Source organism: Carboxylicivirga caseinilyticus (assembly GCF_050589785.1).
Taxonomy (GTDB): domain Bacteria; phylum Bacteroidota; class Bacteroidia; order Bacteroidales; family Marinilabiliaceae; genus Carboxylicivirga; species Carboxylicivirga caseinilyticus.
In genome coordinates, this window is sequence record NZ_JBNGOX010000001.1 from 57,672 (window position 1) to 115,342 (window position 57,671).

The following is a 57,671-nucleotide window of genomic DNA, read 5'->3' on the forward strand; positions in this document are numbered from 1 at the left end:
TCTAACCCTAAGTTTATGAAGTATATACTATTCATCCTTCTTACTATAAGCTGCTCTATTACAGCCCAGAAACAAAGTTTAAAAACTGTACTCGACAGTCTGTCACACAAAAATCATTTTGAAATATGTTACAGCAATGATCTTGTCAATCTGGATCAGAAAGTTACCCTACCTTCCGATTCAATGAATTTGAATGATTTGCTTAAAGAATTAACTCTACAGTCGAAAATCAACATTGAAAAACACGATTCAACATTAGTTATTACCCCACTCGAAAAGAAAAATATATTAATAAGTGGTAAACTAATTGATTCTGAAAATGGTGAAGAAGTACCATTTGCTCACATTTTACAAAAGGATTGGGGAACTGGTACCATTACAAATGATATAGGCAGGTTTGAGATAAATATTCCTGAAATATTAACAGGCAAGGAACTACGATTCTCCAGCATGGGATACGCTGATACAACCATACTAATTCCTGCATCTGATTCCATCAATTTAACAATCAGGATCAGGCCCAAACCCTATAGTTTAACAGAAGTAATGGTGTTGCCCAATGGTAATTCTGCAGAAGATCTGGTTAGACTGGCTGTTAAAAATATCAAACGAAATTATCATAGAAAAACCGTTCAAATGGATGCCTTTTATCGTCAGGTTGCCATGCGTGATGATGACTATGTAAATTTGATTGAAGCAGCTCTACTGATAGAAGACAAGGGAATAAATTCGGAAAACAATACCACAAAAATTAAGATAGAAGAAATGCGTAAAAGCACCAATTATCTAATACAACACGACGCTAAACACAAGCTGGCATATAAGGTGCTTGATAAGATTTTCGGTCATCGTAATATCTTTTACAAATGCTATGGACAAAACACCGTTCGCCATTATCGGGCTGAATGGTGGTACCGACCCTTAATGGACTACGACCATTTTGAATATGAATATGAAGGAGCCGTTTGGATGGATACTCTTAAAGTGTATAAAGTAAAATACACCTATGTCCATATACCAGAAATAATGGGTGGAGGCAAACGAAAATCTATACATTCATGGGATGGCGGATACATCTATATCAACTCAAATGATATGGCTATTGTACAACTAGATAGATTCTGGAAGTTTTTTGAATCTCATTTTGCATATAAAACATTTAAAGATGGAATATTTTGGCAATCCTCACGCTCATATCAAAAAATAGGTGATAAATATTACCTCAAATACATTAAAGGTTTAACCTATCCTGATGCACCTATGTACTCAATAAAAGAAACGAATAATGATACCATTATAGAGAACAGGCAGTGGGCTGAAGAGATCCTCTTAATTACCGATGTTATTACCGATAAACGACTTCAGGACAGAATTAAATACAAGGATAAATTAGCCAGAGATGAAAAAACATTAGAAAAGAAATACCCATACCGTCCTGAATTCTGGGAGCATTATAACATTGTTCAGCTAAAACCACTACCCGGAAAAGCAATCAAGGATCTGGAATGGGAAAAATCACTGGATTTACAATTTGAAGAAAACGGAAGTAATGATACTACAAATAAGTAATCTGAGTCATCAGTTTCAAAAGTTAACCGTATTGAAAAATATTAATCTGGAAATAACTAAACCGGGTTTGTATGTTTTTGCCGGGGCAAATGGATCAGGTAAATCTACTCTATTTAACTGCATTACCGGAATGCTGCAAGCAAATAAAGGAACAATATCCCTTAACTCTCAAGATATCGGAATTGTTTATGAACCTGTAAGTACCGAACCCAATCTAACAGTGCTGCAGATAATAAAGATGGTAATTTCCATACGTAATGCTAAAATGGATGAACTTGATTATCAAATCAAATATTGGGATCTGGATGAAAATAGAAATAAAACATTTAAAGCACTCTCACTAGGTATGCGCAAACGACTATTGATAGCTTGTTCATTAATAGGTAATCCGAAAATACAAATATGGGATGAACCTTTCAACGGTTTAGATCCATTAGGGATGAATAAACTAAGAGAAGTTATTAATAATCAAATCAAACAGGGTAATACCATTCTTTTATCAACCCATATATTAGGAGAATTAGATACGCTGGCTGCCGAAATCTATGTTTTAAAAGAAGGAGGGTTAGTTTATGGCTTTAAACCCGATAAATCAGATAATAACTTAAAACAACAAATTATTGAAGTCCTATAGCTATGATAAAAATGCTCCGCTTTGAATTCAATTTTCTTAAAGGAAAACGATTAATACTGCCACTTACGAGTCTTGTGCTAATCATTGGATTGATGGCACTCATTTCTTTTCTAACTGCAGATACCTACGATAAAGATCAATTGGCAATTAAAGTATCAACAGCCATGTTAAGTTCTGGACTTATTGCTCTATTTTACACCATCTGGATACTGCAACACTACATCCATCTATATCGATCAGGCTATTATAAAATGCTCTTAGCTTTTGGCTTAAGTCGACATCAATTATACATTTATCAGTTTATACAGAATCTGATTTTTGTAAATCAATTTTTGTTTGTGATGTTTTTTGCATCATCCATTTCAGCAATAACAAGAGGTATTCTGCCATGGGAGTTATTAGCCTCAACCCCATTAACATCGGTTATTTCATACTTTTTGTTGTTACTTGCCTTAGGTCAGATAGCAGCTTTACTGTCAACGATTCGCTGGAATCACATGCTATTGCTTCCTGTACTTTTTTATTGGTTTTTCGAAAGCTGGGTGGTATACCTGATAACAAAACACAATCCGGATTGGATTCATTTCCTTCCAATCGATAGTCTAAAACAAATTGTTGGAAATCAAATTTTAACCATTAATCAAGGTCTTATTATAGCCTTTTACTTGGCATTTGTTTTCCATTTGCTGTACCATAATTTACAAAGAAGAAATCTGTGTTAAGATGAAAAAAATACTACCTCTTATATTGACCATTTCATTTATCACCATTCTAATTGCTAATACGCAACTAACGAATTGGAATAACAGTCGCATTTTTCGAACCTATAAATCCATTGATGAACCTATCCGTGATGCACTGTCAAATAATGACTTTCTATCAGACGAAAGAGATACAGAAATATTGGTCATTAATTTATGGGCTACCTGGTGTCAACCATGTCAAAAAGAGATACCACAACTAAATAAATTATTAGAAAAATATGAACAGGACAATGTTTTATTTTTGGCCTTAACAACTGAGCAGCAACAAGATGTCAATAATTGGATGGAATTACAGAAATACCCTTTTCTGTATTATCAACTTTTTGAACAGCATGATTTGATGAATTACTTATTTGAATTAAATCCGGATCTATCCTTTAAAAATGGGCAAAAACCTCAAGGCCTACCAACGAATATTATTATAAAAAACAAGGAACTAATATATTTCCATACAGGATATTCAGAAGAAACAATTGAAGCAATAGAAAAGACCTTAAAGAAAATATTGTGATTATAATCTTATCGATTAAAGATAGGGTTAGGTTAGATAGATTTTTATGACAATGCAATTAAACTGCATTATCTTAATACTTTAAAGAGCGAAGGGGCCTGATGAATTGCAAAGTAGCCCCTTCATTCACCTTCCCAATTATTGCTATATTGTTTGCTCAAGAATCAATCTTTCAGCCTTTTCAATTTGATTTGGAAATAAATCCATTGGCACCATGCTTCCTCCAAGACTTTTAAGTACCATATATCTGGCACATTTTTCATTATTTCCCAAACAAAATTTTCTCTTATAACCGGCTGCAGTAGCTGGCATATTGGCCATCTTTTCATTAAAGAATGGACAATTCTCTACTTTCTCACAAACTGCCATTGTAATTTATCTTTTAAATTAGGTTGAAAAAGAAGCAAGTAGATAGATCCAACTATATATTCACTTCATCATTTCAAAATTAGAAAACAGATGTTTAATAACAGAAGACTCATTACCTAATTAAATTAAGCAATTTACCTAATTAAATGTGAAAAATTAAACACTATATAATAAAGTAAAATACACTATTTAATACCTCGTTAGAATGAATTTTCCAACTCTTCCACTTTTAATACACCTTGTTTAATTCCGGTAACAACCAAATGAACAAGATTTTTGCAGCCTGTCTTTTTAAAAATATTTTCCTTGTGCTTATCAACAGTCTTTTCAGAAATGAATAAAATACTTGCGATTTCTCCCCTGCTTAAACCATTGCATAGATGTCTGAATACTTCCAATTCTCTTTGAGAAAGTACAGAAACAACTGATGGCTCAACTTTTTGTTGAAAACGCATCTTAGTGTTTTCTGATAATGCAACTATAATTTTAGAAGAGAAATAGTTATTGTTTGATAAAACAGCATCCATTGCTTGAGTTAGTTCATTAACGTTACATTCTTTTAACACATAACCATCAACTCCGGCATCCACCATTTTCTCAACATAATCTACCCTATCTATTGACGATAGAGCCAAGACTTTTACACCAGGATAATATTGTTTTATAAACTGAGTTGTGTATAAACCATCACGAACCGGCATAATAATGTCCATAAAAAGAACATCAGCCTTCCCCCCTCCTTTCAAAAAACGTATAACGTCATCTCCATCGCAAAAGGTTAGAACTTCTGCTACTTTTTCATTATTCAATATGATGGCCTTAATTCCTTCACGAAACAAAGGATGGTCATCAACAATCCCTATTGTATACCCCATACTTCAACGATTAATTTTCAAATTCCCCAATTTGAAAACGGTTGTAATCTTGTAGTGCTAAACCGATTTAAACATAATAATTAATTTATCCTAATCCTTGAATTATATAAATAATAAACTGACTTTCTGATGCAAATGTACGAATCTTCTCTTAGTGTGTTAATAATACACATTGATAGATTTCAGTCATCTAATCCTTGTTGCTGGCATCTAAATAAAAACTAACTATTGTACCATTATCTTTGCTACTCTCAAAGGTCAATGAACTATTATGATATGACAAAAATTCCTTACAAACAGACAGCCCTAGGCCAGTACCCAACTCATTATTTGTGCCCAAAACAGATTTAATATCATTTGATGAAAGAATCAGCTTTTTAACCTCATCACTCATTCCCACTCCTTTATCAATAATACTTATTTTAAAAGCATTACCAATTTCATCAACCTTCATATAAATCTTCTCACCAGTATATGAATATTTTATTGCATTAGATAGCAAATTTTGTACAATTATCTTTAACATGTCAAAGTCGACATTTACAATGCAATTTTCACGAGGCAATGTAACTTCCAAAGAAAGTTTTTTGGTCCTAAGGCTACCTTCAAAATATTGCTTAATATCATTGAAAAGTTCGCAAAGACAGATCTTTTTGGGTCTTGGAGTAATACTATTTAACTGAGTCCGTGCCCAGCTTAATAAGTTACTAACCATTTCTAAACTTTGCTTGGCTGATATATTTAATGCTAAAAGTAAATTTTCATTTCGATATGGTTCATTAGGTTTACAACCATTCTGAATAATCAAATCGCTTAGATTGACCATAGCATGCAGCGGAGTTTTCAAGTCGTGTGCTATTATCGAAAAAAGTTTATTACTTGCTTTATTTGAGAGGTTCAGACTCTCATCAATATCTTTTTGGGCAGACCATTCTATATTTGGTACCTGTAACCTATTATTTGATTGATTCTGTAAATATTTTTGTTCTCCCAAACAGTCTAATAAACCTATATTTCGTCCAATAGTTATAACAGCATATTCAGATGAATCACATTTTAATAGTGAAATATTAAAATTAAATGATTCTTGGAGATTGAGCTCAGTCAGACTATCATCATTTATTCCTGAAGTGAAAATAACAGGAGCTTTATCATGAAAAAACGTTTTTAACTTATCAAGGTATTCATCAGTTTTAAAAACTGGTATAATATGATGAAGTTTTTTACCTATTAAGTGGTCTGTTTTTATTGAAAAACTATTCTGAAATGTATTATTAACATATACAATTTGATACTGTCGGTCAATTATACAAATGCTTACTGGTATATAATCATATAAACAAAATTTATCGTCCATATTTACTTCTTTCACGCCTTATTCATCATATCCTCCAATATACTCTGTTATAGTCCAAACAATTTAAATTAACTTATGCAGTTTGGATATTGAGGAGTATACATTTCCATTACAAAAAGGTTATTTGTGGAATAAATCGTTGTTTACAAAACGTTTACTAAATACACTAATTCCCCAAATAATGTATTAAAGTTTCCCGTACAAAGATAAATGGCAGGTTGCCAATAGCACTATTATCAAACACTATAAGCACATGTGCTTTTACCTATTTTTCTATAAGCATTTTGCGTATAATAATAAATTGACCAATAAAAAAGCAGCGAAAATTTCGCTGCTTTAACTTTACTTTACGTACTTATATCTCTTGATACTTTTCTTTGGTGTTTTCTCAAATTCTTCAGGAAAGAGCGTGACGAGTTGAATATTCATGTAAGCTGGAAGCTGAGCATTTGCCTGTTTTTTTATCTCCTGAAGCTTCTGCTCTATTTGAGCCTTATTTAAACCTTCTGAATCGGTTACTTCATAATCCGGATAAATTAATGCTTCGAGTTTTCCGTCATGATCGCGAACCAAACATTCCTGAACATATTCCATTGAATTGATTACAGCTTCAATCTCTTCAGGATAAATATTCTGACCTGAGGGGCCCAATAACATATTTTTGCTACGTCCTTTAATGTATATAAAGTTATCCTCATCAATAACACCTAAATCTCCGGTATGCAACCATCCTTTAGAATCAAAAATTTCATCTGTTGCCTCCTGATTTTTATAATAACCCAGTAAAGTATTTTCACCTTTTACCAAGATCTCTCCAACTGTATTGTAAGGATCTTCAGAATCAATTTTCACTTCCATTCGATCAACCAGCTGTCCAGCTGAAAACTTTCTCGATTCAGTCCATGGAGCATAACTAATTAACGGACCACATTCTGTCATACCATAACCAATGGTAAATGGAAAACCAATCTTACGCAGAAACATTTCTACATCTTTATTGAGAGCTGCTCCTCCAATAATCATTTCGCGGAATTCACCACCAAAAGTCTCAACCAGTTTATTTCTGATTTTAGAATAAACAACTTTATTTAATACAGGAATTTTGGTAAGTGTTTTTATCTTGGTTTCTTCCAATTGAGGTTGAACTCTTTTCTTGAAAATTTTCTCCAGAATAAGAGGAACAGATAAAATAATATGTGGTTTTACCTCTCGAAATGCCTGTGTAATAATTTGAGGAGAAGGTGTACGAGTAAGAAATGTAATGTGACAACCTACGGTAAATGGCCATAAAAACTCGAACAAACAACCATATGCATGTGCCAATGGAAGAAATGAAACTATTCTTTCTTCAGGTTGCAGAATGAGGTGCTCACGCGCATAAACTATGTTTGACCAAATGCTTCGGTGCGGAAGCAAAACACCTTTTGAAAATCCGGAAGTACCAGAGGTGTATGAAAGCACCATCAATTCATCAGCTCCGATAGCAGGAAAGTCTAAAGATTCAAAATCAAACAATGACCCGTCACCTTTTAAATATTTATTGGCCTTTTCAACGGCTTTTGTAAAAAATCCACCTGAATTATCTACCAGAGAAACACATCGGTTAATAGACATTATTCCAATTAACTTCTGCATTTTGGTTTCATCAAGCTTATCAAATAGTAAATCGGTTGAAAATAAAACTTTAGACTCTGAGTGATTTACGATATGATGAATATCTGCCGAATTAAAATCTGGTAATATGGGTACAATAACAGCCCCATAGGTAATTGTAGCAAGATAAACTACGCCCCAACTTGTCATGTTTCGACCAATTAAAGCGACCTTATCGCCTTTTTTTATGCCAATCTCTTTAAATAATTGATGTATTCCCTGAATGCGCTCACCTACTTGTCCATAGGTAATTGTTTCTCCTTGAAAATCACTAAATGCTTTACGAGCAGTATTGTCTTTAAGTGTGGTTTGTACCAAACTTAAGTATCCATTCTCAATCATAAAATCGAATTTTATTAGCCAAAACAATCGACCAAAATAAACTAAAAATCCATATCAGGGGCTCATTTAAACAAAAAAACCTCCCAACATAAAACATAATTAGTTTACGCCGACCTGTTAAGTTAATGAATTATCAGAGTATTTCAATAACTTGTAGTTATTATTAAAGCTGTTGATTCCAAAGCATTTTTATATTTTTGTTGAAAATACATCCAGATGAAATTTATTATCACTGTCTTAATGATTGGTCTATTGATATCGTGTACCAAACCCAAACGTACACCATACCTTACATATACCGCTGATTCATTCAATGTGAATAATGTAGAACTCTACAGACTGGATAACAATTATACTCTTTTTGATCAGGCAGAACGTGAACCGGAATCAATGATCTGGTCATTCAGATCAGACTCCGTACCAGGAGGTATTTACCAGCTACGAATCAATAATAATAATAAAATAACCCTCATACTTGAAGGAAAAATGCCTGTTGGTATTGAACTACAAAATGGTGTTTTAACCATAACAGGCAATGAACCTACAAAACAATTATGGGAAGCTCAAACCATTGCTGACCAATTAAATCAATCCATTCTGTCTTTGGGAGAATCCTTTCCGGATTCATTGGAAAGTACTGCTTTTGTTCATCATAAAGACTCAATATTTAAATTAGTTGAATTACAAAAAGAAAAAGCACAAAAGAAGATTTTGCAAATTATTGATCACAATAAGCATACTCTTCTTCCCTTGCTATTGGTTCAGCTAAAAGCAGGAAATCATCATTTATTCGATTATGGTAATGATGCCAATATGTACTTTACAGTCGATGAATATCTTCAATCCTATAATCCGGATTATGACCCGGTCAAAGACTTTAGCAGTAAAGTTGACTCATTGCGTAGCTGGATATATTATACTTCGGTTAGCTTGCCCGGCAAGGTATTACCCGACCTGAATGTACCCAATGCATGGAATGATCCTATCCCATTATCGCGCTTCAGAGGAAAAAATACGCTTTACATTATCTGGAATTCAGAATCAAAAGAAAGCAGAAAAATAACCCAAAACTTAATGTCCTGGTCACGTAACTATCGATATAAAGGTCTTGATCTGTGTCTTATTTCAACCGATGTTAACAAAGAAAAATGGCAAGAAGCAATAAATGAAGATAATTTACCTTTTTGGCACTTGTGTGATTTAAAAGGTAAAAATTCACCTGTTTTGGCAGGCTTGGGTATAACCAAAATACCAACATTTATTTTGGTTGATAAAGAAGGAATTATTCTTGAACGAAGTTCTGAACAAGCTGATATCACAAAACATCTGGATCAGTTAATACAAAAATAAATTCTATATTTGAACACATAAAAATCTGTATAAACAGAGTTAAGATATAAACCTTAAAATAATGATGAAGCAAAGTCTTTTAACTTTACTTATAGTGCTGTTGATGAGTGCCTGTTCCACAGGAAACAAATTTAAAATCAGTGGAACCATTGAAGACGGAGCAGGAAAGATGTTGTACATCCAAAAAATGGATTTGAATCAGACCACAACATTGGATTCTGTTAAACTCAAAAAAAACGGTGAGTTTTCTTTTACCGGTGAGCGCTTAAATGAACCAACCTTTTTATTACTTAAAATTACAGATCAGAACTACATTACTTTACTGGCTGATACAACTGAACATATTGAGGTAATGGCGAATGCAACCAACCTTGAAGAAAGCTATCGTCTTACCAATTCAATAGGTTCGGCATACATTCAAATCTTTAACAAACGTATTAGAGTTCTTAACTCTGAATTAGACCGGGTTATTAAAGAGTTTCAGGCACTGGACGCTAATGATAAAGCAGGTAAAAAACGATTGGAAGATGAATACCGCCAATTGATCCTTGATCATAAAACCTTTGTTGGTGAATTTATCATGGAAAACTTTACCTCTTTTGCTGGTTACTACGCCCTGTTTCAACGTTTAAATGACAATTCGCAGGTAATGAATGTTATGGATAAAAGTGACCAGGTTTACTTTTCAACATTGGCAACCAGTTTAGAAAATCATTATCCCGACTCGGAAAGAGCTAAACATTTATACAATTATGTATTAGGAGTAAAGGCACAACAACAAAAAGAAGCTCTTACTCAAAAACTGTTGCAAGAAGCTAAAAGTGGTTTCCCTGATATAGAAGAAGCTAATACACTGGGTGAAAAGATTAAATTATCATCACTGAAAGGCAAAACGGTTCTTCTATCGTTCTGGGCTTCTTGGGATCAATCGTCACGTAAAGAAAATAATAACCTGAAAAGTCTCTACAAAAAATATCACAACAAAGGTTTTGAGATTTATCAGGTATCACTTGACAGAAGTAAGATACTATGGCAAAATGCAATTGAGACAGATGAACTACCCTGGATTAATGTGAGTGACTTACGTTATACCGATTCATATCCTGCCAGATTGTACAATATTCAAAAAATACCTTCTAATTATTTAATCAGTGCCGAAGGTGAAATTGTTGGTAAAGATTTATTTGGCAACAGACTTTCTGAAAGATTAGAGGAGATTTACTAAGACTGAATCAAAGTAAAATATCAATAAAAACCACCTTTTATAAGAGGTGGTTTTTTTATGCGATTTAATACATTCTAATGAATAGTTTATCAACTATTTGAATATTATTTTCCAGTATTCAAAAATAGAAGAATGTCAAATTGAAGCTAAACCAGAAGAGAGTCAAAAATACATTTGGTTACATCAGGTATTTTCTGATATATTTGTCCGTTAATTGGCCCAATCGGTTAGTAAAACAAGTAAACTTTTGAATTCGAAGAAAATATATTTTGCCTCAGATGTACACCTGGGTGCACCAGGAATTAAAAATCACCGGGAACACGAAATCCGGTTTGTTAATTGGCTCGATTCTATTAAAAGAGATGCAGCTGAGATATATTTAATGGGAGACATCTTCGATTTTTGGTTTGAATACAAAAAAGCTGTACCCAGAGGTTTTACCCGTTTTCTGGGTAAATTAAGCGAGATTACCGATAGCGGAATTCCTGTTCATTTTTTTACCGGCAACCATGATATTTGGGTATTCGATTACTTAAGCTCAGAGTGTGGAGTAGTAGTACATCGTGAACCTGTAATTAAACAACTAGAAGGAAAAACTTTCTTTCTGGCTCATGGAGATGGATTAGGTAACTACGACAGACATTATAATTTTTTGAAATCTGTTTTCACAAACCGATTTGCTCAATGGCTATTTAGTTGGATACATCCTAACTTAGGCATTGGACTGGCCGATTTTTGGTCGGGTAAAAGTAGAGATAAGAATAATAAGATATACGGAAGCCATTATCTTGGTGATGATAAAGAATGGTCTGTTCTTTATGCCAAAGATGTGCTGAAGAAACAAGCTATTGATTATTTTATTTTTGGTCACAGGCATGTGGCTCGAAAGGTAAGTGTGGGACCTGAGAGCGAGTTGATTTTTCTGGGCGACTGGATTCAACATTTTTCATATGCTGTGATTGAAAACAACCGTGTGGAATTAAAATATTTCAATAGCGAAGTATAGTTTGATATAGAAATAGAGAGTAATGAAACCGAAAGCAGGTATTTATGCTGTGGTTACCGGAACCGGTAGCTACATTCCACCTCATATTGTGGAAAATGCAGATTTTGCAAACAATCGTTTCTTCAACGAAGATGGTACTGTTATTGATACCCCTGGTGATGAGATTGTGCAAAAGTTCAAACAAATCACCGACATAGAACAACGTCGTTGTGCAGATAATAATCATGTTACTTCCGATCTGGCCATGTTTGCAGCCGAAAAAGCTTTGGAAGCAGCCAGTTTCGATCCGGAAAACCTGGATTACATCATCGTTTCGCATAATCTTGGTGACATGAAACACGGTTCGATGTATCCTGATATCCTACCAACACTTGCCTCAAGAGTAAAGAAAAAACTTGGTATCAAAAATCCGAAAACCATTGCTTACGACATTACTTTTGGTTGTCCGGGTTGGACACAAGCCATGATTCAGGCCAATTATTACATCAAATCGGGCGATGCTAAAAGTGCTTTGGTAATTGGAGCAGATACCCTGAGTCGTGCCATGGAACCACACGATCGCGATTCAATGATATTTGCCGATGGGGCAGGAGCAGTAATTTTAGAAGCCAGGGAAAGCAAAGAACCTATAGGAATATTAAAACATGCTGCTCAAACCGATACAGAAGAATACATTGAAATTTTAAGAATGAATGAACCATTTAATCCTGAACTAAAAGGCGATCATCAATATCTTAAAATGATGGGTAGAAAAGTTTACAACTATGCTTTAACCAATGTTCCTCAACTGGTAAAAGAATGTTTGGATATCAATGGTCTTCAATTGTCGGATGTGAATAAAATATTAATCCATCAGGCAAATTCCAAAATGGATGAAGCAATCTTAAAACGTATTTTCCGTTTGTATGGACGTAAAGATGTTGACATGAGCGTGATGCCTATGACAATAAATACACTTGGTAACAGCAGTGTGGCAACCGTTCCAACATTGTTGGATTTAGTTGTACGCGGTCAACTGGAGGGACATGAATTAAAAAGCGGTGACTACGTAATGATGACATCAGTAGGCGCCGGTATGAATATCAATGCATTTATGTACAAAATGCCTTAAGATCGATTTCTAAAATCAGATATACAGACAAAGCAGCCCAAGGGCTGCTTTTTTTATCCTGATAAATGAATTTTTGTACTTAAATAAACTGGCTTCGTTTGTGTAGCAGTAATTGTTATTTTTATCATCTCATATAATCTTTATCAGATGGAGTCAATAGTAATATTTTCGCTACTTAGTCTTATAATTGGAGTTATTGCCACTTTTATATTCTTTAATTTCCGATTGAATCAATCAAAAATAATCAATGCCAGTACCCTAACTGATAAAGACCGCCTCGAGGTTGAAAACCAACAATTAAAGTCAGCCCTTGAACAATACCGGCTTCAGGCAGAAGATTTGAGTAATAGGCTTACAGGTGTTGATGTTGAAAACAATCATTTACTTCAACAGATAAAAGAATTAAAAGAAGAAAAAAAACAGATTGAACAACGCCTTACTACTGAATTTGAAAACATTGCAAACCGAATATTAAACAAAAGTGCTGATCAAATAAGTCTTGATCAAAATAAGCGGCTGTCGGATGTTCTCAATCCTTTCAAGGAAAAAATTGAATCGTTTGAACGAAAGGTAAATGAAACATACGAAAAGGAATTACGCGATAAACTGAATCTTGAGTCTGAGGTAAAACGTCTATACGAACTGAACCAAAAGATAAGTATCGAAGCAGGTAATCTTACCAAGGCACTAAAGGGTGATGTGAAGAAAATGGGTAATTGGGGCGAATTGATACTTGAACGGGTATTGGAACAGTCGGGATTGCGCCAGGGAAGTGAGTACGAAAGGGAAGTGGTAGATAAGAACAGTGATGGTAAAATTATTCGTCCGGATGTGATTGTGCATCTACCCGATGAAAAACACATCATTATTGACTCAAAGGTTTCGCTTACCGCATATGAGCGATATGTTAATGCCGAATCGGAAGAAAGTAAAAATATAGCCTTAAAAGAGCATGTTATCAGTGTGCGAAGACATATCAGTGAACTTCACGAAAAGAAATACGCCAGTTCATCTAGTTTTAATACCCCCGATTTTGTGCTGATGTTTATTCCCGTTGAAGCATCTTTTGCTGCAGCTGTTGAAGCCGATCAGGATTTGTTTTCTTTAGCCTGGGAAAAAAAGATAGTACCCGTTAGTCCTTCAACCTTACTGGCAACTCTGCGAACAATAGCTTCCATCTGGAAACAGGAAAATCAAAACAAAAATGCCCTGGAAATAGCCCAACGCAGTGGTGATTTATACGATAAACTGGTTGGATTTATCTCTGATCTTGAAAAAGTGGGAAAAACAATTGAACAGGCCGGAGGTCATTTCGATAATGCGATGAACAAACTAAGCACCGGAAAAGGGAACCTTATCAGCCGTGCTGAAAAGATTCGTGAACTGGGAGCAAAAAATACCAAGCAGATTCCTCCTCAATTAATGAACGATTAAGTTTTAATAGTCCGACCTTTCCAATGAAGCTTAAAAAATAAAGGATAAGACAAAACCAGTAACATATAAAAGGGATAAATAAATTGATAAAAGAACAGCAAACGTAAACAAGGCACAAAAGAAAAAAACTTGCTACCTTCCTTTATGATTCTGACATCGGCTGCAACCCGAATGATAAAAACGACTAAAAACAATAGCGCTGAAGAAGGATAGAAGAAAGCTCCTACCATAAAAACGGCCTGTAAAAGGTTGGTTAAGGCTACCACAGCACCTGTTGATAAAATAGTCGCATCAGAATAATTTCGTGCTTTTACAGCCCACCTTGACTTCTGTTTGATAAGTTTACCATAGGTTGGTTCAGTTGGAGTATAAACAATCGCATCCTTCGATTTGATATAGTGAATATTTAAATTCTTCTTTTTTGCCCATTCGAGTAAAAACATATCATCACCTGAGGCAACTTTGTCATTCATATCAGCCTCGAGATACAAACTTTTTTTACAAGCCAGATTAGCTCCATTAAGCATAATGGCATTGTTATTTAAAGCTGCTGCACCGCCTGTAATCTGAAGGGCTGTAAACTCATACAACTGAAAAGAAGATAAGAAGCTTTCAGATTGAATTTGTTGCACCGGTCCAATCAAAAGGTCAGAGCCGTTTTCATTGTAATAATGTGCTATTGCAGATAACCAATTATCCTCAAAAGTACAGTCGGCATCGGTGGTTACAATTAACTCACCTTTTGCATGTTTTGCACCTGTCTGCAATGCACTCTTTTTTCCTCCTCTATCAGCATTAGTTAAACATTTTACTTGTACACCAAGATTGTCAATCAATGCACTACAATTTTCTATCCCATTATCCTCCGAGTAGTCATCCACCAATATTAGCTCCCAGCCTCTATAAGTCTGATTTGATAAGGATCGTAATAATACCGGTAAGTTTTTTTCTTCGTTCCGATAAGCAATTATAACTGAGATAAAAGGTCCGTTTAAAGAACCATCAAATGTCAATGAGGATGTATTCTTCCATATTTTTCTCCATCGTTCTGATTGTTGAAAATATAGAACAACAGGCAAAAAAGATAATATGGAGATAATCCAAATCATTTTTAGGCAATAAAAAAGCCAGATATCAATTGATACCTGACTATGATTTATTTTAAGTTTCTTATTGACGTTTGGTTAAGATCCAGGATTCAATACGATTACTGTTAAGTATTTCTTCCTGCCTTTGCTGAGCCTTATAAACTTTATCGAAAGACTCAATACTAACTAAAGTCATTGAGTTATGCTGAATAGTTGTACATTTATCAAAACCTTTAGCTTCAAGTGATTTAATGTAACGCAATGCGTTTTCATTACTTTTAAAACTGCCAACTATGATATGATGAGGCTTATCAATGGCTACAGGCTGAACAACAACAGGTTTTTCCTCCTTCTTCACCTCAGGACCCGCAACAACATTACCCTGCAGTTTATCGTCTAACTTAATACTGTCTTCAGTTTTTGGTTTTTCTACCGGTTGAGTTTTAACCTCTTTTTTAACGGGTGTTTTATCATTATTGAAAAACGAGAAATAAACAATTACACCAATAATGGGAAGCAAAACAAAAATGATTAAGAAAATTAGAATTGATCGATTCCTTCTTTTCTTGTCTTCCTCAATATATTGGTTTGTTACATTGGTAACACTCGTTTTTGATTCCTCAACCAACTTTGGTTCTTCAAACTTTTCTTCCACTTTTTCTTCTTCCACTTCTACCAAAGGATCCTCATTAACCATCGTGATTCCGGGAGTTTCGACACTATCTTCAACCGACTCTTCCTCTTTTACATCTTCTTTAACAAAACCGTCAATATCAAGTAACTCATTTTCCTCTTTAAGGTCTTCTTCTCCATTTACCTCCTCAGCCTGGGTAAACCTAAGTATTCCGGTTGCATCTTTTGTGAAGGTTCCTAATCCGTTAATGATATATTCACCTGATGAATCAAGTTTTTGTTTAACTTCTTCAACATACTTATCTACCTTTTCTGAGGCTTGTTCAGATGTAATACCTTCATTAGAGGCAACATAATCAATTAATAGACCATCATTAAAACTCAAAAAGTTATTAAATAAGATGGTAAATCCATTTTCTTTTGCAACGATGAAAGCTCCGAAATTAGGAATGATAACCCGGTTATTTTCTTTTATGAGGGAAAGTATGTGTTTTTCCATTATTGATGCGAAATCAGGTTAATGATTAATATTCAAGGTTTAAAGATAATCAGAATTCTAAAAATAGAAATAGATTTAAAGACCTCTTTTTAATGAAATACACGAAGATTTTCTTATAAACCCTTTTTAATGTGTAATATCACTCCTCCAATTAAGGCAGGAAAAACTACATTAAAGACCCATAATCCTAAAATAACAATTAATAAAACAGGTTCATTTACACCTAAACGGGCAAAAACAAGAATGGCAGCTGAACCACGTATACCAACATCTGCAAGTAAAAATGATGGAATAAGAGTGATAACAAAAAAATAGACAGGACTTAATTGAAGAACATCAACAAAATCTAGCTCTGGAGCAAACAAAATCATTACAATGATTAATTGTAAATTGAAAACCATGTAACGTACAATTGTTAGAAATGTGGCATTTATTAATACTGAAGACTTAATTTTTTTAACTACAGCCCAGATAGTCTTCATCCTATCTCTAAAATATATTCTTAATATAACCAGAAATAACCCAATAAAAAGTGGTGGTATAATAAGTATGAAAAGGTAATTATTATTGAGATTAATATTTATTTGGACACCCACCATATAAAAAGCAATGATTCCAAAAAATCCTATTACTATATTTTGAATCAAGCCTCCGGTACTGGTCATTAGTAATGCATGAATTCTTTGCTCCTTCTGTATTAAAAGCATACGTCCTCCTGGCTCAGCAACACGGGCAGGAGATCCAACAGCTGTAAATGATCCTGCAAAAAATTGTTTCAATGCATCCCGAAAAGATATTTTTATGAATGGGCCAATCAGAACCTGCCATTTTTTAGTCTCTGATAGGATATTGAGGATCCATAGTAATAAAAAAACCAGTATTAAATTAGCTTGATACCACCCAAATTTTATGGTAAAATTAACCTTATCCCAATATTGAAAATTTATTAACCGATCATAAATGAAATAATAAGCGGCAAGAGAAATTAAGTAGAAGATGAGTCGCTTCAGTATTCTATTCCGAAGCCAGCTAACTTGCATTGGAGGGTCGGTTAATAAACGGCAAAACAATAAAGGCAATTAAACCAACAACAATGATCATCGTATTTTGAGCTGCATGAACAACCAATGCAAAAACACCTGCTGAGTCTGCCGCAATACCATAAAGCTTTAATGTAGCAATAACCATAAAATGCCATGGTCCGATTCCACCCTGAACAGGTGCCAACATTCCCAGACTTCCGGTTAATAAAATGGTAATACCTGCATCAATTGTTAGTCCGGATGTTTGATTCATACTAAAGAAACAAACATATATCATTAGAAAATACATTGTCCAGATAAAGAGAGTATGAAAAATAAAAGCAGGCACATTTTTTATTTTTCTATAAGATTGCAATCCGTCGTAAAATTTATGCCAAAGATTTCGTAAACGACTCAGAAACGACAAACGAGATGAAAAACGGAAGACAACAAGTATACAGATTACAATTAAAGCCAGAATAGCATAAAATATGGGTGATGTAAATAAACTGGTGATACCCGAAATATTCACATTGTTTTGCAGCAACTCTAAAAATAAATCAAACTGAAGTATTAAAACCACAATAGTAATCAAAACGAGCATTAATAAATCTGATAAACGTTCGGCTACAACAGTTCCAACCACACGGGTAAAAGACATTTTTTCGTACTTGCTAATGACACCACAACGCGACACTTCTCCCATACGAGGAAACACCAGATTGGCCAAATAACCCGTCATAACAGCCCAAAAGGTATTACTCAAACGAGGTTTTCGTTCCACCGGTTCAATCAACATCTGCCAGCGTAAAGCACGACTTAAATGGCTCAATAAACCCAGCACAACCGATAAACCAATCCATTTAAAATCAACATCATTCTTTAAAACCTGCAATATTTCATCAGCTTTCTGATCTTTATATAATTGCCAGATGATAAACAAACCTATAGAAGGGAATAAAATGTATTGGATTAATTTGGAAAGTTGCTTCTTCAATTTTGAAAGATTTTAATTTTTTAGGTACCTTCAGCAGTGCTCTGATATTAAAAATATACCTTTGCATCCGTTAAAAAGCGTCGAAAGATATACAATAATGTTTTGTCGACAAAAATGCTTTTTCAAGTAAACCTACTTTACAGTTTCAAAAATGGTAAGAGCTAAAAAACATCTTGGACAACATTTCCTCCGTGATCTCGATATTGCACAACGTATTGTTGACAGCCTGTCTGCATCGCAAAAAAGAGTGTTGGAACTGGGTCCCGGAACAGGTGTTCTTACCCAATATCTGGTCAAAAGAAAAGATATTGATTTAAAGTTGGTTGAGCTTGATATTGAATCAGTTGATTACCTTAAAGCACATTATTTTGAATTAGAAGGTCGTATCTTTTTTAAAGACTTCCTGAAGATTGATTTAAAAGAGTTTTTTACAGAGCCTTTTGCCTTAATTGGAAACTTTCCTTACAATATTTCAGGACCCATCTTTTTTAGAGTTTTTGAATATCGAAATCAAATACCTGAGGTGGTTGGAATGCTTCAAAAAGAAGTAGCAGAACGTTTGGCTGCTGGTCCGGGATCAAAAACATATGGTGTTTTAAGTGTTTTATTGCAGGCTTTTTTCAACATCGAATACCTGTTTACAGTTGATGAACATGTATTTGATCCGCCTCCGAAAGTAAAATCAGGTGTAATCCGACTTGTAAGAAATGATGTTGAATCGCTGGGTTGTGATGAAAAATTATTTGTTAAGGTGGTTAAAGCAATCTTTAATCAGCGACGAAAAGCTATTCGCAATTCCTTAAAAGCAATTGAATTCAATAAGGAAGCAATCAGCGATCATGACTATTTAACCCGTAGACCTGAACAAATGAGCGTTCAGGACTTTATAGAATTAACAAAAATGGTGGAGGCAAATCCTATCCGCTGATTTTGAATATGTAAAAGCAGTATTATTATGGCGAATTTCGAATTAACCAGAGAGTATATAGATCGCTTACAGGAACTTATTTCTGCAAAAGATGAGGATGCTATAAACTCGCTTGTATCCGATCTTCACCCTGCAGATATTGCTGAAATTTATGAAGAATTAACCATTGAGGAAGCAAAATTTCTTTACTTCCTGATGGATGATGATAAAGCTGCCGATGTTCTAACGGAGCTTGAAGAAGACGATCGACGACGATTTCTCGACAGTTTGCCAAGTGAGGTAATTGCAAAACGTTTTATCGATAACATGGATTCTGATGATGCCGCCGACATCATTGGAGAAATGGACGATGAACGCCAGCAGGAAGTACTTTCACACCTTGAGGACATTACTACAGCCGGTGATATTGCCGATCTGTTAAATTACGATGAGAATACTGCCGGTGGTTTGATGGCCAAGGAGCTTATCAAGGTTAAAGAAAACTGGAATATTCCAACGTGTTTACGCAGTATGCGTCGCCAGGCTGAAGAAGTTGACGAAATTTACTATGTATATGTAGTTGATAACGATGGAATTCTAAAAGGTACTCTTTCACTAAAACGGATGCTGTTAAGTCCTGTTGATTCCATTGTGAGCGAAATTTATAATTCTGATGTTATTTCTGTTAAGGTTGATGTTGATGCAGAAGATGTAAGTTACATTATGGATAAATATGGTCTGGTAGCTCTTCCGGTAATTGATTCCATCGGAAGACTGGTTGGACGAATCACCATCGATGACGTGGTAGATGTAATTCGTGAAGAAGCTGAAAAAGACTACCAGTTAGCCTCGGGTTTGACAAACGATGTAGAAGCTTCGGATAATGTAATTCGGCATACCCGTGCCCGCATTCCTTGGTTATTAATAGGTTTATTAGGGGGAATTCTGGGATCCAGAGTTATTGGAGGTTTTGAAAGCATCATCGATGATCATCCTCAGTTATCCTTTTTTATGGGATTAATTGCGGCTATGGGAGGAAACGTAGGGATGCAATCATCAGCTATTGTAGTTCAATCCTTAGCATCCGGAAGTATAGGTCTGGAATCAACTGGAGGTAAACTATTAAAAGAGATTTTAATAGCCCTTTTAAACGCCACCATTTTATCAATACTCATTTTTACTTATAATAAAGTTGCAAGCGAAGATATAGCACTTACCTTAACAGTAACAGCAGCAATGTTTTCGGTTGTTGTGTTTGCCAGCTTATTCGGAACCTTTGTTCCTTTACTTTTAAATCGTATGAAAATTGATCCTGCTGTTGCAACAGGTCCCTTCGTTACTACAATGAACGACATCATTGGTATGTTTATATACTTAACCATCGGTAGTTTCTTCTTCGCCCTTTTGGTATAATTGGTTTTCATTTTATTGAAAGACACCATCCTTTTGTTGCGAAAAACCGCTTATACGTTTAATTTTTTATTTTTAGAAATTATGATGAAGTAGTTTTACTCATAGATTAAATATTACTTCATTTCATCATGAAAATTATTACGCAGACAATATTGTTATTAGCGTTTGTTTCAAATGTATCGTGTTCTAAAAAAGTACATGTTGAAACCAAATGGCAATCCTCAAAAATCACTGTAGATGGAGATCCTTCAGACTGGAACATTCCACTTCGATTATTTGATTCAAATACAAAGCTTAACTACGAGATTACGAATAATTACGAAGGTATCTTTTTTGCCTTTCGAATTAATGAAATGAGTAAAATCAATCAGTTTAATCAAAATGGAATTACCATTGAACTTAATGCCGCTTCATCAAAAAAATCATCACATACTTTAAAGTATCCTGTTGGTGGTGGCAGACCAATGCGTCCGTTAAATGGCGAAGAACAAGCTGAATTTAACCCACAAGACAATGAGATGCCAAAAATGGATGAAATGCCAATGCAACAAGTCAGTATTTCATTAAAAGGACTTTCCGGCTATAATAAAGAGGTTGTTTTAGCTATGGAAGAAGTAACCGATATAAAAGCATCACATTATTTTGATATGGAAAACGAACAATTATTTTGCGAGATTTTCATTCCATACAAAAGTATTAATCCATACACTGATAACATACTTGAAAATAATTCAATATATAACATCATTCTTTCATTAGGATCGGGTGATAATAACAGACCTGGACCACCTCCCGAAGGTGGTATGCATGATAATGGGGGCATGCAGGGACCTCCGGGGCAAGGAGGTCCGCCTCCTGGTGGAGGTATGCCTGGAGGTGGAATGAATGGTGAAGGTCAAGGTGGACCACCTGATATGAACAACAACTCGCAATCAAAAACTCAAAATATTAAATTAGAAGTGCAGTTGGCAAAACAGCCTACAGAATAATGACGATTGAATACTTTTTTCAAAAATCCGGACTAATTAATTTTGGTTCGGATTTTTTTATATCTCTTTCCTAACAAAAGAAAAACTCTTAGCTTATTCCATTGTTGAATATCAATAAACCATCAAAATAATACAAATGAAAGAAATGTGGGACGACCGCTTCAAAAATCCTGAATACGCATATGGAATAGAACCAAATCGGGAATTCAAGGAATTTATTAATCAGCAAAAACCCGGGAAAATTTTATTATTGGGTGAGGGTGAAGGAAGAAATGCAGTTTATGCAGCAAGTTTAGGATGGGAAGTGACAGCTGTGGATTTTAGTGAAGAAGGAAAAAAAAAGGCCCTTCAGCTAGCCAACAAACACAATGTTGAAGTAAACTATATAATTCAGGACGTTACAGAATATGATGCACCCGAAAATACCTTTGATTGTATTGCCCTTATATTTTTACATATGCCTTCTGAAGGTTTGTATCCAATGCTGCAAAATCTTCATAAAACATTAACTGACAGAGGAAATTTGTTTATCATCGGCTTTCATACCGATCAACTGAATTACTCAAGTGGAGGACCTAAAAAAGAAGATTGGTTATTGACTTCAGAAAAATTAAAAGTTGAATTGTCTGAATATACAATCATAAAGAATGATCATATTCTAACCGAATTATCACAAGGTTATGCTCATCAGGGTAAAGGTAGTATTGTTATATTCAATGCTACTAAGTAACTTCATCAATATTTAAATTTGTTACAATCTATTAATCTAATCTTAATTCAACGTAATGATGAAGAAATCCCTAATTCTTAATATCCTGCTGTTCGTAACACTGACAATCAGTGCACAAACAAGCAAAAATTTTATTGATCAGCCCTATATTGAGGTAAGTGGTAAAGCTGAATTAGAAATTGTTCCAGACATGATTTACCTTAAAGTAGTGATTGATGAAAAAGATTCAAAGACTAAGGCTACATTAGAACAACAAGAGCAAAAAATGATGAAGGCCCTGGCGGGTATTGGAGTTGACACCAAAAAAGATGTCGCTGTAATTGATTACACAAGTAAGTTTCAGGAACATTGGATCAAACGCACCAATATTAATACCTCAAAACAATATGAAATACTGGTTCATAGCGGTAAAATGGTTGCTGAAATATTCATAGAACTTGAAAAAATAGATATCTCTAATATTTCAGTTACAAAACTTGATCATACAAAGATAGAGGAATATAGAAAAGAAGTGAAAATATTGGCTATTAGAGCCGCAAAAAGCAAGGCTGAAATATTAATGGAAGCAATTGGTCAGAAAGCAGGAAAGGCTCTGTATATTCAGGAAATAAGCCGGAATATATATCAACCTCGAACTATGGCTTCGAATACTATTATGAAACTCAGTTCTGCTGCATCGGATCAATATATACCTGATGTAGAATTTCAAAAATTGAATCTGGAAGCAGAAATACAGGCACGTTTTGTAATCGAATAAGTAGACCTGAAACATTAAAAAAGCCGCAGTAAAACTGCGGCTTGAAAATATAATCAGATAAAATTACTGCGGATTTACTTCAGCCAATGCTTCAGTTACATTAATTATGAAGTCACCTATTTTTTCACACTCCGAGAATAAATCATTAAAGATTATACCTGCCTCATAAGTATAAACTTCGTTTTTAATATTGTCTAAGTGTTCAACTTTTAATTGATTTCGATAACTGTTAATTTCCATTTCCAATAATTTAGCTTTTTCTAAATTGACAGTTTCAGAGCTGTCTTCTAAATTATGGATCATTAATACAATGGCTTCATCAACAAGGCTAAACATCAACTCCAGCTTCTTCATTATTTCATCCGAAAACTTGATGTTTGAGTTGCGCATACGAACCATTGTTCGTGCTAAATTATAATTACTGTCAGCTATACTTTCAAGATCATTAACTACCTTAAACATTGCCCTTACGCGCTTTCTTCCCAAATCACTTAATCTTCCCTGATTAACCTGAGCAAGGTAATTAGCAATTTCAACTTCAACATTATCTGAAATACCCTCATACTTCTCAATACGGGCAAATTTTTTGGTAAACTTTACATCTTTATCAGTTACAGCAAGCTTTTTAACCATCTCAAACATCTTTTGAGTTAGCTGACCAAACCAATGTATTTCCTTCCTCGCTTGTATCACCGATAATTCAGATGTAGATAACATTCCTGTAGTAATGAACTTTAATCTAAATTCTTCATCTTCATTTTCAGTAGCTGGTACTAATCTGACTACTGCATTTTGAAACAATGGTACAAACCAAATAAAAATCAGAACATTTATAACGTTAAAGGAAGTATGAAAAATAGATAAAGCTGTTGGAATGGCAGTAACTGATTCGTTAGGTGAAGCACCGAACTTTTGTGTCATAAAATAGTCAATACCTCCAACAAAAGTTTTAAAGATCAACAACATCCAGATTACACCCAAAAGATTGAATAATAAATGAACCCGAGCAGCACGCTTTGCAGATACATTTGCCACAGCCGCCGCGAGATTGGCTGTAATAGTGGTTCCTATGTTTTCGCCCATTACCATAGCTGCTGCTAAATGAAATGGGATCCATCCCTGTGTACACATTACAAAAGTTAAGGCCATGGTAGCACTCGATGATTGTATAACAATGGTAAGTACGGTACCTATAAATAAAAATATAAGTGTCGAACCAAAACCAAGATTAGTGTAATTTTGAACGAAACTCAGAACTTCAGGATTTTCCTTAATATTTGGAACAGAATCCTTTAGGTATTCTAAACCTAAGAAAAGTAATGCAAATCCAACCAAAAATTCACCCCATGATCTTCGTGAGGCATTTTTTGAAAATATCAATGGAAGGCCAATACCTATCATTGGCAGTGCATATGCACTAATTTTTACCTTAAATCCAAATAAAGTAATAATCCATCCAGTAACAGTTGTACCAATGTTAGCTCCCATAATAACGCCAATTGATTCTACAAGTGACATCAAACCGGCATTAACAAAACTAACCAACATTACAGTTGTTGCTGATGAAGATTGAATGATGGTTGTTACTAAAAATCCTGTTAGAACACCTAAAAACCTGTTAGATGTCATTGCAGACAAGATTTTTCGCATTCGAGATCCCGCAACTTTTTGGAGAGCCTCACTCATCATCTTCATTCCATACAGGAATAAACCCAATGAACCTACTAGAGTTAATAAATCAAAAAGTGAATAATTCATGTTAATTGTAGTAGCTATTCTTAAAATTTAAAATTCAGATTCAAATATGCCAATTTTTCAACTTATTAGCTTAAATATTCAAATGAATTAACACAATTTTCTGGAAAATAGCTTAAAGGACAGATTATGTATAATTAATCTGATTAGAAAAAGAAGGAAATTTTAATAAAGAAGACAATTAAAATACAACCAAAACAATTATCAGAGAAAGGATAAAAATTTGAAGAATCAGAAATCGTTCAGGAATACCAATGCTTTTAAGGTTTTTTTGTAATTGTAAAATTGCCATCTTCATAACACGATGATTTTAAAACGATTATTCTAAATCATTTTGATTAACAAAAATTGAAATGTTTCCAGTTAATAAGGTTAGACGAGTCTTTTTTTAAAAGGTTGCTTTAATTTTAAAATTTTGTTGATTTAATATTTACATAAATACCTAAAGTATTACATTAGTGATATTTACGGATATCATTAAAAAATATCCTATATATTTTAAATGCTAAATTTTACCTGATTTATTTTTTTTTAATACTAAAATGTCTTTATTTGCTTTGCATATGAAATTATTAAATAATCATATAGAAACTATCCGGATTGGTGAACTTACATCACCAATATGTGCTTCATGTACAACAATGATGTGTATGATGATGACAATGTAATTGTCACAACGCATCGTATCTGAAAATCAAAAAAGACATACTAAACAGACCGGTGCGAAAGCTCCGGAAGTTAAACGTGGAATATTAACCATAAAAATTAAATACTATGTCTGATTTTCAATTTGAAACACTGCAATTACACGCCGGACACGACGTTGATCAAACTACACTCTCGAGAGCGGTACCAATTTACCAAACCAGTTCATATCTGTTTAAAGATTCTGAACATGCAGCCAACTTATTCGGGTTAAAAGAATTCGGAAACATCTATACCCGAATTATGAATCCAACCACTGATGTTTTTGAGAAACGTATGGCTGCCTTAGAAGGTGGAGTTGCAGCTGTAGCAGTATCATCAGGTCAGGCAGCTCAGTTTATTGCTTTAACAAACTTTTTGGAGGCAGGTGATAATTTTGTATCTACATCATACTTGTATGGTGGTACATACAACCAATTTAAGGTACAATTTAAACGTTTGGGCATAAAAGTTAAGTTTGTTGAAGGTGATGATCCATCTTTATTTGAAGATGCTATTGATGAAGGAACCAAAGCTATTTACATCGAAACAATTGGAAATCCACGTTTTAATATTCCTGATTTTGAAGCTATAGCAGCTATCGCAAAGAAGCACAATATTCCATTAATTGTAGATAATACATTCGGTGCTGGCGGGTATCTATTCCGACCACTGGAACATGGTGCTAACGTTGTTGTAGAATCAGCAACTAAGTGGATTGGAGGCCATGGAACTTCTATTGGTGGTGTAATTGTTGACGGTGGTAATTTCAATTGGGGTAATGGTAAATTTCCATTATTTACAGAACCGTCAGAAGGATATCATGGATTGAAATTTTGGGAAGTATTTGGAGAAGGAAGTCCGTTTGGTAATATTGCATTCGCTATCAGGGCAAGGGTTGAAGGTTTACGTGATTATGGATCTGCCTTAAGCCCTTTTAACTCATTCCTATTGATTCAAGGGTTGGAAACTTTATCATTACGTGTCGATCGCCATGTAGAAAATGCACAGGAAATAGCAAAATGGCTTGAGAGTCACGATAAGGTTGAGTATGTAAGCTATCCTGGTTTGGAATCAAGTCCTTATCATGAACTGGCTAAAAAATACTTAAAAAAAGGTTTTGGTGGAGTAATGAGTTTCAAGATTAAAGGTGCAACAACCAATGCCGATAATTTCATTCAGAATTTGAATTTAATTAGTCACCTGGCCAATATTGGTGATGCTAAATCATTAATTATTCATCCAAGCTCAACTACGCACGAACAGTTATCTCTTGAAGAACAAAAAGCTTCTGGTGTTGAACCTGGTCTATTGCGTCTTTCGGTTGGTATTGAACATATCGATGATATAAAGGCTGATATACAACAAGCATTCGATAAATTATAACATTAGCAATCACAGAATTTACTGAGTGAAGAGTATTCAAATTACATTAGAAACACAACTTGCAATTTTGGTAAAATCTGTGATTTCATTTTTCAATCATTTGAAACTTTCTGTTGATTAACTTTATTTTTGCAGACAAATTGAAACATTATAATGAAACAGAAACTAAATATCGGATTGTTTGGTTTTGGTGTTGTAGGAGAAGGACTGTATGAAGTTTTAAAAACCAGTCCCTCTTTTGATGCTAAAATAACCAAGATATGTGTTAAAAATAAAAAGCCTCGTTCCATCTCTGAAGATCATTTCTGCTACGATCCTGATCAGATATTAGAAGATCCTGAAATAAATACAGTAGTTGAATTAATTGATAATGCCGATCAGGCATATGCGATTGTTAAAAAAGCACTTCAAAAAGGTAAAAACGTCGTTTCGGCCAATAAAAAAATGCTTGCTGAAAATCTGAGTGAAATGCTTCAACTACAAAAAGAGAACAATGTGTCATTGTTATACGAAGCGTCGGCATGTGGAAGTATACCTGTTATCAGAAATTTAGAAGAGTATTACGACAACGATTTATTATTATCCGTTACAGGTATATTAAATGGTTCATCCAACTACATTCTTTCTAAAATTTTTGACCACAACCAATCGTATACTACAGCATTAAAAGATGCTCAGGATCTGGGTTTTGCCGAGAGTGATCCTTCATTTGATGTAGAAGGTTATGATTCACTTTTTAAATTAATCATTCTTACTCTTCATAGTTTTGGAACCGTAATTGATCCAAAAGATGTTTTAACTTATGGTATATCAAATATCTCTGATTTCGATATTAAATATGCCCGCGAAAAAGGTCAGAAAATAAAACTGGTTGCTCAGGTTGAACGACTTGAAGATAAAAACATCAGTTTATTTGTTCTACCACGTTTTCTGGGTAAAGATAAATACATCTATAGTGTTGAAGATGAATTCAATGGAGTAGTAATTAAAGGCTTAGCTTACGACAAACAGTTTATGTTTGGAAAAGGGGCAGGAGCACATCCAACAGGATCAGCGGTTTTATCTGATATTACCGCTTTGGCTCATAATTACTCTTACGAATACAAAAAATTAAATTATTCCGGAGGCTTTACTTATAATAAAGATAAGGCTATTGAGTTATATGTTCGCTTTAAAGATGAGAGTGTACTCAAACACTTTAATTTTGAGCAAATAAATGAAGAATACCGTGGTCCAGAAAATAGTTACAAAATAGGTTTAATTAAAATTTCAGAGCTTCTGAAAATACAGGATAAACTGCGTGAACTGGATATATTTATTGCTATTACAGGATCGACATTAAACTACTAAACACATAAATTATAAGATACTAAAGGGCAATTAATTTGCCCTTTTTTGTTTTATTAAATTTACTTTACACAGATTATAATCAAATATTACAACGCATCTATATGCACAGTAGCTTGAATATCATGATTTTGTTTAATTAAAATCTCATACTTAGTTCCAATTTCATGAGCTTCATCCAGACTTAAAGTTCCTGGTAATCGAATATGAACTGTCATTTCTGTGTGATTACCATAATGATGAATCAAAAAATGATGCGGACGAATATCATAATCACATACCTGACCGGAAAGTTCAATAATTTCCTTCTGTAAAACTTCATCAATAGACTCACCTAATAAATGGCTGATATTATCCTTTAGAATAGTATAGGTAGTATGGAATAATAGAATTGATACACAAATACCCAGAACTCCATCAATCCACCAGTAATAATCACCTAAAAAGATACCTATTAATATAATGGCTGAAGAAATAGCATCGGATCGATGGTGCCAACCATCAGCTATCATTGATCTAGATTTGGTTTTTCTTCCAATAATTATTGAATATTGTGCCATCAATTCTTTAACAACAACTGATATAATGGTTACAATCATGGCTAATTTGCCAAAAACCACTTCTTCGTGACTTCTAAGTTTTACAATAGATTCCATCAGAAAATTAAAACCTATTACAGCCAATAAAATCCCAACCACCAATGAAGCTATAATTTCAGCTCGTCCATGTCCGTATGGATGCTCATCATCAGCTGGCATAGCCGAAATTTTTAAACCTACTAAAACCGCAACTGAAGATATACTATCACTTAAAGTATGCCAGGCATCAGCTATAATAGCAACAGATCCGCTTACAACACCAGCCCAAAACTTGATAGCAAATAAGCCAATATTCAAAATAATAGATGTATAAGTTGCAATAATACCTGATTTATTTTCCATTTCTTTTTAGGTTTGATATAATCAATTCATTTAAATCTAATAAATATTAAATAACTAAAATCAATTATTAATTTAATAATCTACCTATTACGTTAATATAATCACAGAAAAACAATAATAGCAATTCAATCTTCTGTAACGTAAAACAAATCAGAAATAATACGATCAGTTATAAATTTCTTATCCCGGGTAACTTTACACCACCCATCTACAACTTCTATATTACCAAATTTTAACTGTTTTTCAACTTCCCTAAAGGCAAAAACCTTAAGATCAGAATTGGTCAACTGATTAATAAACTCATAATCGAAACCTTTGGAGGTTCTCAATCCTAGCATTATTCTTTCGTTGTATATATCAATAGGAGAGAGTATCTCATCTTCCCAAAAGCCTTTTCCTGATGTAACTTTATTACTGTAACCAACAAGATCTCTGACATTCCAACGACGAATCTTTCCATCAAATGAGTGAGCAGAAGGACCTATTCCAAGGTAAGGTTCGCCTGTCCAGTAACTGCTATTGTGTTTTGAATACAATCCTGGTTTAGCAAAATTAGATATCTCATAGTTTTCAAATCCTGCACTTTCAAGTTTTTTAACCAGAATTTCAAACTGATCAAAACTTACTTCTTCCGGTAATTCCTTTAATTTTCCTTTTTTCAGTAATTCGTAATAAGGGGTACCTTTTTCAAACGTTAAATGATAAGCAGATATATGTTGAACATCAGCATCTATAGCTAAATCTATATTCCGATTCCATTCATCCCAGCTCATATATGGTAAACCATAAATCAAATCAATACTCACATTATTAACAGATGATTCTTTTAAAATTCGAATTGCATCATGTGCCTGTTTAGCATTGTGCCTACGATTCATTTTTCGTAAATGGGCATCATGAAAACTCTGAATTCCCATACTCACACGATTTACACCTAATTGATGTAAACCTTTGATGTATTCTTGAGTCACATCATCAGGATTTACTTCAACAGTAATTTCTTCTATTTGAGTGAAATCAAAATTACTTCGGAGATATTCAAAAATGATTTGCCACTCAGTAAAAGTTAAAACTGATGGAGTACCTCCTCCAAAATAAAGAGTCTTAATATAATCAATGTTAAAAAAATCCTTTTGTAACAATATTTCTTTGCAGATTGCATTTATAAAACTAGATTTCAAACTCTGATCTGTTGTTTTATAAAAATCACAATATGAACATCTGGTATAGCAAAAAGGAATATGTGCGTAAATGCCCGCCATGTCTAAGATTGTTTCACGTGAAACATTGTGTTTCAGTGCATTATTAACAGTTTATCAACACTTTTTAAACAATTCCGTTATAGTTATTAACAATTTAGAATTTAAAATGTCAAGATTCATAAAATACCACAAAACATTAACCATAATGTTGGTTGTTACCTTCTTAAGTTTGATGAATACATCCGATATAGAGCCTCGAAAAATATTTTCAATTCCACATTTCGATAAAATTGTTCATTTCCTGATGTATTTCACAATGGCTTTTTTTCTTATGTTTGAGTACTACCTTCATCACAAACATAAAATTACACGTATAGTTCAAATACTTTTAATTCCTCTATTTTGGGGAGCCAGCATGGAAATGGCACAATTTTTATTAACCAATTATCGTGGAGCAGAATGGTGGGATATGATTGCTAATACTTTAGGAGTAATAACAGCTTATTTCTTTGTGTATATTTTTAGACATAACAAATTAATAAGCTATCTGATACTCTTTCCCTTTAATAAAAGACAACCTATAATTTAATATAGTCGCCTTTTTCTTTCATATTAGTAATGATTTTTTCAATGCTTTCGTTCACAAAAAAGTCCTTCATCTGCTTACGAATATCATGATACTGATCGTGTACAGGACAAGCTTTTCCTTCACTATGATTACTCTTACATGATTTTAAGCCAATCAAACAGTTTGTAAAAACATCTTCTCCATCAATTATTGAAACAATATCATAAAGAGTAATTTCCCCAGGTTTTCGTCCTAAACCAAACCCACCATGTGGTCCTTTGGTACTTTTTAACAACTTCTGTTTGGCTAAACTTTGAAGAATCTTTCCCAAAAATGGAGTTGGAATATCGAGTTCTTTTGATATTTGTTTAATTCCTATTTTTTTTCCTTCATCATCGTTTACAGCTAAATAAATAACTGCACGAATAGCGTATTTACAAGTATTTGATAGCATGTTGATTTATTTGAAGGCTAAAATAAAGAAAATCATTATAAAACCTTTAACTCTTTTTATTCTTTCTATACTGCTTACTAAAACTTTTTGAAGAAAAGTCAGACAAGTCCTTATTTTCACCTATCAACTGGTGCTGAAATGATTCTTTCATCAAGTTTTTTATACTTCCACTAAATAAATCCATTTTCTTTCTATCAGATAGAACTGAATACATCGATTTATTAACAAAACTACCTTTTGAAGCTTGCTGTCTATTGTATAAAAGTAATTTGGTTAATGGTATTTTTACCGGACAAACCTCTTCACATTTACCACAAAGTGATGAAGCAAAACTTAGATGATTATAATCTCCAAAATCTTTAAAGTGAGGAGAAATAACAGAACCTATTGGACCACTATAGGTCGCAGCATATGTATAACCACCAATGTTTTTATAAACAGGGCAGTAATTTAAACAGGCACCACATCTTATACATTTAAGTGATTGTCTAATTTCAGGATCACTGTATAACTGACTACGTTTATTATCAAGAAGAAATACAACCATTCTTTCAGGACCATCTGTTTCATTTATCTTTTTTGGTCCAAAAAATACATTGCTATAAACAGTTAGCTGTTGCCCTGTTCCATGAGCAGCCAAAACAGGCCACATTTTAGCAAGATCATTTATGGATGGAATAACTTTTTCAATACCAACAATAACTATATGTGTTTTAGGCATTGAAGCAGATAAAAATGCATTTCCTTCATTTTCAGTAACAGCAATGGCACCTTCTTTGGCACAAATAAAGTTACCTCCAGTTATTCCAACATCAGCTGTAAGAAACTTATTTCGAAGATAATGACGAACAAAATCTGTCATCTCTTCAGCAGAAAGATTCAGATCAGTACCAAAATGTTTATTGAATAACTGGGCAACATCGGTTTTTGATTTATGCATCGCTGGTGTAACAATATGATAAGGTTTTTCACCAGCTACCTGCACAATAAATTCTCCTAAGTCAGTTTCAACAGACTCAATTCCTCTTTCTTCCAGATGTTCATTTAATTCAACTTCTTCCGAAACCATCGATTTACTTTTAACAAGCATTTTGGTTTCTTCATCTTTTAGAACTTCAGCAATCTGTTCAATCAATGAATTAGCATCTTCAGCCCAATAAACATCAATTCCATTATTCTTTGCATTCTCTTCAAATTCAATTAGCAAATCGGGAAGTCTGTTAATCACTTCATTTTTAATATCTGCAGTAATTTCTTTAGCTAATTCAAAATCAGAAAAACGTAATTTTCCTGCCTGAACAGCTACATCGTACTTCGAAATATTAAAGTTAATAGTTTTACGATGTTGTAAATCACTGGCAATCTTAGCTGATTGCTTTTTAAATATTTTAGCCTGATTAGTCAATTTAATTACAAAGGAATTTTATCTATTCTTTTTTGATGTCTTCCACCTTCAAAACCGGTATTCAAGAACTTATTCACAATATCAATGGCTTGTTCATTACTAACAAATCTGCCAGGTATTGAACAAATATTGGCATCGTTATGGAGACGAGCCAATTCAGAAATTTCAGCATTCCAACACAATGCTGCTCTAATGCCCTGGTGCTTATTAGCAGTCATATTAATACCATTGCCACTTCCACAAACTGAAATTCCAATTTCAAATTCATGATTTTCAACAGCTGAAGCCATAGGATGAGCATAATCAGCATAATCTGTACTCTCATCAGAATAAGTTCCGAAATCTTTTACTTCTAATCCTTTTTCAACCAGATATTTTTTTATTACTTCCTTAACAGGAAATCCTGCATGATCTGCAGCTAAAGCTATTGATTTAAACATTGTTCCGTTATTTTGTATTGCAAATATAACAATGCTTTGCGGCTTATTTCACTCTTTGTGAATAAACACATAAATATTTGTTAATAACTTGTGAAAAGCCGGTAGTTACTTTTTAAAAATATATCTTGATTGTTTTAACTTTTTTTTACATACAAAGGTTAGGTAATAGGGTGGGTGTTTAAAAAGGAATTTTTTAAGTGATACTTTTGAACGGTCTTAAATATCGTTTTACACACATTGAAAAAAAGAAATTATTAAATTTGAACTTTATTAACGATTTGTTGAAAGGATTCAAAAGTGAATTAATATCAATCGTTTATAACGATTAACTAATGTTAATAAGTGGTTAATTAAAATGGTTTCTTTGGTAAAAAGTTATTCTCAAAGTAATTTTCGAAATATTTGCTAACCAAATTAACAGCATAATATCATCACTATATTTTATTTATTTATTCTATTAAAATATGAATATAAAGAGTAGTTGGTTGAAAAGTGGATTTGTGGACGAACCGGTTCCAACTAATATTGATTTGATACAGGAAATCAATCGTATAAAGAAAGAAAAGAATGCCATAATAATGGGGCATTACTATCAAAAGGATGAATTACAGGATATTGCAGATTTTGTTGGTGATAGTTTAGCTTTGGCTCAACAAGCTGCTACAACCAATGCAGATATAATTGTACTTGCCGGAGTTCACTTTATGGGCGAGACTGCTAAAATTTTATCTCCTGATAAAACAGTTTTAGTACCTGATTTAAACGCCGGATGTAGTTTAGCCGATAGTTGTCCACCTGACGCTTTTAAAGAGTTTGTTGAGAACCATCCTGGCCATACTGTTCTTACCTATGTTAATACAACCGCTAAAATTAAGGCATTATCCGATATTGTTGTTACCAGTACTAACGCTAAAAGTATTGTTGATAGTCTGCCTAAGGATGAAAAAATAATTTTCGGTCCTGATAGAAATTTAGGCAATTATTTAAATGGTATAACAGGACGTGAGATGGTTCTATGGAATGGGGCTTGTCATGTACATGAAAAGTTTTCTGTAGAGAAGATAGTTGAATTGAAAAAAGAATTTCCTGATGCATTGGTATTGGCACATCCTGAATGTAAAAAGCCGCTTCTAATATTGGCAGATTATGTTGGAAGTACTGCAGCTCTGTTAAAATTCAGTATTAATTCAGAGGCAAAACAATTTATTGTTGCAACTGAATCTGGTATTATTCATCAAATGAAAAAGGCTTGTCCTGATAAAGAATTTATACCAGCTCCACCTAATGATTCTACATGTGCTTGCAACGATTGTGAGTATATGAAGCTAAATACCATAGAAAAGTTGTATAATTGTTTAAAATATGAATGGCCTACTATTGAAGTATCAGAGGATATTAGAGTAGAGGCTGTAAAACCGATTAACAGAATGTTGGATATTTCTGAAAAATTCGGTCTCTAATAATACCTAAACCATAATATGCAAAAGCTTCAAAATCCTTTATCAGTATTGTTGGTTGAAGATAATGTACTCAATCAAAAGCTTATCTTTCTTAATTTATCTAAGTATGGCTTTATTATTGATATTGCCAATAATGGTCAGGAAGCTTTGGATAAATTGGAAGTAAATACTTACGATCTAATTCTGATGGATTTAATGATGCCTATCATGGATGGGTTGGAAACTACTGTAGCCATACGAGATCAGGAAAAAATTACAAAAAAGCATATGCCAATTATTGGTTTAACAGCCAATACATATGATGCTGATCGTGATAAATGTCTTGCTTATGGTATGGATGAATATATGGCTAAACCCTTTGATTTAAAAGAGTTTTTTACCAATATTACTAATTTAGGTCTAATCAAATAGTTTTAATGGATTTCGATATTAGAGGATATGATAATGGTGAGGTAGATATTGAGAAGCAACTAAGACCTCTAAGTTTCGATGATTTTAAAGGCCAGGATAAAGTAGTTGAGAATCTCGAAATATTTGTTCAGGCTGCTAAAATGCGTGGTGAGGCTTTAGATCATGTTTTGTTACACGGACCTCCCGGATTGGGTAAAACTACTTTATCAAACATTATTGCAAATCAGCTTGGTGTTGGGTTTAAATTAACCAGTGGTCCTGTACTTGATAAACCAGGCGATTTAGCTGGAATCCTTACTAGTCTCGAAGAAAATGATGTTTTATTTATTGATGAAATACATCGCTTAAGTCCTGTTGTTGAAGAGTATCTGTATAGTGCTATGGAAGATTTCAGGATTGATATAGTAATAGATAAAGGACCCGGTGCTAGAAGTATACAAATAGATTTAAATCATTTTACTTTAATTGGTGCCACTACACGAAGCGGCTTATTAACTGCCCCTTTAAGAGCCCGATTTGGTATTAATTGTCATTTAGAATATTACGACCCTAAAACTCTTGCTGGTATTATTGAAAGGTCTGCAGATATTTTAAAAGTAAGAATTCATGAGAATGCTTGTGATGAAATATCAAGACGTAGCAGAGGTACTCCGCGTATAGCTAATGCTCTTTTAAGAAGAGTTAGAGATTTTGCCCAGGTTAAGGGTGATGGAACCATAAATATTGATATTAGTAAGGTTGCTCTTAATGCTTTAAATATCGATCAGCACGGACTGGATATTATGGACCATAAGATTTTATTAACCATGATTGATAAATTTAATGGTGGTCCTGTTGGTGTGAATACAATAGCAACTGCTGTAGGAGAAGATTCGGGAACCATAGAAGAAGTTTATGAACCTTTTTTAATTATGGAAGGATTTATTAACAGAACGCCTCGTGGTAGAGTAGTAACTGCTCTAGCATATGACCATTTAGGAAAAGACACTAAGTTTAATCAAGGAACCTTATTTAGTTAATTAGTGAGTAAATTAAAGAGTCTGGCAGGTGAAACTATCATTTATGGTGCCAGTACAATTATAAGTCGTTTATTGGCCTGGCTTTTAATGCCGTTTTATATCCGTACTCTTGACCCTGAGTTGTTTGGAGGTGTTACCAATATCTATAGTTATATTGCTGTAGTTCTGGTTTTACTAACTTTTGGATTAGAAACAGGATATTTTCGTTTTGTATCAGAAGATAATAAAGATGATTTACTAAAGTCGTTAACAACATTTATATCGGGCATTTCTATATTATTTGTTTTAGTGGTTTTTGTTTTAATTGACCCTATTACTAATTTAATTGGTAATGAGTTTCTTATCGGTTCTATTTTTAAGTATGGTGCGATAATTGTTTCGATAGATGCTATTGTAAGTTTACCTTTTGCCGATTTACGATACCGTAATTTAAAACTTAAATATGCAAGTTTAAGGTTGATTCAGGTCCTCCTTAATATCATATTGAATGTATTTTTCCTTGTTATTTTACCTTATTTAGCCAATAATGATGTTAGATGGGCTGATATTCTATTTGATCCAAATAACAGGCTTAAATACGTATTTATTGCTAATATTTTAAGTTCTGGGTTAATCGGTGTCTATTTTATTCCTTTGATTTTTACAAATTCAGGGAAATTGGTTTTTCATAGCTTACAACCGATATTAAAATATTCAACTCCTATAATGATTGTGGGTCTTTTTGGAATGCTGATTCAAAATGCTGATAAAATATTGATGCTTCAATTAGTGCCTGAGAACGCTATGAAGGCATTGGGTATTTATTCTGCAAATTATAAAATTGGAGTTTTAATGATGTTGTTCATTCAATCCTATAGATTAGCTTTCGAACCATTCTTTTTTAAAGAAGGAAAACAAAATACATCTAAAGATTTATATGCCAGAATACTTAAGTACTTTGTAATATTTGGAATTATTATTTACGTAGGAGTGCTACTTTTTCTGGATGTGGTAAATCTTTTTCTTCTGCCCGAATATTATGAAGGTAATATTATCATTCCATTTGTACTTTTAGGGCAGTTATTCTTCGGAATTTATTATTCTTTGTCCTTATGGTATAAGTTAACAGATAAAACAAAATATGGTGCTTATATTAGCGGATTTGGTGCTTTTACGGTTATTATTCTGAATATTGTTTTAGTGCCTAAATTTGGTTATTTAGGTGCTGCAATAAGTTCATTTATTTGTTTCTTTTTAATGATGATCTTGTCTTATTTCTACGGACAAAAGTTTTATCCAATTAATTACCCTGTAAAAACAATAGTACTGTATATTTTATCTGGTATAGTTATTGTTTATCTGGCTTCACTAATAACTCTTAATAATAATATATTTTTATTGGTTATTAAAGGGTTTATATTTGTTAGTTATATAGGAACTATTCTATTACTTGAACTCAAGAATTTTAAAAAAATATTAAGATGAGTATTGTTAAAATAGTAAATAAAGGAAAACATCAACTTCCTCAATATAGCACTGAACATTCGTCGGGAATGGATTTACGTGCAAATTTAGATAGTCCTGTTGTGTTAAAACCATTACAACGTGCATTAATTCCGACAGGTCTTTATATTGAATTACCCGAGGGTCATGAAGCGCAAATTAGACCAAGAAGTGGGTTGGCAGCTAAACATGGTTTGACCGTTCTTAATAGTCCTGGTACTATTGATGCAGATTATCGTGGAGAGGTAAAAGTTATTCTTGTTAATCTTTCTGATACAGAATTTACTATAAACGATGGTGAAAGAATCTGTCAAATGATTATTACTGAATATACTAAAGTAACTCTTAAAGAAGTTGAAATATTAGAAGATAGTGTTAGAGGAGCTGGTGGCTTTGGTCATACAGGAACAAATTAATCTTATGAAAAAATTTAATTTAATAATATTATCAATTTTACTAGTTGTTACCTCTTGTAAAACTACTAAAAATGTCGCTAATCAAGGTGTTGATGCAACCAGTATAGACAAAGTTGTTCTTGATGAATCTGATCAAAGAAAATTTGATTATTTTTTCTATGAGGCAGGTCGCGAAAAAATGAAAGGTAACCTACAAAAGGCTGCTATGTATCTTACCGAATGTTTGAAAATAGATCCTACTAGCAGTGCTTCTATGTATGAATTAGCAAATATTCTCGTCGCGGGAAATGAAGTTAATAAAGCTCAAGTATTATTGGAAAGAGCCGTAGTTATAGAGCCTGAAAATATTTGGTATAGTTTGTTATTGGCGGAGTTGTATCAACAAAATAAAGAAGGTGATAAAGCTATATCAATATATGAAAAACTTGTTGCTAAGGATTCTGATAATGATGAATATTTGTATGGTTTAGCGCAAATGTATGCTAATAATAGTCAATTTGATAAAGCAATAAAAGCATATGATCAATTAGAGAAACGCATTGGACTTAATGAAATTCTGATACTTGAAAAGGAACAGGTTTATTTACAGCAAGGTGAAAATAAAAGTGCATTAGCTGAAGTTCAAAAATTGATAAAACGTTATCCTGATGAACCACGATATTATGGTTATTTGGCTGATTATTATCTTTATCTTAATGATATTGAAAATGCTAAAAGGGCTTTTAGTATTGTTTTAGAAAAAGATCCTGAAAACGCATTAGCTTATTTTAGTCTCGGTAATATTGCAAAATCACAAAATGATTCAATAGCTTTTAAAGATTTTTATATTAAAGGTCTAAGTCAAAAATCAACCCCTTTTGATGTAAAATTCCAGCGTATTATGCCTCTTTTAATGGAAGGAAATGGCACAATTTCAGAGCATGATTACCTTGAAGATTTTTTCAAAGTTTTAATAGATACACACCCTTTTGAATCTAACGCCTATATCTACTTGGGTAATTATTATAAAGCTATAAATAAGGATGATAAGGCATTGGAATCATATGAGCAAGCATTGGGTATTCAGGCTAAGAATGAGTTAATATGGCAAGAGTATATATTGCTTTTATTAAATAAGGAAGACTATAATCTTGTATTCGATAAATCAAATACTGCAATTTCTTATTTTCCTCAAAATTCTTTTTTCTATTTAATTGCAGCTTCTGCAGCTATGCAAACTGACAGTAATGAGAAAGCTCTGGAATTATTAGAGAAAGGTTATTTGTATGTAGGAGAGAATAAAGCATTAAAAGCACAGTATCTTGCAACTATGGGTGATGTATATTATTCATTGGACCAGGCTGATAAAGCTTTTGCTGTTTATGAAGAATCTTTGAAAATTGACGAATTTAATATTGTTGTATTAAATAATTATAGCTATTACTTGACTCTTGAAAATAAGAATCTTGAAAAGGCTGAAAAAATGAGTAGCAAATGTATTGATTTGGAACCTAGCAATGCTACTTATCTTGATACATATGCCTGGGTTTTGTTTAAAAGAGAAAGATATTTCGAAGCCAAGTATATAATTGAAAGAGCCCTAGATAACGGTGGTAATCAAAGTGATGTTATTGTAGAACATTACGGTGATATTCTGTTTAAAAATGGTGATATTGAAAATGCCGTTAAGCAATGGAAATTATCTGAATCAATGGGTAATAAAAGTGAGTTGTTAAAAAAGAAAATTGAAACCAAGTCATTTATTAAAGAGTGAAAAATAGGTTTGTATTATATGTAATATTTTTAGTACTGGTTTCATGTAAAAGTACCCGCACAATCTATGATCGTCATGGAGAGTTAAAAAATATTACTGATTTAAGATTGATAAAGAGTATTAGCGATAATTATTTAGAGTATAATACTATATTTTTCAAAAAATTCAAGGCTGGTATAGAGATTAATGGTGAAAATAAATCATTCAAAGGTAATATATATCTTAATAGAGATAGTTCTGTAGTTATATCCATTAACCCTTTAATTGGTATTGAACTTTTAAGAGTAAGACTAAGTAATAATAATGTTGAAATACTGGATAGAACTAAAAGGGATTATTTAAAGGGTAGCTATGAGTATTTATGGGAAAAGTTTATGCTTGAATTAGATTTTAAAACTATCCATAGTATACTTACTAATGAACTTTTTGTTTATCCACCTGATATTGATGAAATTGATGCTCTTAAGAAATATAAACATGATGTTTCTGATGATCTTTATGTTTTTCAATCATTAAAACAAGGCAGGGCTCAAAGAATTGAGCGTAAAGGTGTTAAGAAAGAACTAGTTTTACATGAATTTTATATATTGCCTGAAGTTTTTAAGGTTAATAGGACTTATATAAAAGATTTTAATTCAAATGGTGTTGTAGATATCTCTTATGATGATTTTTTTGAAGTAAGGAATGGGTTATTTCCTGGTAAAATGAAAGTTTCCGGGATACGTGGTTTAAATAAATTTATAATTGAATTAAAATTTGATGATATTGAATTTGATAGTACTAACTCATTGGGTTTTAAAATATCTGATAAATATTCTAAAAAGACTTTATAACAATGCATTTAAGATATTCTTTTATTCTATCCTTTCTATTGTTTAATTTGGCTGTTTTTAGTCAAAATATAGATGATTTACAATCAGAAAAGAAACGGTTAGAAGAAGAGTTAAAAAAATCGTCAAAAATGCTTGTTTTATATGGCAATCAAAAAAATAAAGCCATAACAAATATTAAACTTATAAATGCTCAGATTACTTCAAGAGAAGAACTTATTAATGTTTATAATAAAGAGATTAGCTTGATAAACGACGATATTCATAGACTTAGAATAGATATTGAAAAGTCTGTTTCGGAGCTTGAACAAATTAAAGCTGATTATGCGCGTTTGATTCAAAAGAGTTTTGAAAATAGAAAAATTTATAATGAAGTTGCTTTTTTCCTTGGAGCAGAAAGTTTTAATGCAGCTTATCGTCGATTTATTTTATTTAAAGAATATAATAAGTTCAGAAAAAATCAGGGGATTCTTATTCAAACCAGAACTTCTGAATTAGAAGAAAAAAAGTCATTATTAGAAGTAAAACTTAAGGTTCAAAATACCACTTTACAGTCAGTTTTAAACGAGAAAGAGGAATTATTAAAAAGTCGAAAGAATCTTGATCAGTCAATCGATTCTTTAAAAAGGAAAGAAAGACAATTAAAAGCTCAAATAAAGAAAAATCAGGAGTCACTTGAGAAGTTGGAACAAGCAATATTAAAACTAATTGAGGAATCTAGTAAAGAATCATTTACAGCCTCTGATTTCAATAAAGCTATTGGAAAATTGAAATGGCCTGTAAATTCAGGTATTATTATATCTAAGTTTGGCGAACATCAACATCCTGTTTTAAAGTATGTAAAAGTAAATAACAATGGTGTCGATATCCAATGTCAAAATGATAATAAATGTAAGGTTGTTTTCGATGGTGTAGTTTCAAGAATAGTTACTATTCCTGGATATAATAAGACTGTAATTATTCGTCATGGAAAATATTTGACAGTATATGCTAATTTAAAGTCTGTTCTGCTGAAGAAAGGTGATAAGGTAATTAAAGGTTCATTAATCGGTGAAATATATGATGGAGAGGGCGAAAATTCTAATGTTTTACATTTTGAAATATGGGAACAAAATGTAAAATTAAATCCCGAAAAATGGCTAATAAATTAATTTCTTAATATTTTGTAAAAAAAATGGAACACTTTGTTTATTTTGTAGTATAAAAGGATGATGTAGACTTGAACTATAGATATTTTTACCAATTCTAATCGGTATAATGAGATATTAATGGAACTAACTGTGGATAAATTAGTCTTTAACTCTGAAACAAAAAACATTAATTTAGTTGAAAAACTAATTGATGATCTTTCAAACCATTATGATCTTCATAATGATATATATGGAAAGCTTCTTTTAGGAGTTGTTGAAGGTGTTAACAATGCTATTGTACACGGTAATAAATTAGATAAGTCTAAGAATGTTACTGTAGAATATAGTATTCAGGAAGATAAAGTAGAATTCATCATTATTGATGAAGGATCTGGATTTGATTATACCAACGTTCCCGATCCAACTAAACCTGAGAACCTGGAAAAAACTCATGGAAGAGGAATTTTCTTAATGCATCATTTAGCTGATGAAATTGAATTTGAAAATAATGGTAGTACTGTAAAAATGCAGTTTAATATCGTATAAATGGTTCATTTTCAATCGGAAAATGGTTATGTTCCGGAGGTAATTACTGATGTTGTTAGATTATGGATCGAAAGTGTGACTAAGTCTCACGGATTTCAATTAGGAGAAATTAATTATTTCTTCTGTACAGATGAATATATACTTCAAACCAATAGACAATATCTAAATCACGATTATTATACTGATATAATTACATTTGATTATTCCTTAAACAATGTTATATCAGGTGATTTAATTATTAGTCTAGATACGGTTAAATCTAATGCAGATCTTCTTAATATTAGCTATAATACTGAATTATTAAGAGTAGTTATTCATGGTATTTTACACCTATGTGGTTTTAAGGATAAAACTAAAGAGGAAGAAGTTAAAATGCGTGAATTAGAAGATCAAGCACTCAACTTATACACAACTTTTAAGTAATTTTGCTGTTTATCTTGCAGTTAAAATTACTTTTTAATGGAATTCAAATACGATATAATTGTTGTCGGTGGTGGTCATGCTGGTTGTGAAGCAGCTGCTGCAGCGGCCAATATGGGTAGTAAGGTGCTCATGATTACCATGGACATGTCAAGATTTGCTCAAATGTCATGTAATCCTGCAGTTGGTGGTATTGCAAAAGGACAAATCGTGAGAGAGATTGATGCGCTTGGTGGTTACATGGGAATTATTACTGATAAAAGTTCTATTCAGTTTCGCATGCTTAATCGATCAAAGGGTCCTGCGATGTGGAGTCCAAGAGCGCAATGTGATAGGATGGTTTTTTCTTCTGAATGGAGAAAACAACTTGAGGCTATTCCTAATGTTTTTTTCTGGCAGGATACAGTTACTGATTTTATAATTCAGGATAACATAATTAAGGGCGTTAGAACAAAAAATAATGTAACGTTTGAATCAACGGCAGTAATCTTAACTACTGGTACTTTCTTAAATGGGCTAATGCACATAGGATCAGTGCAGTTAGAGGGAGGTAGGATTTCTGAACCTAGCTCAAAAGGACTGTCAGAAACCTTATTTTCTCATGGTCTTAAAGTAGGCCGTATGAAAACAGGTACACCTGTTCGTATTGATGAACGTAGTATTAATTTTAGTAAATTAGAAGAACAAGCTGGCGAAGATTCTTTTTATAAGTTTAGTTTCATGCCTGGATCTAACAAGTTACTTAAACAAAGAAGTTGTTATGTAACTTATACTAATATGGATGTTCATTCTAAATTAGAAGAAGGTCTTGAAGAATCTCCAATGTATAATGGAACTATTCAAAGTATTGGACCTCGTTATTGCCCTAGTATTGAAACTAAGATTGTGACTTTTGCTGAAAAGGAAAGGCATCAGTTATTTCTGGAACCTGAAGGTGAAGATACCGTTGAATATTACCTTAATGGTTTTAGTAGTTCTTTGCCTTTACAAGTTCAGGTTGATGCTTTAAAATTAATACCTGGTTTAGAGGAAGCTAAAATATTCAGACCTGGTTATGCTATAGAATATGATTATTTCGATCCTACACAGTTAAAGCATACATTAGAGGTTAAAGCTATATCTAATTTATTTTTCGCTGGTCAAATTAATGGGACCACAGGATATGAGGAAGCTGCCGCGCAAGGCTTGATGGCTGGAATTAATGCGCATCAAAAAATCAACAATCTAGATGATATAGTTTTGTCAAGGGATGAAGCTTATATTGGTGTACTAATAGATGATTTAGTTACAAAAGGGGTAGATGAACCTTATCGTATGTTTACATCAAGAGCAGAGTTTAGAATACTGTTAAGACAAGATGATGCTGATTTCCGCTTAACTCAGAAAAGCTATAATTTTGGTCTTGCTAAAAAAGATCGGTTAGACTATTTAAATGAAAAAATTTCTTTAAAAGACGACTTAATTGAATTTATAAATACATTTAGTGTAAAGAAAGATAAAATTAATGATTGGCTTGTTACAAAAGGTACTACTCCTTTAAAACAAGGTGTAAAGCTTGTTGATATTTTAATGCGCCCCCAAATTAATATTTTTGATTTATATAGTTTTATTAAACCATTACAAGATAAAGCATCTTGTATACCTAAAGATAGGTTAGAAGAAATATTAGAATCAGTCGAGATATCATTAAAGTACTCTGGTTACATTAAACGTGAAAAATTATTAGCTGATAAATTTACGCGTTTAGAAAATTTAAAAATTAGAGGTAAATTTAATTACGAATCCATCCACACTATCTCTACTGAAGGTAGACAGAAATTAACAAAAATCGATCCAGAGACGATTGGACAAGCTAGTCGTATTTCTGGCGTTTCTCCTAGTGATATTAATGTTTTATTAGTTTTATTAGGTAGATAATGTTTCACGTGGAACAAAAAACCTTTATTTATGATTATAAAAGGTAATTTAGTTGATATACATTTTAATAAAATTTATCCAGTTGAAATTACTTTCGCTAATGGTATTATTAACTCCATCAATCATTCTGTTGAAAAATTTTCAAATTATATATTACCTGGATTAATAGATTCTCATGTTCATATAGAAAGTTCTATGACCATACCGAGTCGTTTTTCTAAAATGATCGTTCCACGTGGAACAGTTGCAGTTGTTTCAGATCCGCATGAAATTGCAAATGTTTTAGGAAGAGAAGGGGTAGAATATATGATAGAGGACGCGGCAACGACTCCTTTAAAGTGTTTTTTTGGTGTTCCATCATGTGTTCCGGCAACAGATTTTGAATCATCTGGAGGTCGGATTGAAGCAGAGGATATTGAATATCTGTTTTTAAAAGGGGCCTCTTTTTTGGCTGAAATGATGAATTTTCCAGGGGTAATTTATGATGATCCTAAAGTAAAGGCAAAACTAGATCTGGCTAAAAAATACAATAAACCAATCGATGGTCATGCTCCGGGTTTGATAGGTGATGACTTAATTAAATATGCATCAGCTGGAATTTCAACAGATCATGAATGTTCGACGCTACAAGAAGCGATTGATAAAATAAAGTTGGGTATGATGATTCAAATCAGGGAAGGTAGTGCTGCCCGAAATTTTGATTCACTACATACTTTGATTCGTTCCTATCCTAATAATGTAATGTTATGCACAGATGATAGTCATCCAGATTTAATAATGAATTCAGGACATATAGATCGCCTGGTTCGTTTAGCATTAAATAAAGGATATTCCATTTTTGAAATATATAAGGCGGCAGTTTTAAATCCTGTATTACATTATAAACTTCCGGTTGGATTGCTACGTGAAGGTGATCCGGCAGATTTTATTATTGTTGATAATTTGAGTGATTTTACTGTTTTAGAAACATATATTGACGGAGTTAAGGTTGCAGAAAATAGTAAATCACTTTTTGAGTTGAAACCTATATTAAAGGTTAATAAATTTGAATGTAATTATATCTCTGAAGATGATTTGTGTGTTACAATACCAAATGATGCTTCAAAAATAAGAGTTATAGAAGCTGAGGATGGTGAGTTACTAACCAAAGAATTTTTATGGGATATAACTAATCAAAAGGATAAGATTGTAAAAACTGATCTGACAAACGATATTCTTAAAGTAGTTGTATTAAACAGATATCAACCTTCAAAACCTGCAATAGGGTTTATTAAAGGATTTGGACTTAAAAAGGGAGCTCTTGCAAGTTCTGTTGCTCACGATAGTCATAATATCGTTGCTATTGGATGTGATGATCAATCATTAGTTAAAGCTATTAATTCGCTAATTGATATGAAGGGCGGATTGGTTGCTTGTACAGAAGATCAATTAAAAAGTTTAGCTCTTCCGGTTGCCGGGTTGATGTCGGATATAGAAGGAGAAGAAGTAGCTAAAATATATACAGAATTAAATCAATTTGTATTTGATTCTGGTGTATTATTAAAAGCTCCCTTTATGACTATGGCATTTATGTCGCTTCTTGTGATTCCTAAATTAAAACTAGGAGACAGAGGTTTATTTGATGTTTCTACGTTTTCGTTTACCCAGTTATTTGTTTAAATGAATAAAGAACAGCAGCGATTAGACTATTTACATACTAAAATAAAGTCATTACCGTCTTTGCCTGGAGTATATCAATACTTTAATGAAGACGGTAAAATTATTTATATAGGTAAGGCTAAGGATCTCAAAAAACGCGTTTCTTCCTATTTTACGAAACAGCATGATTATGGAAAAACCAAGGTGCTGGTAAAAAAAATTACCGAAATTAAACACATCGTTGTCGATTCTGAAGAAGATGCTTTACTATTAGAAAACAATTTAATTAAGAAATATCAGCCTCGTTATAATATACTTTTAAAAGATGATAAATCTTTTCCCTGGATAGTTGTAAAAAATGAACGATTTCCACGCGTTTTTCAGACCCGTAATTTTATTCGGGATGGTAGTATCTATTTCGGACCCTATACTTCAGTTGGAATTGTACGTGCTTTATTAGATCTTTTTAAACAGCTCTACCCATTACGAACCTGTAAACATGTTTTGTCGGAGGATAATATTAATCAGGGTAAGTTTAAGGTTTGTCTCGAATATCATATCGGTAATTGTAAAGCACCATGTATAAATGAATATTCTGAAGATTTATATAACGACCATATTACTGCAATAAAGGATATATTAAAAGGTAATGTTGTTTCTGTAATCAAATTCATGAAAGATAAAATGATGGATTATGCATCAAAACTAGAATTTGAAAATGCAGAGGAAGTAAAGCAGAAGATTCAAATTTTAGAATCACATCAAAGTAAATCAACAATTGTAAACCCTAAACTTACAAACCTTGATGTTTTTTCTGTTATCGAGGATGAGAAATCAGGGTATGCTAACTTTATGAGAGTGGCTAATGGATCTGTTATACAATCTCACACCATAGAGTTCAAAAAGAGATTGGATGAAAATTTACAGGAAATATTAGTATCTGCTATTTCGGAAATGCAATCCAGATTGACCATTTTATCTCGTGAAATTCTTGTTCCATTTATACCAGAAATTGAATTAAAGAACTCTTTATTTTTGGTTCCTAAAATAGGAGATAAAAAAAAGTTATTGGATTTATCTGAGCGTAATGTTAAATATTACCGTTTAGATAAGTTAAAGCAACAATCTATAGTCAAAAAGGAACCGAGAGAAGAACGGATAGTTAAAGTGATGCAAACTGATTTGAGACTTAAGGAACCACCTCGTCATATTGAATGTTTCGATAATTCAAATATACAAGGAACCAATCCTGTTGCTGCATGTGTTGTATTTAAAAATGCAAAACCCAGTAAAAAAGATTATCGCCACTTTAATATAAAAACAGTAGAAGGTCCAAATGATTTTGCCTCAATGGAGGAAGTTATTTACAGAAGGTATAAGAGGTTATTAGATGAAGATCTTTCATTACCTCAATTGATAGTTATTGATGGAGGAAAGGGGCAATTAGGTGCGGCTGTAAAGGTATTGTCACAATTAGATTTGATTGGTAAGATTGCAGTTATTGGTATAGCAAAGCGTTTGGAAGAGATATTTTATCCGGGTGATCCTATACCATTATATCTTGATAAGAATTCAGAGACCTTAAAAATTATTCAGTATTTACGTAACGAAGCACATCGCTTTGGAATTACATTTCATCGTCAGAAAAGATCAATTAATTTTATAAAATCAGATTTGGAAAATATCCCTGGTATTGGACAAAAAACAATTGAGCAGTTAATGACAAAATTTAAGTCGTTAAACATAATTAAAGAAACTACAATTGAAAATTTAGAAGAGGTATTAGGGAAGGATAAAGCTAGTAAAGTATATTCATGGTATCATTCAGATAAAAATCCGTAAATTACAATAAATCAATATTATAAGATTAAATTTATATTTAAGTAATTTTTAGAAGAATAGTTGCAACCACTCATCTTTGGAGATATTTAAAGATCGATTTTTAATATAATTATCAAAAAATATATTAATATCATTTTTTAAATGAATGGTACCATTTAAATTTTCTGATAATTCAGAAAATAGAAGTTCATTATCTTTATTATTTGTTTTGATAACACAATTCACAATTTTACCTTTTGAAACCTTCATTGAATTACTCAATCTGCTTCCGTCGGCTAATTTGATTCGTTTTTTCATTTCATAATTTGGACTGTATCCAAAATTCCACTCGTCGGTTGTATATTTATCCTTAACCAGTTCTTCAATAGATTTTATTTCATCCGGTAAAAGTTCACTGCTTTCGCTGTCTGAAAAATAGTTCAATAAATAATTAAATAAGAAGGATATAAAATCTTGAAAAATAATGTCATTAACATATTCTGAAATATTGGTGACTTCACTTCTGACTGATTTTACAGCCTTGTCTTTATAATGCAATGGATTTGTTCTAAGGGCATTATTTAAAATATCCAGTTCTGAGTTAAATAATAATGTTCCATGATGCATGACCCTGCTTTTAAATACATGGGAGGCATTACCCGAAATCTTTTTATTATCTATTTGAATATCATGTCTTTTACCGAAATTAGCCTGAATGCCTAGTTCAGTAAGAGCTTCGAGTATGGGTTTTGAGTATAAAGCAAAGTTGACCAGTTTATTTTTCTCTCCACTTTTGATAAAACAGAAATTCAGATTTTGCAGATCGTGATAAACAGTACCGCCGCCAGAAAGGCGACGGTACACAGGAATGTTTTTTGAATGAGTATAGTCGAAATTGATTTCAGCCAGTGCATTTTGATGTTTACCAACTATTATAGAAGGTTGATTCACATATAGAAAGAAAACATCATCCTCTGTTTTTCTTAATAGAAATTCTTCGGTTGCCAGATTAAAGGCCGGATCGTTTGTATTGCTTAGTATTCCTCTCATTTTATCTGTTTAATGAAGAATAACTTTTTTAGTGGTGAATTGTTTGTTTTTAGCCTTAATTTTTAAATAATAAACTCCCTTTGATAAATGACTAATATTAACTTGAGATTGTGTGAAATTGGGTTTATTTATGCGATAAACCAATTGTCCAAGATTATTGTAGAAACTTAGGATATTTTCAGAATCATTGAAGTTACCTGTTATCGTAATAATTCCATTGGAAGGATTAGGATATAAATTAAAATCTTCGAGTGAATTATTCTTAACAGATGTTTCTGTAGTCCAAATTAAAGCAACGTATTCTGGATGATCAATAAATGGATTTCTGTTATTCTGAATACCATAAACATCATTGTTTCTGTTTATCTCTTTATCACTCACAGGATCATTGTTATGCCATTTAAATAATAGTTGTAACTGCCAATCTTTAAATACCTTTTCATTAGATCCATCAAGAATTTGTGAAGCTCCAGTATTATTTACCCAGGAACTAATTACATTTTCATATCGGGTGGCCATGTAAAAATAGCTTCTAGCAAAATCACCTTTGTATTCATCTATTGGTTCAAATACTAACGATGAATAACCATCTGTACTGTTATTTCCAAGTTTGCTACCATTAGTAGAAGTCCATGTTGGAGAATCCACTTCTCCAAAAGGATAATTACCTCGTTTACCATTAGTATATCCATCCGTTGGATAAAGGTGAAAAAGATCTGTATACATCGGATATCCATCATCAAACCAGCTTTTAGGCCAACTGTGTTCTCGATTATAACAACTTCCTTCACCGGAGTAATTACCGCATTGATCTTCAACAAAAATGTAGACATATGCTGGAGTACCCCCAGGAACATCAGAATACATATCCCATACGGTTCCATTAGATTTTTTATCAGTAGTTTTAAAATGAGTCCATAAACTCGTGTAACTTTGTTGTGTATGACCTTTAATGATATTGTATAAAGCGGTTTTTAGTTCATAGCCTGATTTACCATCGGCATTATTGTAATAACCGGTCGGTATTTGTGCAAAAATTACAACATTAAAGAAGAGTAAAAATGATGCTAAGATATTTAATTTCATATTAATAGGTTAAATATAAATAAGACAGATTTGTTTTCATTATTATGATTCAAATATAAGTATTAATTTTCGATCGGATATTAAGAATATTTTATGCGTGTAGTTATTCAAAGAGTTAGTAAAGCGTCTGTTACAATAGATCAAAAGGTAAAATCTGCTATAAACAAAGGTTTATTGATTTTGCTTGGAATAGAAAGTGAAGATAATGATGAAGATATCAGCTGGTTAGCAGGAAAAATAGCTCAATTACGTATATTCCCCGACGATGAAGGTGTGATGAACAGATCAGTGATGGATGTTAAGGGAGAATTACTAATTATTAGTCAGTTTACACTGCATGCTAAAACAAAAAAGGGAAACCGACCGTCATACATAAGTGCTGCACCTCCGGAAATTTCAATACCGTTATATGAAAGATTTGTTAGTAAGCTGCATGAAGTTAGTGGAATAGAACCAGAAACAGGTGAGTTTGGTGCTGATATGAAAGTCGAACTGATTAATGACGGACCTGTTACCATTATTATTGACAGTAAAAGAAGAGAATAGATGAATATAGCAGATGCTCAGAAACAAGTAGATGATTGGATTAAAGAATTCGGTGTCAGATATTTTAGTGAATTAACCAATATGGCAATTTTGACAGAAGAAGTTGGTGAACTTGCCAGGGTTATGGCTCGTAAATTCGGTGATCAATCCTTTAAGAAAAACGAAGAAAAACTGGAATTAGCCGATGAGATGGCAGATGTACTATGGGTACTTATTTGCCTGGCTAATCAAACAGGTGTAAATTTAACAGAAGCCTTTGTTAAAAATCTTGAGAAGAAAACTTCACGGGATAAAGACAGACATAAAAACAACGAAAAATTATACTAAAACAATGGAAATGATTCAGGATTTTGCTGATAAATATCCTTGTCCGCTTAAGGAACAAGAAATGAAAGAAGTTATTGCTAAAGCAATTGAAAGTTGTAAAAAAGAATTAGATAATAAGGATGTTCTAAAGTTATTATTTAGTTGTATCGATTTAACTTCATTATATACTGAAGATTCTGCTGATAGTATAAGGGAGTTTGTAGATAAAGTGAATGATTTACCCAAACATTTCGACTATGTTCCACAAGTGGCAGCAATGTGTGTTTATCCTGTATTTGCTCCTGTTTTGAAGGGAGCTTTAAAAGCCGAAGGAGTAAAGATTGCTGTGGTTTCAGCCGGGTTTCCTTCATCACAAACATTTACTGATGTTAAGAAACTTGAAACGGAGAGAGCTGTAGATTTTGGAGCTAACGAAATTGATATTGTATTATCTGTTGGTGAATTTCAGGAAGGTAACTATGAATTTGCCGGTGAGGAAATTTTTCAGATAAAAAGTGTAATGAAAGATGCTCATCTGAAAGTTATTCTTGAATCAGGTACACTGAAAGATATGGAAGAGATATGGCTGGCAAGCATGTTATCCATTGAGAGTGGTGCTGATTTTATTAAAACTTCAACAGGTAAGCAGCAACCTGCCGCTACATATGAAGCTGCCTATGTGATGCTTAATGCTATTAAACAACATTACCAAAAAACCGGTAAAAAAATTGGATTTAAGCCGGCCGGAGGTATCTCAACTCCAGAAGATGCATTGATTTATTATCAGTTAGTTAAGGATATTTTGGGAGAGGAGTGGCTTAATAATGGACTATTCCGTATTGGTGCCAGTAGATTAGCTAATAACTTACTAACTGAAATACAAAAGTTAGAGACTGGTAAAATTGAAGAAGTAAAGTATTTTTAGATAGAATAGAATTAAAGCGGGTTAATCCCGCTTTATTTTTTTCTTTTAATGGTGAAATCAACCATTTTTATCATTGCTTCCTTGGTACTATCTTCCGGATAGATTGAAAGCGCTTCAATAGCCTTTTGAGCATACTTGTACATTTGTTCTTTTGTATATTCCAATCCACCGCTTGTTTTTACAAAGGCAACTATTTCCTGCACTTTTCTTTCCTTCTTATGGTGACGTCTGATTTTTGTTAAAATTTGACGCCGGGTTTTTGAATCTGTTTTTTGAAGCGAATAGATAAGAGGCAGGGTTAACTTCTTTTCTTTTATATCGTTTCCGGTTGGTTTACCAATCAATCCATTAGATTCATAATCGAATAAATCATCTTTTATCTGGAAAGCAATACCCAGGTTCTCACCAAAATCTTTCATTGCATTAAGTTGTTCTTCAGATGAATCGACTGAAAGTGCTCCTGATCTGGTACATGCAGCAATAAGAGTGGCTGTTTTTTTACGAATAATATCGTAATATACATCTTCGGTAATATCCAGTTTTCTTGACTTTTCAATCTGAAGTAATTCGCCTTCACTCATTTCTTTTACCGCTTCAGAAACTACTTTTAATACGCCGATCTGATCGGTATTTAAAGCTGTTGTTAAACCTTTTGAAAGGAAAAAATCTCCAACCAATACCGCTATTTTAGATTTCCATAAAGCATTAATAGAAAAGATACCTCTTCGTTGATATGTTTCATCAACTACATCATCATGAATAAGGGTGGCAGTATGCAACAATTCAATAAGAGTGGCAGCAACATAGGTTGATTCTGAAATTTGTCCGTTTAATTTGGCTGATAGAAACACCAGCATGGGGCGCATTTGTTTGCCTTTACGCCTTAACAGGTAGTTGGTAATTATATCAAGCAGAGGAATTTTAGTTTTAAGCTGTTCCCTGAAATAGGGCTCGAACTTTTTCATTTCCTCTTTAATAGGCTCCCTAATTATGGATGTATCTGACATGAATAGATTCTAAATAAATCTGCAACAACAAATGATTAACAGTACAAAGTAGGCAAATTTATTAATTAATTGGAATTATTAGAATACATATTGATATTATCTAAATATTTAAATATTTTTGCACCCGTTTTAACAGATAAATAATAAGATAGTTATATATTTGTACCTGAATTATTGAGAAAACCACTGGAAAATGAAGATTAAAGATTTAGATGCAGAATTATTAGACAAAGCAGCTGGTATGTTAAAAGCAATTGCACATCCTATGCGAATTGCTATTCTTAGTCACCTTGAAGATGGAAAGATGTTGACAGTGACTGAAATACATAAACTTTTAAATATCGAACAATCTACTACTTCTCATCATCTTGGAATCTTAAAAGATAAAGGTGTTTTGTCGAGTAAGAGAGAAGGTAAAAATACATTTTACTATTTAAAGCACAATAGTTTACGAAATATCGTTGATTGTGTAAGTAAATGTACAATAGCTAGCTGATAAAGATCAATCAATAACAATGGAAGGCTGATTTTATCAGTCTTTTTTTATGGAACAACGATGGGAAAGATAAGATTGACTAAAGAGTTTAGGTTTGAAATGGCTCATGCATTGTGGAATTACGATGGATTATGTAAGAACATTCATGGGCATTCATATATTTTGGCAGTAACCGTTATAGGCGAACCTATTGCTGATGAAGACAATGTGAAGTTGGGAATGGTAATGGATTTTGGTGATTTAAAACGTATTGTAAATGAAGAAATTATTAATCGTTTAGATCATTGTATTGTTATCAATAAAAAAGCACCCACCGCGCAATTGCTAAGTTTACCTCAAATGAGCGATCGTCATGAGTTGGTGGATTATCAGCCAACATGCGAGAATATGTTGTTTGATTTTGCTGACAGGATAAAACGAAGATTACCTGAAAATATACAATTACACAGCCTTAAGCTAAACGAGACAGCCAATAGCTATGCCGAATGGTTTGCTTCGGACAATGAGTAAATTCAGAACAATTTATTTGGGTAGACTGCCAAATACTTTCAGTATGGTTTTATGAAATTTATGTACTCCGGCAACAGGCTCGGCAAACATAAATATACACTTCTTGTGGATGATTTCCTTATCGTATTCTTCTGCAATGCTTAGGGTATCATCTGTATTTGAAAACTGCTGAACCCAAATATTTTTAATGCCTTTGTTAATGGCCTGGCGAAGTATTTCGTCTGTCTGATCCTTTGGTGTAGCAATTAAGAGACTGTCGATGTGATCTGGTAATTTGGTTACATCGGAATAACATGTTTGGCCATCTATTTCGGAAGAGGAAGGATTAACAGGAATCACGTTATATCCGTTTTTCTTTAATTCAGAGAATATCATTCTGCCAAATTTCTTTTCGTTTCGACTAACGCCGGCAATTGCAATTGATTCAGAATTGAAAAATGAATTGATTTGATTTTTGGTGACTTTCATAAAAAAGGGGATTGACTATTATACAACCCCTAAGTTCAGTTATAAAAATTATTTTTTCAATGTTTATTCAAATTTTATAGTATCGAGAGGAAGACCGGCTTCTATCCAGGTTACCAAACCATCTTCCAATTCATACACTTTTGTGAAACCATTGCCTTTTAAAACTTTAACAGTACGTTTCGATCGGTCACCAATCTGACAGTAAACAAAGATAGGAGTGTCTTTAGGTACTATTTTAATAAGTTTCAATAATTCATCCTGACTCTCGGCCAAAACAGCATTTTGTATTCTGTTTTCCTGGAATTTATATCCCGGTCGTGTGTCAATAATTAATGGATCTTTGATTGAAATAAGTTTGTTATAAAAACTTTTTGCATCCAACTTATTCTTCTTTACCTGCGAAAAAGAACAAATCGTTGGAGTGACAAGAAAGAATAAAATAAGCCATTTTAAAGCTTTTTTTTGCATTATATAGAAGTTATAGTGTAGTTTCTTGTTTTATTGCTTTAATGACATTATTAGGGATAATTAATGGAATAAAGTAACAGTATTAAGATCGGGAAACTGATCCGATGAAAGCTGGAAATATTTCCCCACCGCACCAGATGGGTTTGATAAATACTAATTCATCTGTTTAAGTTTCCTGATTGTATTCCATATGAAAACTATAGTCTATCATCTAAAAATCTATTTTTTACATATCCACCTGTTCAAGGCGAGGCTCTATTTTCTTTTCAAACTGATCTAAAAGCTTTACGCGTGAATCTTTTAGAGCATACTCATAATTTCCGGGACGCATACCTCTGATACCCGAAAGCTGATCGGCAAATATTTCGGTCTGAGACTGAGCTTCGAAGATTGATATATTGAACTCAGCAAAAACCAAAAATACTTCGTAACCCTGACCCTTTCTTGATTCACCGGCTACAAACTTAGAATTAATTTTCACTACAAAATCAGCATCATCCATATTGGTTGTGAAGGTGAAAAAGTTGTTGTTGAGTTGTGTTTTAATCATGTTTGAAAAGGCTCCCTGATCGTCCAGTTCTCCAAATACCGATTCTTCGGTTATCAGATAAGCTTTAGATTTTTGCACTTCAATGGCAATAAAAGTTGATGGCATTTGCTTTGGTGGGAAAAATATTTCGAGCAAATTATGAACTTCTTGATCCTCATTATCCATGACACTGTTAAAATCAAAAGTAGCCGTAATCTCTTGTGATTTGCGCTTTGATAGTAGGCGAGTAATAGAAACCCCTGCATATCCATCTATATTGGTTTTGGCTTGTGACGCCAGATAACCTTCACCTTTGGTGAACTCAAAAACCAGCGGTAAACCAGCTAAAGGCACTTTTTCACCGTTATCAGAATGGAATAACGCGTTTATACCAATTGGAACTTCGAGCTGCTTTGAAAACTGAATAGAATAAGATGATTGAACCGGAACCAGTTCTATTCGACGGAATACATCCTGTATAGTACTGAAGACTTCAGTACCAACATTGTACGTACCGTCAACTGTTTTGTATGTCAGGTCACTTTCGAGATGATCTTTAAGACTGGTAGTTGCCTTGGCCAGATAATTAAGAGCCGAATAAGCATCATTAACAGCTAAGGCTTTCTTAGCATCTGATAAAAAAGTACTAGCCAGCATTTTTGCCTTATCCAGTTTCATCTCCTGAATTTGAGCATATCGCTGTTTAGAAAGTTTCATCATCACCCAGTATTCACTTTTGTCTTCCCAGGTGGTTACTTCATATCCTTCAAGCGTTTCGAGTACTGAGGTTTCAACTTTACTTTCGTAATTTTCAACAAACCGGTAGTTGGTTTCAATTTTACTCAATACCGAATTGGATGAAACGGTTACTTTAATTTCGCTACTCATTTGTTTGAGGGCGTTGTTGCGGGCCGCCTGCTTATATTCTACTTCGCTGCCTTCTTTAGGCATCATGGCAATTCCTATGTAAAAAGTGGGATCGTTCGGACGTTGTTTAACCCAGTCAGGTTTTTTCTTGGCTTCCATCAGATTTGGAAGGAAGAACAGAGCTATCAGTAACAGTAGAGCTGATTTTTTCATAAGATGTTTTTTAGTCTAAGGTTATCAGGATATTACATCATGAAGTTTCAAAAATAGTGTTTTCAAATCAAATGATGTAGTCGTTATCAGGGTTATGGTTAAATAATTAATCAGTTTTAAGTTATTGAATGAATGTGCCATTAAGAAACGAATTCTTAGTTGTCGGCATTTAAAATTTCATCAATACATTGAAATATCAGATGTGGTTCAAAGCCACGTGACTGACCAAAACGAGCCAGTGCAGCTTTGGTTTGCCAAACATCCTTGTTTTTGATTTGCTTCAGTTTACCTTGCAATAATTCTGCCAGTTTTGAAAAATAGTCGGATGAATTTATCTCAGCCAGGGCATTTTCGATATCTGAATTGGCAATTTCTTTTTGTTTAAGATGATATTTTATCTTGATTTTTCCCCAACCGTTGAATCGAAATTTATCACGTACATAGAATTCAGCAAAGCGTTGTTCGTTAATGTATTTTTCTTCGATTAAAAACTGAATGGCTTTGTTAGTCTCTTCATCAGATACTTCCCAGTTAACTAGTTTTTTTCTGATTTCAGAAACGCATCTTTCTTGCTGAGAGCAAAGAGCAGCTGCTTTGTACAAAGCTTTTTTATAATCCATTTAATTATTATAGTTCATTAGATTCTAGGCAGCCCCGATAGTTATCAGGGGCAGTTTATTGGCATATTGCCTAATATCAATTATTATACTTTATCGAAGCGTTTACTTAATCCAAACTCCTTTAATATTTACAAACTCTTTCATTCCGTAATGCGATAACTCACGACCGAATCCACTTTCTTTTGTTCCACCAAATGGCATACGGGGATCGGAGCGAACAAAATCGTTTATGAAACAGCAACCGGCTTCAATCTCAAATTCGGCAATTCTTTTACCACGTTCGATATCCTGGGTAAAAACAGCTGCTCCTAAACCAAAAA

58 protein-coding genes (2 of these 58 cut by a window edge) are annotated in these 57,671 nt (G+C 33.1%); 36 read left to right on the top strand and 22 right to left on the bottom strand.

Features of this window, described 5'->3' with window-relative positions; all coding sequences use genetic code 11:
* The 5 genes from ACRD62_RS00205 to ACRD62_RS00225 all read left to right on the top strand — a co-directional run.
* Positions 1 to 19, top strand: the 3' end of a protein-coding gene (locus ACRD62_RS00205) for a FecR family protein (protein WP_430818102.1). It extends 926 nt beyond the left edge of the window; only the last 19 of its 945 coding nucleotides appear in the window; its start codon lies beyond the left edge, outside the window; its stop codon occupies positions 17 to 19.
* Complete coding sequence (locus ACRD62_RS00210; protein WP_430818103.1) at positions 16 to 1,569, top strand: carboxypeptidase-like regulatory domain-containing protein; 1,554 nt, start codon at positions 16 to 18, stop codon at positions 1,567 to 1,569. Before ACRD62_RS00205 ends, ACRD62_RS00210 begins: the two co-directional genes overlap by 4 nt.
* A complete protein-coding gene (locus ACRD62_RS00215; protein ID WP_430818104.1) occupies positions 1,550 to 2,203 on the top strand; it encodes an ABC transporter ATP-binding protein in 654 nt (217 codons plus the stop codon). The genes ACRD62_RS00210 and ACRD62_RS00215 overlap by 20 nt, the downstream gene beginning before the upstream one ends.
* Before the next feature lie 92 nt (positions 2,204 to 2,295).
* The gene (locus tag ACRD62_RS00220) at positions 2,296 to 2,925 is read left to right on the top strand and encodes a hypothetical protein (RefSeq protein WP_430818105.1); all 630 of its coding nucleotides are present in this window, start codon (positions 2,296 to 2,298) and stop codon (positions 2,923 to 2,925) included.
* A 1-nt stretch (position 2,926) separates the two neighbouring features.
* Entirely contained in the window at positions 2,927 to 3,478 is a 552-nt protein-coding gene (locus ACRD62_RS00225; protein ID WP_430818106.1) for a TlpA family protein disulfide reductase, read from the top strand.
* A 144-nt stretch (positions 3,479 to 3,622) separates the two neighbouring features.
* Here ACRD62_RS00225 and ACRD62_RS00230 read toward each other — a convergent pair whose 3' ends face one another.
* The 4 genes from ACRD62_RS00230 to ACRD62_RS00245 form a co-directional block, all read right to left on the bottom strand.
* On the bottom strand, positions 3,623 to 3,847 hold the full coding sequence (locus ACRD62_RS00230) for a hypothetical protein (RefSeq protein ID WP_430818107.1): 225 nt from the start codon (positions 3,845 to 3,847) through the stop codon (positions 3,623 to 3,625).
* 200 nt (positions 3,848 to 4,047) lie between these two features.
* The gene (locus ACRD62_RS00235; protein WP_430818108.1) at positions 4,048 to 4,722 is read right to left on the bottom strand and encodes a response regulator transcription factor; all 675 of its coding nucleotides are present in this window, start codon (positions 4,720 to 4,722) and stop codon (positions 4,048 to 4,050) included.
* 190 nt (positions 4,723 to 4,912) lie between these two features.
* On the bottom strand, positions 4,913 to 6,079 hold the full coding sequence (locus ACRD62_RS00240; RefSeq protein ID WP_430818109.1) for a sensor histidine kinase: 1,167 nt from the start codon (positions 6,077 to 6,079) through the stop codon (positions 4,913 to 4,915).
* 342 nt (positions 6,080 to 6,421) lie between these two features.
* Positions 6,422 to 8,074 (bottom strand): AMP-binding protein, encoded by a 1,653-nt coding sequence (locus ACRD62_RS00245; protein ID WP_430818110.1) that lies wholly within the window; start codon positions 8,072 to 8,074, stop codon positions 6,422 to 6,424.
* A gap of 216 nt (positions 8,075 to 8,290) precedes the next feature.
* Between ACRD62_RS00245 and ACRD62_RS00250 the strand changes: the two genes are divergently transcribed.
* The 5 genes from ACRD62_RS00250 to ACRD62_RS00270 all read left to right on the top strand — a co-directional run bounded on the left by ACRD62_RS00250 (position 8,291) and on the right by ACRD62_RS00270 (position 14,200).
* The gene (locus ACRD62_RS00250; RefSeq protein ID WP_430818111.1) at positions 8,291 to 9,424 is read left to right on the top strand and encodes a peroxiredoxin family protein; all 1,134 of its coding nucleotides are present in this window, start codon (positions 8,291 to 8,293) and stop codon (positions 9,422 to 9,424) included.
* Positions 9,425 to 9,485: 61 nt separating this feature from the next.
* The gene (locus tag ACRD62_RS00255; protein ID WP_430818112.1) at positions 9,486 to 10,649 is read left to right on the top strand and encodes a redoxin domain-containing protein; all 1,164 of its coding nucleotides are present in this window, start codon (positions 9,486 to 9,488) and stop codon (positions 10,647 to 10,649) included.
* Between the two features lie 247 nt (positions 10,650 to 10,896).
* Positions 10,897 to 11,655: a UDP-2,3-diacylglucosamine diphosphatase gene (locus tag ACRD62_RS00260; RefSeq protein WP_430818113.1), complete on the top strand. Its 759-nt coding sequence runs from the start codon at positions 10,897 to 10,899 to the stop codon at positions 11,653 to 11,655.
* A 22-nt stretch (positions 11,656 to 11,677) separates the two neighbouring features.
* The gene (locus ACRD62_RS00265) at positions 11,678 to 12,766 is read left to right on the top strand and encodes a 3-oxoacyl-ACP synthase III family protein (protein ID WP_430818114.1); all 1,089 of its coding nucleotides are present in this window, start codon (positions 11,678 to 11,680) and stop codon (positions 12,764 to 12,766) included.
* A 147-nt stretch (positions 12,767 to 12,913) separates the two neighbouring features.
* Entirely contained in the window at positions 12,914 to 14,200 is a 1,287-nt protein-coding gene (locus ACRD62_RS00270; protein WP_430818115.1) for a DNA recombination protein RmuC, read from the top strand.
* Here ACRD62_RS00270 and ACRD62_RS00275 read toward each other — a convergent pair.
* From ACRD62_RS00275 to ACRD62_RS00290, 4 genes are all read right to left on the bottom strand, one after another.
* The gene (locus ACRD62_RS00275) at positions 14,197 to 15,309 is read right to left on the bottom strand and encodes a glycosyltransferase (protein ID WP_430818116.1); all 1,113 of its coding nucleotides are present in this window, start codon (positions 15,307 to 15,309) and stop codon (positions 14,197 to 14,199) included. The genes ACRD62_RS00270 and ACRD62_RS00275 overlap by 4 nt on opposite strands.
* Before the next feature lie 61 nt (positions 15,310 to 15,370).
* Positions 15,371 to 16,420 (bottom strand): HU family DNA-binding protein, encoded by a 1,050-nt coding sequence (locus ACRD62_RS00280; RefSeq protein WP_430818117.1) that lies wholly within the window; start codon positions 16,418 to 16,420, stop codon positions 15,371 to 15,373.
* Positions 16,421 to 16,533: 113 nt separating this feature from the next.
* On the bottom strand, positions 16,534 to 17,460 hold the full coding sequence (locus ACRD62_RS00285; RefSeq protein ID WP_430818118.1) for a lysylphosphatidylglycerol synthase domain-containing protein: 927 nt from the start codon (positions 17,458 to 17,460) through the stop codon (positions 16,534 to 16,536).
* Positions 17,450 to 18,439 (bottom strand): lysylphosphatidylglycerol synthase transmembrane domain-containing protein, encoded by a 990-nt coding sequence (locus tag ACRD62_RS00290; protein ID WP_430818119.1) that lies wholly within the window; start codon positions 18,437 to 18,439, stop codon positions 17,450 to 17,452. Before ACRD62_RS00290 ends, ACRD62_RS00285 begins: the two co-directional genes overlap by 11 nt.
* A 151-nt stretch (positions 18,440 to 18,590) precedes the next feature.
* Between ACRD62_RS00290 and rsmA the strand changes: the two genes are divergently transcribed.
* The 5 genes from rsmA (at position 18,591) to ACRD62_RS00315 (ending at position 23,235) form a co-directional block, all read left to right on the top strand.
* A complete protein-coding gene (gene rsmA / locus ACRD62_RS00295) occupies positions 18,591 to 19,367 on the top strand; it encodes a 16S rRNA (adenine(1518)-N(6)/adenine(1519)-N(6))-dimethyltransferase RsmA (protein ID WP_430818120.1) in 777 nt (258 codons plus the stop codon).
* Positions 19,368 to 19,394: 27 nt separating this feature from the next.
* Positions 19,395 to 20,759: a magnesium transporter gene (mgtE, locus tag ACRD62_RS00300; protein WP_430818121.1), complete on the top strand. Its 1,365-nt coding sequence runs from the start codon at positions 19,395 to 19,397 to the stop codon at positions 20,757 to 20,759.
* 128 nt (positions 20,760 to 20,887) lie between these two features.
* Entirely contained in the window at positions 20,888 to 21,748 is an 861-nt protein-coding gene (locus tag ACRD62_RS00305) for a hypothetical protein (protein ID WP_430818122.1), read from the top strand.
* Between the two features lie 136 nt (positions 21,749 to 21,884).
* Positions 21,885 to 22,478, top strand: coding sequence for a class I SAM-dependent methyltransferase (locus ACRD62_RS00310; protein ID WP_430818123.1), 594 nt, complete (start codon positions 21,885 to 21,887; stop codon positions 22,476 to 22,478).
* Positions 22,479 to 22,533: 55 nt separating this feature from the next.
* On the top strand, positions 22,534 to 23,235 hold the full coding sequence (locus ACRD62_RS00315; protein ID WP_430818124.1) for an SIMPL domain-containing protein: 702 nt from the start codon (positions 22,534 to 22,536) through the stop codon (positions 23,233 to 23,235).
* Positions 23,236 to 23,298: 63 nt separating this feature from the next.
* On the opposite strand, the gene ACRD62_RS00320 is transcribed toward ACRD62_RS00315, so the two are convergent.
* Positions 23,299 to 24,993: a Na/Pi cotransporter family protein gene (locus tag ACRD62_RS00320; protein ID WP_430818125.1), complete on the bottom strand. Its 1,695-nt coding sequence runs from the start codon at positions 24,991 to 24,993 to the stop codon at positions 23,299 to 23,301.
* Between the two features lie 771 nt (positions 24,994 to 25,764).
* On the opposite strand from ACRD62_RS00320, the gene ACRD62_RS00325 reads away from it, so the two are divergent.
* Together ACRD62_RS00325 and ACRD62_RS00330 are read left to right on the top strand one after the other, a co-directional pair.
* On the top strand, positions 25,765 to 27,060 hold the full coding sequence (locus ACRD62_RS00325) for an O-acetylhomoserine aminocarboxypropyltransferase/cysteine synthase family protein (RefSeq protein ID WP_430818126.1): 1,296 nt from the start codon (positions 25,765 to 25,767) through the stop codon (positions 27,058 to 27,060).
* A 153-nt stretch (positions 27,061 to 27,213) separates the two neighbouring features.
* The gene (locus ACRD62_RS00330) at positions 27,214 to 28,410 is read left to right on the top strand and encodes a homoserine dehydrogenase (RefSeq protein WP_430818127.1); all 1,197 of its coding nucleotides are present in this window, start codon (positions 27,214 to 27,216) and stop codon (positions 28,408 to 28,410) included.
* 86 nt (positions 28,411 to 28,496) lie between these two features.
* Here ACRD62_RS00330 and ACRD62_RS00335 read toward each other — a convergent pair whose 3' ends face one another.
* Positions 28,497 to 29,348, bottom strand: a complete 852-nt coding sequence (locus ACRD62_RS00335; protein WP_430818128.1) for a cation diffusion facilitator family transporter — start codon at positions 29,346 to 29,348, stop codon at positions 28,497 to 28,499.
* Between the two features lie 125 nt (positions 29,349 to 29,473).
* Entirely contained in the window at positions 29,474 to 30,610 is a 1,137-nt protein-coding gene (gene hemW, locus ACRD62_RS00340; protein WP_430818129.1) for a radical SAM family heme chaperone HemW, read from the bottom strand.
* Positions 30,611 to 30,716: 106 nt separating this feature from the next.
* On the opposite strand from hemW, the gene ACRD62_RS00345 reads away from it, so the two are divergent.
* Positions 30,717 to 31,139 carry a VanZ family protein gene (locus tag ACRD62_RS00345; RefSeq protein WP_430818130.1) on the top strand — a complete coding sequence of 141 codons (423 nt, stop codon included), beginning with the start codon at positions 30,717 to 30,719 and terminating at the stop codon, positions 31,137 to 31,139.
* Here the strand turns inward: ACRD62_RS00345 and ACRD62_RS00350 are convergent.
* From ACRD62_RS00350 to rpiB, 3 genes are read right to left on the bottom strand one after another with little or no spacing between them, the layout of a single operon-like run.
* The gene (locus ACRD62_RS00350; RefSeq protein ID WP_430818131.1) at positions 31,129 to 31,572 is read right to left on the bottom strand and encodes an RrF2 family transcriptional regulator; all 444 of its coding nucleotides are present in this window, start codon (positions 31,570 to 31,572) and stop codon (positions 31,129 to 31,131) included. The two genes, ACRD62_RS00345 and ACRD62_RS00350, sit on opposite strands and share 11 nt — an antisense overlap.
* A gap of 46 nt (positions 31,573 to 31,618) precedes the next feature.
* Complete coding sequence (locus ACRD62_RS00355; RefSeq protein ID WP_430818132.1) at positions 31,619 to 32,977, bottom strand: lactate utilization protein B; 1,359 nt, start codon at positions 32,975 to 32,977, stop codon at positions 31,619 to 31,621.
* A gap of 5 nt (positions 32,978 to 32,982) precedes the next feature.
* On the bottom strand, positions 32,983 to 33,417 hold the full coding sequence (gene rpiB, locus ACRD62_RS00360; protein WP_430818133.1) for a ribose 5-phosphate isomerase B: 435 nt from the start codon (positions 33,415 to 33,417) through the stop codon (positions 32,983 to 32,985).
* Positions 33,418 to 33,881: 464 nt separating this feature from the next.
* Here rpiB and nadA point away from each other — a divergent pair, with 464 nt between their 5' ends.
* From nadA to uvrC, 13 genes are all read left to right on the top strand, one after another.
* Positions 33,882 to 34,877, top strand: a complete 996-nt coding sequence (gene nadA, locus ACRD62_RS00365; RefSeq protein ID WP_430818134.1) for a quinolinate synthase NadA — start codon at positions 33,882 to 33,884, stop codon at positions 34,875 to 34,877.
* Positions 34,878 to 34,895: 18 nt separating this feature from the next.
* Positions 34,896 to 35,288: a response regulator gene (locus ACRD62_RS00370; RefSeq protein ID WP_430818135.1), complete on the top strand. Its 393-nt coding sequence runs from the start codon at positions 34,896 to 34,898 to the stop codon at positions 35,286 to 35,288.
* A 5-nt stretch (positions 35,289 to 35,293) separates the two neighbouring features.
* A complete protein-coding gene (gene ruvB / locus ACRD62_RS00375; protein ID WP_430818136.1) occupies positions 35,294 to 36,307 on the top strand; it encodes a Holliday junction branch migration DNA helicase RuvB in 1,014 nt (337 codons plus the stop codon).
* A 3-nt stretch (positions 36,308 to 36,310) separates the two neighbouring features.
* The gene (locus ACRD62_RS00380) at positions 36,311 to 37,771 is read left to right on the top strand and encodes a lipopolysaccharide biosynthesis protein (RefSeq protein WP_430818137.1); all 1,461 of its coding nucleotides are present in this window, start codon (positions 36,311 to 36,313) and stop codon (positions 37,769 to 37,771) included.
* Positions 37,768 to 38,205, top strand: a complete 438-nt coding sequence (gene dut / locus ACRD62_RS00385; protein ID WP_430818138.1) for a dUTP diphosphatase — start codon at positions 37,768 to 37,770, stop codon at positions 38,203 to 38,205. Before ACRD62_RS00380 ends, dut begins: the two co-directional genes overlap by 4 nt.
* A 4-nt stretch (positions 38,206 to 38,209) precedes the next feature.
* The gene (locus ACRD62_RS00390) at positions 38,210 to 39,958 is read left to right on the top strand and encodes a tetratricopeptide repeat protein (protein ID WP_430818139.1); all 1,749 of its coding nucleotides are present in this window, start codon (positions 38,210 to 38,212) and stop codon (positions 39,956 to 39,958) included.
* The gene (gene lolB1, locus ACRD62_RS00395; protein WP_430818140.1) at positions 39,955 to 40,791 is read left to right on the top strand and encodes a lipoprotein insertase outer membrane protein LolB1; all 837 of its coding nucleotides are present in this window, start codon (positions 39,955 to 39,957) and stop codon (positions 40,789 to 40,791) included. Before ACRD62_RS00390 ends, lolB1 begins: the two co-directional genes overlap by 4 nt.
* A gap of 2 nt (positions 40,792 to 40,793) precedes the next feature.
* Positions 40,794 to 41,939 carry a murein hydrolase activator EnvC family protein gene (locus ACRD62_RS00400; protein WP_430818141.1) on the top strand — a complete coding sequence of 382 codons (1,146 nt, stop codon included), beginning with the start codon at positions 40,794 to 40,796 and terminating at the stop codon, positions 41,937 to 41,939.
* A 117-nt stretch (positions 41,940 to 42,056) separates the two neighbouring features.
* The gene (locus ACRD62_RS00405; RefSeq protein ID WP_430818142.1) at positions 42,057 to 42,464 is read left to right on the top strand and encodes an ATP-binding protein; all 408 of its coding nucleotides are present in this window, start codon (positions 42,057 to 42,059) and stop codon (positions 42,462 to 42,464) included.
* On the top strand, positions 42,465 to 42,887 hold the full coding sequence (gene ybeY / locus ACRD62_RS00410) for an rRNA maturation RNase YbeY (protein ID WP_430818143.1): 423 nt from the start codon (positions 42,465 to 42,467) through the stop codon (positions 42,885 to 42,887).
* Positions 42,888 to 42,923: 36 nt separating this feature from the next.
* A complete protein-coding gene (gene mnmG, locus ACRD62_RS00415) occupies positions 42,924 to 44,801 on the top strand; it encodes a tRNA uridine-5-carboxymethylaminomethyl(34) synthesis enzyme MnmG (RefSeq protein WP_430818144.1) in 1,878 nt (625 codons plus the stop codon).
* A 30-nt stretch (positions 44,802 to 44,831) separates the two neighbouring features.
* Positions 44,832 to 46,460 carry an adenine deaminase gene (gene ade, locus ACRD62_RS00420; RefSeq protein WP_430818145.1) on the top strand — a complete coding sequence of 543 codons (1,629 nt, stop codon included), beginning with the start codon at positions 44,832 to 44,834 and terminating at the stop codon, positions 46,458 to 46,460.
* Positions 46,461 to 48,281: an excinuclease ABC subunit UvrC gene (gene uvrC, locus ACRD62_RS00425; protein WP_430818146.1), complete on the top strand. Its 1,821-nt coding sequence runs from the start codon at positions 46,461 to 46,463 to the stop codon at positions 48,279 to 48,281.
* A 48-nt stretch (positions 48,282 to 48,329) separates the two neighbouring features.
* Here the strand turns inward: uvrC and lplA are convergent, their stop codons facing one another.
* Positions 48,330 to 49,310 carry a lipoate--protein ligase gene (gene lplA / locus ACRD62_RS00430; protein ID WP_430818147.1) on the bottom strand — a complete coding sequence of 327 codons (981 nt, stop codon included), beginning with the start codon at positions 49,308 to 49,310 and terminating at the stop codon, positions 48,330 to 48,332.
* 9 nt (positions 49,311 to 49,319) lie between these two features.
* Complete coding sequence (locus ACRD62_RS00435; RefSeq protein WP_430818148.1) at positions 49,320 to 50,396, bottom strand: endonuclease; 1,077 nt, start codon at positions 50,394 to 50,396, stop codon at positions 49,320 to 49,322.
* A 93-nt stretch (positions 50,397 to 50,489) separates the two neighbouring features.
* Between ACRD62_RS00435 and dtd the strand changes: the two genes are divergently transcribed.
* Genes dtd through deoC form a run of 3 tightly spaced genes read left to right on the top strand, consistent with a single transcriptional unit; the run spans position 50,490 to position 52,173 of the window.
* Positions 50,490 to 50,942 (top strand): D-aminoacyl-tRNA deacylase, encoded by a 453-nt coding sequence (gene dtd, locus ACRD62_RS00440; RefSeq protein ID WP_430818149.1) that lies wholly within the window; start codon positions 50,490 to 50,492, stop codon positions 50,940 to 50,942.
* The gene (locus tag ACRD62_RS00445; protein ID WP_430818150.1) at positions 50,943 to 51,269 is read left to right on the top strand and encodes a nucleotide pyrophosphohydrolase; all 327 of its coding nucleotides are present in this window, start codon (positions 50,943 to 50,945) and stop codon (positions 51,267 to 51,269) included.
* 10 nt (positions 51,270 to 51,279) lie between these two features.
* On the top strand, positions 51,280 to 52,173 hold the full coding sequence (deoC, locus tag ACRD62_RS00450) for a deoxyribose-phosphate aldolase (RefSeq protein ID WP_430818151.1): 894 nt from the start codon (positions 51,280 to 51,282) through the stop codon (positions 52,171 to 52,173).
* Between the two features lie 32 nt (positions 52,174 to 52,205).
* On the opposite strand, the gene ACRD62_RS00455 is transcribed toward deoC, so the two are convergent.
* Positions 52,206 to 53,138, bottom strand: coding sequence for a polyprenyl synthetase family protein (locus tag ACRD62_RS00455; RefSeq protein WP_430818152.1), 933 nt, complete (start codon positions 53,136 to 53,138; stop codon positions 52,206 to 52,208).
* A gap of 235 nt (positions 53,139 to 53,373) precedes the next feature.
* Here ACRD62_RS00455 and ACRD62_RS00460 point away from each other — a divergent pair, with 235 nt between their 5' ends.
* Together ACRD62_RS00460 and ACRD62_RS00465 are read left to right on the top strand one after the other, a co-directional pair.
* Positions 53,374 to 53,676, top strand: coding sequence for an ArsR/SmtB family transcription factor (locus tag ACRD62_RS00460; protein ID WP_321406698.1), 303 nt, complete (start codon positions 53,374 to 53,376; stop codon positions 53,674 to 53,676).
* Positions 53,677 to 53,736: 60 nt separating this feature from the next.
* On the top strand, positions 53,737 to 54,186 hold the full coding sequence (locus ACRD62_RS00465; RefSeq protein WP_430818153.1) for a 6-pyruvoyl trahydropterin synthase family protein: 450 nt from the start codon (positions 53,737 to 53,739) through the stop codon (positions 54,184 to 54,186).
* Between the two features lie 12 nt (positions 54,187 to 54,198).
* On the opposite strand, the gene ACRD62_RS00470 is transcribed toward ACRD62_RS00465, so the two are convergent.
* The 5 genes from ACRD62_RS00470 to ACRD62_RS00490 all read right to left on the bottom strand — a co-directional run.
* Positions 54,199 to 54,654: a CoA-binding protein gene (locus ACRD62_RS00470; RefSeq protein WP_430818154.1), complete on the bottom strand. Its 456-nt coding sequence runs from the start codon at positions 54,652 to 54,654 to the stop codon at positions 54,199 to 54,201.
* A gap of 63 nt (positions 54,655 to 54,717) precedes the next feature.
* Entirely contained in the window at positions 54,718 to 55,122 is a 405-nt protein-coding gene (locus tag ACRD62_RS00475) for a rhodanese-like domain-containing protein (protein WP_430818155.1), read from the bottom strand.
* A 226-nt stretch (positions 55,123 to 55,348) separates the two neighbouring features.
* Complete coding sequence (locus ACRD62_RS00480) at positions 55,349 to 56,731, bottom strand: LPP20 family lipoprotein (RefSeq protein WP_430818156.1); 1,383 nt, start codon at positions 56,729 to 56,731, stop codon at positions 55,349 to 55,351.
* 155 nt (positions 56,732 to 56,886) lie between these two features.
* A complete protein-coding gene (locus ACRD62_RS00485; RefSeq protein WP_430818157.1) occupies positions 56,887 to 57,351 on the bottom strand; it encodes a regulatory protein RecX in 465 nt (154 codons plus the stop codon).
* Positions 57,352 to 57,453: 102 nt separating this feature from the next.
* A protein-coding gene (locus tag ACRD62_RS00490; RefSeq protein ID WP_430818158.1) for an NAD-dependent succinate-semialdehyde dehydrogenase crosses the window boundary here: on the bottom strand, positions 57,454 to 57,671 show its 3' end. It continues 1,150 nt past the right edge of the window; 218 of the gene's 1,368 nt are visible here — the last part of the coding sequence; its start codon lies off the right edge, out of view; its stop codon occupies positions 57,454 to 57,456.

What these genes read in the sequence shown, in the direction of transcription:
- ACRD62_RS00485 (WP_430818157.1), bottom strand. Translation starts at nt 57,351, where the DNA reads ATGGATTATAAAAAAGCTTTGTACAAAGCAGCTGCTCTTTGCTCTCAG.
- ACRD62_RS00235 (WP_430818108.1), bottom strand. Translation starts at nt 4,722, where the DNA reads ATGGGGTATACAATAGGGATTGTTGATGACCATCCTTTGTTTCGTGAA.
- ACRD62_RS00275 (WP_430818116.1), bottom strand. Translation starts at nt 15,309, where the DNA reads ATGATTTGGATTATCTCCATATTATCTTTTTTGCCTGTTGTTCTATAT.
- ACRD62_RS00405 (WP_430818142.1), top strand. Translation starts at nt 42,057, where the DNA reads ATGGAACTAACTGTGGATAAATTAGTCTTTAACTCTGAAACAAAAAAC.
- rpiB (WP_430818133.1), bottom strand. Translation starts at nt 33,417, where the DNA reads ATGTTTAAATCAATAGCTTTAGCTGCAGATCATGCAGGATTTCCTGTT.
- hemW (WP_430818129.1), bottom strand. Translation starts at nt 30,610, where the DNA reads ATGGCGGGCATTTACGCACATATTCCTTTTTGCTATACCAGATGTTCA.
- ACRD62_RS00310 (WP_430818123.1), top strand. Translation starts at nt 21,885, where the DNA reads ATGAAAGAAATGTGGGACGACCGCTTCAAAAATCCTGAATACGCATAT.
- ACRD62_RS00470 (WP_430818154.1), bottom strand. Translation starts at nt 54,654, where the DNA reads ATGAAAGTCACCAAAAATCAAATCAATTCATTTTTCAATTCTGAATCA.
- mnmG (WP_430818144.1), top strand. Translation starts at nt 42,924, where the DNA reads ATGGAATTCAAATACGATATAATTGTTGTCGGTGGTGGTCATGCTGGT.
- ACRD62_RS00255 (WP_430818112.1), top strand. Translation starts at nt 9,486, where the DNA reads ATGATGAAGCAAAGTCTTTTAACTTTACTTATAGTGCTGTTGATGAGT.
- ACRD62_RS00230 (WP_430818107.1), bottom strand. Translation starts at nt 3,847, where the DNA reads ATGGCAGTTTGTGAGAAAGTAGAGAATTGTCCATTCTTTAATGAAAAG.
- ACRD62_RS00475 (WP_430818155.1), bottom strand. Translation starts at nt 55,122, where the DNA reads ATGCAAAAAAAAGCTTTAAAATGGCTTATTTTATTCTTTCTTGTCACT.
- mgtE (WP_430818121.1), top strand. Translation starts at nt 19,395, where the DNA reads ATGGCGAATTTCGAATTAACCAGAGAGTATATAGATCGCTTACAGGAA.
- lplA (WP_430818147.1), bottom strand. Translation starts at nt 49,310, where the DNA reads ATGAGAGGAATACTAAGCAATACAAACGATCCGGCCTTTAATCTGGCA.
- ACRD62_RS00270 (WP_430818115.1), top strand. Translation starts at nt 12,914, where the DNA reads ATGGAGTCAATAGTAATATTTTCGCTACTTAGTCTTATAATTGGAGTT.
- ACRD62_RS00305 (WP_430818122.1), top strand. Translation starts at nt 20,888, where the DNA reads ATGAAAATTATTACGCAGACAATATTGTTATTAGCGTTTGTTTCAAAT.
- ACRD62_RS00210 (WP_430818103.1), top strand. Translation starts at nt 16, where the DNA reads ATGAAGTATATACTATTCATCCTTCTTACTATAAGCTGCTCTATTACA.
- dtd (WP_430818149.1), top strand. Translation starts at nt 50,490, where the DNA reads ATGCGTGTAGTTATTCAAAGAGTTAGTAAAGCGTCTGTTACAATAGAT.
- ACRD62_RS00400 (WP_430818141.1), top strand. Translation starts at nt 40,794, where the DNA reads ATGCATTTAAGATATTCTTTTATTCTATCCTTTCTATTGTTTAATTTG.
- ACRD62_RS00285 (WP_430818118.1), bottom strand. Translation starts at nt 17,460, where the DNA reads ATGCAAGTTAGCTGGCTTCGGAATAGAATACTGAAGCGACTCATCTTC.
- deoC (WP_430818151.1), top strand. Translation starts at nt 51,280, where the DNA reads ATGATTCAGGATTTTGCTGATAAATATCCTTGTCCGCTTAAGGAACAA.
- ACRD62_RS00465 (WP_430818153.1), top strand. Translation starts at nt 53,737, where the DNA reads ATGGGAAAGATAAGATTGACTAAAGAGTTTAGGTTTGAAATGGCTCAT.
- ACRD62_RS00225 (WP_430818106.1), top strand. Translation starts at nt 2,927, where the DNA reads ATGAAAAAAATACTACCTCTTATATTGACCATTTCATTTATCACCATT.
- ACRD62_RS00460 (WP_321406698.1), top strand. Translation starts at nt 53,374, where the DNA reads ATGAAGATTAAAGATTTAGATGCAGAATTATTAGACAAAGCAGCTGGT.
- ACRD62_RS00335 (WP_430818128.1), bottom strand. Translation starts at nt 29,348, where the DNA reads ATGGAAAATAAATCAGGTATTATTGCAACTTATACATCTATTATTTTG.
- ACRD62_RS00250 (WP_430818111.1), top strand. Translation starts at nt 8,291, where the DNA reads ATGAAATTTATTATCACTGTCTTAATGATTGGTCTATTGATATCGTGT.
- rsmA (WP_430818120.1), top strand. Translation starts at nt 18,591, where the DNA reads ATGGTAAGAGCTAAAAAACATCTTGGACAACATTTCCTCCGTGATCTC.
- ACRD62_RS00245 (WP_430818110.1), bottom strand. Translation starts at nt 8,074, where the DNA reads ATGATTGAGAATGGATACTTAAGTTTGGTACAAACCACACTTAAAGAC.
- ACRD62_RS00445 (WP_430818150.1), top strand. Translation starts at nt 50,943, where the DNA reads ATGAATATAGCAGATGCTCAGAAACAAGTAGATGATTGGATTAAAGAA.
- ACRD62_RS00325 (WP_430818126.1), top strand. Translation starts at nt 25,765, where the DNA reads ATGTCTGATTTTCAATTTGAAACACTGCAATTACACGCCGGACACGAC.
- ACRD62_RS00455 (WP_430818152.1), bottom strand. Translation starts at nt 53,138, where the DNA reads ATGAAAAAGTTCGAGCCCTATTTCAGGGAACAGCTTAAAACTAAAATT.
- ACRD62_RS00350 (WP_430818131.1), bottom strand. Translation starts at nt 31,572, where the DNA reads ATGCTATCAAATACTTGTAAATACGCTATTCGTGCAGTTATTTATTTA.
- ACRD62_RS00220 (WP_430818105.1), top strand. Translation starts at nt 2,296, where the DNA reads ATGGCACTCATTTCTTTTCTAACTGCAGATACCTACGATAAAGATCAA.
- ACRD62_RS00240 (WP_430818109.1), bottom strand. Translation starts at nt 6,079, where the DNA reads ATGGACGATAAATTTTGTTTATATGATTATATACCAGTAAGCATTTGT.
- ACRD62_RS00480 (WP_430818156.1), bottom strand. Translation starts at nt 56,731, where the DNA reads ATGAAAAAATCAGCTCTACTGTTACTGATAGCTCTGTTCTTCCTTCCA.
- ACRD62_RS00435 (WP_430818148.1), bottom strand. Translation starts at nt 50,396, where the DNA reads ATGAAATTAAATATCTTAGCATCATTTTTACTCTTCTTTAATGTTGTA.
- ACRD62_RS00280 (WP_430818117.1), bottom strand. Translation starts at nt 16,420, where the DNA reads ATGGAAAAACACATACTTTCCCTCATAAAAGAAAATAACCGGGTTATC.
- ACRD62_RS00215 (WP_430818104.1), top strand. Translation starts at nt 1,550, where the DNA reads ATGATACTACAAATAAGTAATCTGAGTCATCAGTTTCAAAAGTTAACC.
- ACRD62_RS00390 (WP_430818139.1), top strand. Translation starts at nt 38,210, where the DNA reads ATGAAAAAATTTAATTTAATAATATTATCAATTTTACTAGTTGTTACC.
- nadA (WP_430818134.1), top strand. Translation starts at nt 33,882, where the DNA reads ATGAATATAAAGAGTAGTTGGTTGAAAAGTGGATTTGTGGACGAACCG.
- ACRD62_RS00330 (WP_430818127.1), top strand. Translation starts at nt 27,214, where the DNA reads ATGAAACAGAAACTAAATATCGGATTGTTTGGTTTTGGTGTTGTAGGA.
- ACRD62_RS00315 (WP_430818124.1), top strand. Translation starts at nt 22,534, where the DNA reads ATGATGAAGAAATCCCTAATTCTTAATATCCTGCTGTTCGTAACACTG.
- ACRD62_RS00370 (WP_430818135.1), top strand. Translation starts at nt 34,896, where the DNA reads ATGCAAAAGCTTCAAAATCCTTTATCAGTATTGTTGGTTGAAGATAAT.
- ruvB (WP_430818136.1), top strand. Translation starts at nt 35,294, where the DNA reads ATGGATTTCGATATTAGAGGATATGATAATGGTGAGGTAGATATTGAG.
- dut (WP_430818138.1), top strand. Translation starts at nt 37,768, where the DNA reads ATGAGTATTGTTAAAATAGTAAATAAAGGAAAACATCAACTTCCTCAA.
- ybeY (WP_430818143.1), top strand. Translation starts at nt 42,465, where the DNA reads ATGGTTCATTTTCAATCGGAAAATGGTTATGTTCCGGAGGTAATTACT.
- uvrC (WP_430818146.1), top strand. Translation starts at nt 46,461, where the DNA reads ATGAATAAAGAACAGCAGCGATTAGACTATTTACATACTAAAATAAAG.
- ACRD62_RS00320 (WP_430818125.1), bottom strand. Translation starts at nt 24,993, where the DNA reads ATGAATTATTCACTTTTTGATTTATTAACTCTAGTAGGTTCATTGGGT.
- ACRD62_RS00265 (WP_430818114.1), top strand. Translation starts at nt 11,678, where the DNA reads ATGAAACCGAAAGCAGGTATTTATGCTGTGGTTACCGGAACCGGTAGC.
- ACRD62_RS00345 (WP_430818130.1), top strand. Translation starts at nt 30,717, where the DNA reads ATGTCAAGATTCATAAAATACCACAAAACATTAACCATAATGTTGGTT.
- ade (WP_430818145.1), top strand. Translation starts at nt 44,832, where the DNA reads ATGATTATAAAAGGTAATTTAGTTGATATACATTTTAATAAAATTTAT.